This is a genomic window from Methylosinus sp. sav-2 (assembly GCF_004366495.1).
Lineage (GTDB): Bacteria > Pseudomonadota > Alphaproteobacteria > Rhizobiales > Beijerinckiaceae > Methylosinus.
In genome coordinates this window covers 1-55,925 of sequence record NZ_SOEJ01000018.1, presented here as the reverse complement: position 1 = coordinate 55,925, position 55,925 = coordinate 1, and the positions used below count along the sequence as shown (strand labels likewise).

General features: G+C 64.3%; 54 protein-coding genes (1 of these 54 running past the window's edge). 32 read left to right on the top strand and 22 right to left on the bottom strand.

Going from position 1 to position 55,925, the window contains the following annotated elements:
- Window positions 1-355, top strand: partial view of an aquaporin gene (locus EDE12_RS19290; RefSeq protein ID WP_026598420.1) — the 3' portion only. The gene continues 344 nt to the left of window position 1, outside the view; 355 of the gene's 699 nt are visible here — the last part of the coding sequence; its start codon lies off the left edge, out of view; its stop codon occupies window positions 353-355.
- Between the two features lie 82 nt (window positions 356-437).
- Window positions 438-1,244: a cyclase family protein gene (locus EDE12_RS19285; protein WP_026598419.1), complete on the top strand. Its 807-nt coding sequence runs from the start codon at window positions 438-440 to the stop codon at window positions 1,242-1,244.
- Window positions 1,245-1,251: 7 nt separating this feature from the next.
- On the opposite strand, the gene EDE12_RS19280 is transcribed toward EDE12_RS19285, so the two are convergent.
- Together EDE12_RS19280 and EDE12_RS19275 are read right to left on the bottom strand one after the other, a co-directional pair.
- Entirely contained in the window at window positions 1,252-1,842 is a 591-nt protein-coding gene (locus tag EDE12_RS19280; protein ID WP_051592431.1) for a biliverdin-producing heme oxygenase, read from the bottom strand.
- Entirely contained in the window at window positions 1,839-4,448 is a 2,610-nt protein-coding gene (locus EDE12_RS19275) for an HWE histidine kinase domain-containing protein (RefSeq protein ID WP_026598418.1), read from the bottom strand. Before EDE12_RS19275 ends, EDE12_RS19280 begins: the two co-directional genes overlap by 4 nt.
- A gap of 160 nt (window positions 4,449-4,608) precedes the next feature.
- On the opposite strand from EDE12_RS19275, the gene EDE12_RS19270 reads away from it, so the two are divergent.
- On the top strand, window positions 4,609-5,088 hold the full coding sequence (locus EDE12_RS19270; protein WP_026598417.1) for a hypothetical protein: 480 nt from the start codon (window positions 4,609-4,611) through the stop codon (window positions 5,086-5,088).
- Here EDE12_RS19270 and EDE12_RS19265 read toward each other — a convergent pair.
- The 6 genes from EDE12_RS19265 to EDE12_RS19240 form a co-directional block, all read right to left on the bottom strand.
- Window positions 5,039-5,452, bottom strand: coding sequence for a hypothetical protein (locus EDE12_RS19265; protein ID WP_026598416.1), 414 nt, complete (start codon window positions 5,450-5,452; stop codon window positions 5,039-5,041). The two genes, EDE12_RS19270 and EDE12_RS19265, sit on opposite strands and share 50 nt — an antisense overlap.
- Window positions 5,453-5,691: 239 nt before the next feature.
- Window positions 5,692-6,153 carry an SRPBCC domain-containing protein gene (locus tag EDE12_RS19260; protein ID WP_024879604.1) on the bottom strand — a complete coding sequence of 154 codons (462 nt, stop codon included), beginning with the start codon at window positions 6,151-6,153 and terminating at the stop codon, window positions 5,692-5,694.
- A 60-nt stretch (window positions 6,154-6,213) separates the two neighbouring features.
- Window positions 6,214-6,552 carry a Rieske 2Fe-2S domain-containing protein gene (locus EDE12_RS19255; protein ID WP_026598415.1) on the bottom strand — a complete coding sequence of 113 codons (339 nt, stop codon included), beginning with the start codon at window positions 6,550-6,552 and terminating at the stop codon, window positions 6,214-6,216.
- 207 nt (window positions 6,553-6,759) lie between these two features.
- Window positions 6,760-7,608 carry a bifunctional 5,10-methylenetetrahydrofolate dehydrogenase/5,10-methenyltetrahydrofolate cyclohydrolase gene (locus EDE12_RS19250; protein WP_026598414.1) on the bottom strand — a complete coding sequence of 283 codons (849 nt, stop codon included), beginning with the start codon at window positions 7,606-7,608 and terminating at the stop codon, window positions 6,760-6,762.
- 81 nt (window positions 7,609-7,689) lie between these two features.
- Window positions 7,690-8,853 carry a cupin domain-containing protein gene (locus tag EDE12_RS19245; RefSeq protein ID WP_026598413.1) on the bottom strand — a complete coding sequence of 388 codons (1,164 nt, stop codon included), beginning with the start codon at window positions 8,851-8,853 and terminating at the stop codon, window positions 7,690-7,692.
- Window positions 8,854-8,923: 70 nt separating this feature from the next.
- A complete protein-coding gene (locus EDE12_RS19240) occupies window positions 8,924-10,111 on the bottom strand; it encodes a cupin domain-containing protein (RefSeq protein ID WP_024879600.1) in 1,188 nt (395 codons plus the stop codon).
- A 122-nt stretch (window positions 10,112-10,233) separates the two neighbouring features.
- Between EDE12_RS19240 and EDE12_RS19235 the strand changes: the two genes are divergently transcribed.
- Entirely contained in the window at window positions 10,234-11,106 is an 873-nt protein-coding gene (locus EDE12_RS19235) for a LysR family transcriptional regulator (RefSeq protein ID WP_026598412.1), read from the top strand.
- Between the two features lie 285 nt (window positions 11,107-11,391).
- Complete coding sequence (locus EDE12_RS19230) at window positions 11,392-11,712, top strand: hypothetical protein (protein ID WP_026598411.1); 321 nt, start codon at window positions 11,392-11,394, stop codon at window positions 11,710-11,712.
- A gap of 97 nt (window positions 11,713-11,809) precedes the next feature.
- On the opposite strand, the gene EDE12_RS19225 is transcribed toward EDE12_RS19230, so the two are convergent.
- From EDE12_RS19225 to EDE12_RS19215, 3 genes are all read right to left on the bottom strand, one after another.
- The gene (locus tag EDE12_RS19225; RefSeq protein ID WP_026598410.1) at window positions 11,810-13,282 is read right to left on the bottom strand and encodes an MBL fold metallo-hydrolase; all 1,473 of its coding nucleotides are present in this window, start codon (window positions 13,280-13,282) and stop codon (window positions 11,810-11,812) included.
- 119 nt (window positions 13,283-13,401) lie between these two features.
- Window positions 13,402-13,716, bottom strand: a complete 315-nt coding sequence (locus tag EDE12_RS19220) for an acylphosphatase (protein WP_245275745.1) — start codon at window positions 13,714-13,716, stop codon at window positions 13,402-13,404.
- Between the two features lie 26 nt (window positions 13,717-13,742).
- On the bottom strand, window positions 13,743-15,098 hold the full coding sequence (locus tag EDE12_RS19215; protein WP_026598408.1) for an aryl-sulfate sulfotransferase: 1,356 nt from the start codon (window positions 15,096-15,098) through the stop codon (window positions 13,743-13,745).
- A gap of 348 nt (window positions 15,099-15,446) precedes the next feature.
- On the opposite strand from EDE12_RS19215, the gene ribA reads away from it, so the two are divergent.
- The 4 genes from ribA to EDE12_RS19195 all read left to right on the top strand — a co-directional run bounded on the left by ribA (window position 15,447) and on the right by EDE12_RS19195 (window position 24,256).
- Window positions 15,447-16,553, top strand: coding sequence for a GTP cyclohydrolase II RibA (ribA, locus tag EDE12_RS19210; protein WP_024879594.1), 1,107 nt, complete (start codon window positions 15,447-15,449; stop codon window positions 16,551-16,553).
- A gap of 140 nt (window positions 16,554-16,693) precedes the next feature.
- Window positions 16,694-17,947, top strand: a complete 1,254-nt coding sequence (locus EDE12_RS19205; protein ID WP_024879593.1) for an efflux RND transporter periplasmic adaptor subunit — start codon at window positions 16,694-16,696, stop codon at window positions 17,945-17,947.
- A 10-nt stretch (window positions 17,948-17,957) separates the two neighbouring features.
- Window positions 17,958-21,056, top strand: coding sequence for an efflux RND transporter permease subunit (locus tag EDE12_RS19200; RefSeq protein ID WP_024879592.1), 3,099 nt, complete (start codon window positions 17,958-17,960; stop codon window positions 21,054-21,056).
- Window positions 21,053-24,256 (top strand): efflux RND transporter permease subunit, encoded by a 3,204-nt coding sequence (locus EDE12_RS19195; protein WP_024879591.1) that lies wholly within the window; start codon window positions 21,053-21,055, stop codon window positions 24,254-24,256. Before EDE12_RS19200 ends, EDE12_RS19195 begins: the two co-directional genes overlap by 4 nt.
- A 60-nt stretch (window positions 24,257-24,316) precedes the next feature.
- Here EDE12_RS19195 and EDE12_RS19190 read toward each other — a convergent pair whose 3' ends face one another.
- The 6 genes from EDE12_RS19190 to EDE12_RS19165 all read right to left on the bottom strand — a co-directional run bounded on the left by EDE12_RS19190 (window position 24,317) and on the right by EDE12_RS19165 (window position 28,886).
- Window positions 24,317-25,102: a sulfite exporter TauE/SafE family protein gene (locus EDE12_RS19190; RefSeq protein WP_024879590.1), complete on the bottom strand. Its 786-nt coding sequence runs from the start codon at window positions 25,100-25,102 to the stop codon at window positions 24,317-24,319.
- A 10-nt stretch (window positions 25,103-25,112) separates the two neighbouring features.
- The gene (locus EDE12_RS19185; RefSeq protein WP_026598406.1) at window positions 25,113-26,804 is read right to left on the bottom strand and encodes a bifunctional protein tyrosine phosphatase family protein/NAD(P)/FAD-dependent oxidoreductase; all 1,692 of its coding nucleotides are present in this window, start codon (window positions 26,802-26,804) and stop codon (window positions 25,113-25,115) included.
- A 78-nt stretch (window positions 26,805-26,882) separates the two neighbouring features.
- The gene (locus tag EDE12_RS19180; RefSeq protein WP_026598405.1) at window positions 26,883-27,086 is read right to left on the bottom strand and encodes a DUF2892 domain-containing protein; all 204 of its coding nucleotides are present in this window, start codon (window positions 27,084-27,086) and stop codon (window positions 26,883-26,885) included.
- Window positions 27,083-27,541, bottom strand: a complete 459-nt coding sequence (locus tag EDE12_RS19175) for a YeeE/YedE family protein (protein ID WP_036290797.1) — start codon at window positions 27,539-27,541, stop codon at window positions 27,083-27,085. The genes EDE12_RS19180 and EDE12_RS19175 overlap by 4 nt, the downstream gene beginning before the upstream one ends.
- Window positions 27,535-27,966 carry a YeeE/YedE thiosulfate transporter family protein gene (locus EDE12_RS19170; RefSeq protein ID WP_024879587.1) on the bottom strand — a complete coding sequence of 144 codons (432 nt, stop codon included), beginning with the start codon at window positions 27,964-27,966 and terminating at the stop codon, window positions 27,535-27,537. Before EDE12_RS19170 ends, EDE12_RS19175 begins: the two co-directional genes overlap by 7 nt.
- A complete protein-coding gene (locus EDE12_RS19165; RefSeq protein WP_026598404.1) occupies window positions 27,966-28,886 on the bottom strand; it encodes an MBL fold metallo-hydrolase in 921 nt (306 codons plus the stop codon). Before EDE12_RS19165 ends, EDE12_RS19170 begins: the two co-directional genes overlap by 1 nt.
- 90 nt (window positions 28,887-28,976) lie before the next feature.
- On the opposite strand from EDE12_RS19165, the gene EDE12_RS19160 reads away from it, so the two are divergent.
- From EDE12_RS19160 to EDE12_RS19140, 5 genes are all read left to right on the top strand, one after another.
- On the top strand, window positions 28,977-29,636 hold the full coding sequence (locus EDE12_RS19160) for a peroxiredoxin (protein ID WP_026598403.1): 660 nt from the start codon (window positions 28,977-28,979) through the stop codon (window positions 29,634-29,636).
- On the top strand, window positions 29,633-30,031 hold the full coding sequence (locus EDE12_RS19155; protein WP_026598402.1) for a metalloregulator ArsR/SmtB family transcription factor: 399 nt from the start codon (window positions 29,633-29,635) through the stop codon (window positions 30,029-30,031). The genes EDE12_RS19160 and EDE12_RS19155 overlap by 4 nt, the downstream gene beginning before the upstream one ends.
- A 79-nt stretch (window positions 30,032-30,110) precedes the next feature.
- Window positions 30,111-30,392, top strand: a complete 282-nt coding sequence (locus EDE12_RS19150) for a type II toxin-antitoxin system ParD family antitoxin (RefSeq protein ID WP_024879583.1) — start codon at window positions 30,111-30,113, stop codon at window positions 30,390-30,392.
- Entirely contained in the window at window positions 30,392-30,706 is a 315-nt protein-coding gene (locus EDE12_RS19145) for a type II toxin-antitoxin system RelE/ParE family toxin (RefSeq protein ID WP_026598401.1), read from the top strand. The genes EDE12_RS19150 and EDE12_RS19145 overlap by 1 nt, the downstream gene beginning before the upstream one ends.
- Window positions 30,707-30,769: 63 nt before the next feature.
- A complete protein-coding gene (locus EDE12_RS19140; RefSeq protein ID WP_026598400.1) occupies window positions 30,770-32,827 on the top strand; it encodes a YgiQ family radical SAM protein in 2,058 nt (685 codons plus the stop codon).
- 94 nt (window positions 32,828-32,921) lie between these two features.
- Here the strand turns inward: EDE12_RS19140 and ssb are convergent, their stop codons facing one another.
- Window positions 32,922-33,449, bottom strand: a complete 528-nt coding sequence (ssb, locus tag EDE12_RS19135) for a single-stranded DNA-binding protein (protein ID WP_024879581.1) — start codon at window positions 33,447-33,449, stop codon at window positions 32,922-32,924.
- 471 nt (window positions 33,450-33,920) lie between these two features.
- The gene (locus EDE12_RS19130; protein ID WP_026598399.1) at window positions 33,921-34,394 is read right to left on the bottom strand and encodes a helix-turn-helix domain-containing protein; all 474 of its coding nucleotides are present in this window, start codon (window positions 34,392-34,394) and stop codon (window positions 33,921-33,923) included.
- Window positions 34,395-34,498: 104 nt separating this feature from the next.
- Between EDE12_RS19130 and EDE12_RS19125 the strand changes: the two genes are divergently transcribed.
- The 15 genes from EDE12_RS19125 (at window position 34,499) to EDE12_RS19050 (ending at window position 47,190) form a co-directional block, all read left to right on the top strand.
- On the top strand, window positions 34,499-34,729 hold the full coding sequence (locus EDE12_RS19125) for a DNA-binding protein (RefSeq protein WP_348630687.1): 231 nt from the start codon (window positions 34,499-34,501) through the stop codon (window positions 34,727-34,729).
- Window positions 34,730-35,262: 533 nt separating this feature from the next.
- Window positions 35,263-36,714 carry a hypothetical protein gene (locus tag EDE12_RS19115; RefSeq protein ID WP_157198933.1) on the top strand — a complete coding sequence of 484 codons (1,452 nt, stop codon included), beginning with the start codon at window positions 35,263-35,265 and terminating at the stop codon, window positions 36,712-36,714.
- Window positions 36,711-37,472, top strand: a complete 762-nt coding sequence (locus EDE12_RS19110; RefSeq protein WP_026598396.1) for an ATP-binding protein — start codon at window positions 36,711-36,713, stop codon at window positions 37,470-37,472. The genes EDE12_RS19115 and EDE12_RS19110 overlap by 4 nt, the downstream gene beginning before the upstream one ends.
- Window positions 37,473-37,501: 29 nt before the next feature.
- Window positions 37,502-37,726, top strand: a complete 225-nt coding sequence (locus EDE12_RS19105; protein ID WP_026598395.1) for a hypothetical protein — start codon at window positions 37,502-37,504, stop codon at window positions 37,724-37,726.
- A gap of 2 nt (window positions 37,727-37,728) precedes the next feature.
- On the top strand, window positions 37,729-38,022 hold the full coding sequence (locus EDE12_RS19100) for a hypothetical protein (protein ID WP_134188236.1): 294 nt from the start codon (window positions 37,729-37,731) through the stop codon (window positions 38,020-38,022).
- Complete coding sequence (locus tag EDE12_RS19095; protein WP_026598393.1) at window positions 38,009-38,425, top strand: regulatory protein GemA; 417 nt, start codon at window positions 38,009-38,011, stop codon at window positions 38,423-38,425. The genes EDE12_RS19100 and EDE12_RS19095 overlap by 14 nt, the downstream gene beginning before the upstream one ends.
- 52 nt (window positions 38,426-38,477) lie before the next feature.
- On the top strand, window positions 38,478-39,017 hold the full coding sequence (locus EDE12_RS19090) for a winged helix-turn-helix domain-containing protein (RefSeq protein WP_051592429.1): 540 nt from the start codon (window positions 38,478-38,480) through the stop codon (window positions 39,015-39,017).
- Between the two features lie 672 nt (window positions 39,018-39,689).
- Entirely contained in the window at window positions 39,690-39,956 is a 267-nt protein-coding gene (locus EDE12_RS19085) for a hypothetical protein (protein ID WP_026598392.1), read from the top strand.
- Window positions 39,957-40,293: 337 nt separating this feature from the next.
- On the top strand, window positions 40,294-40,506 hold the full coding sequence (locus EDE12_RS19080) for a hypothetical protein (RefSeq protein WP_134188235.1): 213 nt from the start codon (window positions 40,294-40,296) through the stop codon (window positions 40,504-40,506).
- Window positions 40,507-40,561: 55 nt separating this feature from the next.
- A complete protein-coding gene (locus tag EDE12_RS19075) occupies window positions 40,562-41,527 on the top strand; it encodes a hypothetical protein (RefSeq protein ID WP_026598390.1) in 966 nt (321 codons plus the stop codon).
- A 16-nt stretch (window positions 41,528-41,543) separates the two neighbouring features.
- Window positions 41,544-42,011, top strand: coding sequence for a hypothetical protein (locus EDE12_RS19070; RefSeq protein WP_051592428.1), 468 nt, complete (start codon window positions 41,544-41,546; stop codon window positions 42,009-42,011).
- Window positions 42,008-43,708 (top strand): phage protease, encoded by a 1,701-nt coding sequence (locus tag EDE12_RS19065; protein WP_051592427.1) that lies wholly within the window; start codon window positions 42,008-42,010, stop codon window positions 43,706-43,708. Before EDE12_RS19070 ends, EDE12_RS19065 begins: the two co-directional genes overlap by 4 nt.
- A gap of 28 nt (window positions 43,709-43,736) precedes the next feature.
- On the top strand, window positions 43,737-46,184 hold the full coding sequence (locus tag EDE12_RS19060; RefSeq protein WP_026598389.1) for a phage tail tape measure protein: 2,448 nt from the start codon (window positions 43,737-43,739) through the stop codon (window positions 46,182-46,184).
- A gap of 5 nt (window positions 46,185-46,189) precedes the next feature.
- Window positions 46,190-46,681: a phage virion morphogenesis protein gene (locus EDE12_RS19055; RefSeq protein ID WP_036290793.1), complete on the top strand. Its 492-nt coding sequence runs from the start codon at window positions 46,190-46,192 to the stop codon at window positions 46,679-46,681.
- A gap of 113 nt (window positions 46,682-46,794) precedes the next feature.
- Window positions 46,795-47,190, top strand: coding sequence for a hypothetical protein (locus EDE12_RS19050; RefSeq protein ID WP_051592426.1), 396 nt, complete (start codon window positions 46,795-46,797; stop codon window positions 47,188-47,190).
- Between the two features lie 102 nt (window positions 47,191-47,292).
- On the opposite strand, the gene EDE12_RS19045 is transcribed toward EDE12_RS19050, so the two are convergent.
- From EDE12_RS19045 to EDE12_RS19035, 3 genes are all read right to left on the bottom strand, one after another.
- Window positions 47,293-48,633 carry an amino acid permease gene (locus tag EDE12_RS19045; protein ID WP_051592425.1) on the bottom strand — a complete coding sequence of 447 codons (1,341 nt, stop codon included), beginning with the start codon at window positions 48,631-48,633 and terminating at the stop codon, window positions 47,293-47,295.
- Window positions 48,633-49,367, bottom strand: a complete 735-nt coding sequence (locus EDE12_RS19040) for a class I SAM-dependent methyltransferase (RefSeq protein WP_026598387.1) — start codon at window positions 49,365-49,367, stop codon at window positions 48,633-48,635. Before EDE12_RS19040 ends, EDE12_RS19045 begins: the two co-directional genes overlap by 1 nt.
- A gap of 262 nt (window positions 49,368-49,629) precedes the next feature.
- Window positions 49,630-51,831 (bottom strand): outer membrane beta-barrel protein, encoded by a 2,202-nt coding sequence (locus EDE12_RS19035; RefSeq protein WP_051592424.1) that lies wholly within the window; start codon window positions 51,829-51,831, stop codon window positions 49,630-49,632.
- A 1,155-nt stretch (window positions 51,832-52,986) separates the two neighbouring features.
- On the opposite strand from EDE12_RS19035, the gene EDE12_RS19030 reads away from it, so the two are divergent.
- The 3 genes from EDE12_RS19030 (at window position 52,987) to EDE12_RS19015 (ending at window position 55,642) form a co-directional block, all read left to right on the top strand.
- Complete coding sequence (locus EDE12_RS19030; protein ID WP_026598385.1) at window positions 52,987-54,330, top strand: site-specific integrase; 1,344 nt, start codon at window positions 52,987-52,989, stop codon at window positions 54,328-54,330.
- Between the two features lie 46 nt (window positions 54,331-54,376).
- Entirely contained in the window at window positions 54,377-54,868 is a 492-nt protein-coding gene (locus tag EDE12_RS19025) for a hypothetical protein (protein ID WP_026598384.1), read from the top strand.
- Between the two features lie 387 nt (window positions 54,869-55,255).
- On the top strand, window positions 55,256-55,642 hold the full coding sequence (locus EDE12_RS19015) for a hypothetical protein (protein WP_026598382.1): 387 nt from the start codon (window positions 55,256-55,258) through the stop codon (window positions 55,640-55,642).
- The last annotated feature ends 283 nt before the right edge of the window (window positions 55,643-55,925 follow it).

Sequence of the window (55,925 nt, the reverse complement as noted above, 5' to 3'; positions counted from 1 at the left end):
ATATGACGTCGCCGTCGCCGGCCTCGGTCAGAATGGATGGAGCAATATTTCGACGACCTCGGCCTTTCTGGCGGAATTCGTCGGCACATTCCTGTTTCTGGTCGTCATCCTCGGCGCGACCTCGACCAATGGCGGCACCGCCTCGGCGGGCGTGGCCATCGGCCTCGCGCTCGTCGTCATCCATATCGCGCTCATTCGCGTGACCGGCACCTCCGTCAATCCGGCGCGCTCGCTCGGCCCGGCGGTGTTCGTCGGCGGCAAGGCGCTGGAACAGCTGTGGCTGTTCTTCGCGGCTCCGCTGCTCGGCGGACTGACGGCCGGCCTGCTGTTCCGCTGGCGCAGCCTCGAGCCCTGATCGGATCGCTCCGGCCTTCACACGATTGAGCCGGAGCTTTCGCGCATGGCAGGATCGCTCCTCTTTGCGAGGAGATCGATCGATGGCGCATCACCCGATCCGCGGCTTGGTCCTGGCCGCTTCTCTCTCATCCCTGATCGCGGCGCCCGCCTTCGGCCAGAGCCTCGATCTCTCCAAATCGACCATCGTCGATCTGACGCATCCCTTCGACGCCAAAACCATTTATTGGCCGACCTCGCCCTCGGGCTTCGAACTCAAATCGCTGCACAACGGCCTTACCGAGCGCGGCTATTTCTATGCGGCGAACAGCTTCTGCTCGCCCGAGCATGGCGGCACGCATCTCGACGCGCCATTGCATTTCGCTCGAGGCCATTGGACCAGCGCCGAAATTCCGGTCGATCGCTTCGTCGGGCCGGCCTTCGTCATCGATGTGAGCGCCAAGGCCGCCGCCGATCCAGATTACACGCTGACGCCGGAAGATATCGCCGAATGGGAGGGAGCGCATGGGCGCATTCCGCAAGGCGCGATCGTGCTGCTGCGCACCGGCTGGAGCGCGCGCTGGAGTGACCGTAAATCCTATCTCGGCGACGATACACCCGGCGACGCCTCGCATCTGCACTTCCCCGGCTTTGGCGCGCAGGCGGCGGCGCTGCTCGTCGTCGATCGCCGCGCCAAGCTCATCGGCATAGATACGGCGAGCGTCGATAATGGGCCGTCGCAGGATTTTCTGGTGCATCGAATCGTCGCCGGCGCCGACGCCGCCGGGCTCGAGAATCTCGACAATCTCGACAAATTGCCGGCGACCGGCGCGGTGGTCTTCGCTCTGCCGATGAAGATTTCCGGCGGCACCGGCGGGCCGGCGCGCATCGTCGCCGTCGTGGCGCAATGAGCCGCGTCTATTCGTGATCGGCGAGCCAATGCTCGAGCGCGTGAAAGCTCGCCTGCGCGCCGTCGATCATCGCCGGCAGCAGGCCGCGCGCCGCGCCCGCCTCCAGCGCCGCGCAGCAGAGGCGCCAATCCTCCGTCTCGCCGCCGGAGAGGAAGCGTCGGCCGCGCGCGCACCCTGCGCCGAGCAGCGGATCGAGCGCGGCGGCGAGAAAGGCCGCGCCGAGGCTCGATCCTTCGCGCACATAGAGCGCGCCGAGCCACTCGCCCGGCCCGCCGAGCGCCGGCGCTTCGGCCAGGGGCAGATGCGCGATGAATTCGCCGCTCGCGCCGAGATCGAAAAGATCGCGCGTGAGGAGATGCGCGCGGGCGTCGATGCGCAGATCGACGCCATGGCAGAGCGCGGCCTCGATCAGGGCGCGCTCGAACGGCAGATGAAATCCGTAGAGCCGCGCCAGCAAACGCAGATATTGCGACGACGCGATCCGTCCCGCGGCGAGCGCCGCCAGCGTGGGATGCGCATGCAGCCGCAGATGCGCCGCCCGTGTCGCGTTGCGCAGCGCCGCTCGCGCCGGCGAGACGATCTCGCCCGCGGCGCTCACGCGCGCGACGCCTGCCGCCGCGAGGCCGCGCGTGTCGAGGCCTCTTGCGTCATTGCGCGCGAGAGAGCGCCCACCAGCTTCTCCGGCGCATAGGGCTTGGTGACGACGGGACGGCCGGCGAAGCGCGCGGGCGTCACGATGCGGCTCTCGAAGCCCGTGGTGAAGACGAAAGGGACATGCGCCTGGGCCAGCGCATCGGCGACCGGCCATACCGGCTCGCCGTCCAGATCTATGTCGAGCAGAGCGACGTCGAAATCGGGCCGCAGCGCCGCGCGCAGGCCGTCCCAGACAGTGGCGCAGCTATGCGTGATCTCCATACCCCATTCCTCCAGCAGCTCGCGGACGGAGAGCGCGACGAGCGCGGCGTCCTCGACCAGCAGAACGCGGCGATGCGACAGGGCTCGCGGGGGCGGCTCGCAGGCGCTTCCGCCTTGCGACTGCTTCTCCCTCTCGCGCGGCCCCTTGGCGAAGGCGATCTGCGAGACAGGAATGCGCAAGCGGCATTGGACGCCGCTCGCGGCGAAGCTCAGCTCCGCCGCGCCGCCGAGATCGATCGCCAGCGTGCGCTCGATCAGCATGCGCCCGAAGCCGGAGCGCTCCGGCGGCGCGACCTTCGGGCCTTTGCTCTCCTTCCAGCTCAGCTCGACGTTCTCCGCGCCCTTCTCGCGGCGACGGCGCCAATCGATGCGCACCATGCCGCCCGGCGTGGAGAGCGCGCCATATTTGGCGGCGTTGGTGGCGAGCTCGTGGATCGCCATGCTGACGGCGAGCGCCGCCTTGGGCTTCAAGGCGATCGGCTCGCCGCTGATGTGGCAGGCGTTCGCCTCGGCCTGGCGAAAGGGCGCGAGCTCGTCCTCGACGATGGCGCGGATCGACAGGCCTTCCCATCGGCTCTGCGTGAGCAGATTTTGCACGCGCGCCATCATCAGCAGCCGGCTCTGCAATGTCGCGTTGAACTCCTCGAGCGAAGCGGAGGAGCGCGCCGTGAAGCGCACCAGCGACTGAATCACCGAGAGCGTGTTCTTCACGCGATGCTCGAGCTCGGCCATCAGAAAATCCTGACGCGCCTGCGCCGTCTGCCGCTCGCGCAGGGCGAGATCGAGCGCATGGACGAAGACCTCGAGGATCGACGAGCGCAGCGAACGCGCGATCTCGATTTCCGTGTCGCTCCAGGCGCGCGATTGCAGACGCACTGTCTCCTCCCAGGCCTCGAAGGAGGCGCGCGGCGTCAGCGTCTCGCCATCCGCCTCCACCGCCTTGGCCGGATTGCCCGCCCAGCGCACGACCTGCCGCAGCTCGCCGCGAAAAAACAGCACATAATCCTTCGGCGCGCGCGAGACGGCGAGGGCGAGCACGCCGGAGGCGACGTCGCAATAGGCTTCCGCCGGCGCATAGGAGAGCGGCAGGCGGTCGGTCGCGAGCACGCCCTGCTGCGCATGCTCGTGAATCCAGCCGACCAGCGCGCCAATCTGCGCGGCGGAAGGCGCGCGGCCGAGCGTCACGCATTCGCCATCGATGCAAACCGCGCAGCCGTCCGCCTCGATCAGATCGAGCAGATTGGGCTGTCCGCCGAGCAGCGCGCCGGCGAGGTCGCCACGGCCGGACATGGCGCCGACGAGACGGCTCTGCACCTCGCCCGCGCGCATGCGCCGCTTTGACGTCTCACCCTCGAGACGGCTCTGAAACTCGAGCGAGATCATCTGCGCGAACAGCTCGCAGGCGGCGCGGCGGCGCAGATCGAGGAAATGCGGCGTGCGATGGTGACAGGCGACGAGACCGAACAGCTCGCCGCCGACGACGATCGACACGGACATGGAGGCGCGCACGCCCATATTGGCGAGATAGCGCAAATGCACGGGCGAGACGCTGCGCAAAATGCTGCAGCTGAGATCGAGCGGACGGCCGGTCGAAGGCGAGAGCGCCGGCTCTATCGGCGCCGGCGTGTAGCGCGCGTCCGGTATGAGACGCAGCCAATTGGTCACATAGAGCTTGCGCGCCTGCTGCGGAATGTCGGAGGCCGGAAAGCGCAGGCCGAGATAGGAATCGCAGCCCTCCGCCGCTGTCTCGGCGATGACGCTCCCCGAGCCGTCCGGCAGAAAGCGATAGACCATCACATGGTCGAAGCCGGTCGCCTTCGCCGTCTCCCGCGCAATGGCCTCGGCATAGGCCTCTATGGTCTCGGCGCACGCCATCGCGGCGAGCATTTTTTGCACGAGCCCGAGCGGATCGCGCTCGACGTCGGCGCGGCGCGGCTCCAGCTCGATGAGGATGACGCCATCGCCTATATGGACGACGCCCTCGAGCGCGACCGCACCGTCGCTCGCCTCCGTCTCGAAGGCGAAGCAGGAGCGCGGCCCCTCGTCGGCGAGGATGCGCGTCAGCCGCGTCGCCGCCACCGCGCCGAGCCGCGCCTCCACATTCTGGCCGAGCAGAGCGCTATGCGAGGCGCCGAGCAGCGCCTGCGTGTCGCCCGCGATCTGGTCGATGCGCATATCGTCCGGATCGAGGGCCAGAAGCACGCCATGCGGCTGGATCGCACCCGGCGTATGGATCGGCTCCCGATCGCAAATCGATAGTTCGACGCTCTGCGGGACGTCTCCTGTCATCGCGTCGCCGCTCCAGCGTCATGTTTGCGATGGGCGGTCATATAAGGCCGGACGCCTCGGCCTGTAGGGGCGCCGGCGGCGCGTCTCACGGTGAATCAAAATTAACCATTGACCCCTTAAGCTCCGCAACCATTGCCAGACCAAACAGGACTGAATTTCCATGCGCTTTCATGTCGGCCGCAATTATCGCGCGGACGGAGAGAGATTCCGTAAGGCCTCGCCGCAAACCGCCAGCGATCTCGTTCTGGCGGCGCGATCGGCTGCGCGCGCCAGCGAGCCCGCGGCGCCGCGCAAATCGCCCTTCGCGCGCGCCGTCCTCGTCGTCGCGACGCTCGCTGCGCCGCTCTTCGCCGGACGCGCCTATCTCGACGCGACGCGGACCGAGCCGGCCGCGATCGCCGCCGAGGAGACCCGGCCGACGATTCGGCAGGTGGGATTGCAGCCCGCGGCGCCTCTGCAAAAGGCGGAGCGCGAAGACATCGATCTGACGGCCACAGGCTCGACGCCGCCCCGACAGGAGGCTGCGCCCACCGCCTCTGCAGCCGCTGCGCCAGCGCCCGCCAAGACGCGACGAGCGGCGAGCGGCTCCGTCAGCCGTTCGGCCAGAGAAATTTCGAGAAGCCCGGAATCGTATCGGTGATGGTCTGCAGCTTGGGGCGGCCGACCGCCTGCTCGGCGAGCACGAAGACCGCTTTGGCGAGCTTCTGCAGCTGCGCGGCGGAGAGCCCCATGCTGGTCAGCCGCGAGGTCAGCTCCACCACGTCTTTTTGATTTTTCCCGACCAGCGCCCCGAGACCGCCGAGCGCCAGCCCGAGCAGGCCGCGGCGCGGCGCGGCGAGCGCCGCCTCGACCGTCTCGCGGCCGCCGGGAACGCGCGCGATCAGCTCCGCGCCGATGGCGGCGTCGCGCTTCTCCAGAAACGCGAAAATATGACCGATCGCGAGGCGGGCGGTCGGCGCCGAAATGCCGACGTAATTGCCGATGGATGCGGCGATCTCCTCCATTTGCCCTCCGGTTCGTCGATGTGCGCGAGACGAGCGCCCAGCTTTTTAAGCTTTGACGCAGCGCCGCGCCATAGCCGCGCGCAAGTCATCGACAGACGACGGCGCCGCCGGAGCCTTAGCCCCGGCGGCGCCGCATCGTCCAGAGCGCCGCGATCACGCAGTCACATTCAACCGGGCCTGAGGGAATACGGCCGCCAGCCGGCGGACGCCGAGCCGGCGTGTCCGAGGCCGCGAGAAGATCAGGGCTCGTGCTCGAGCAGATCGGGAATTCGCTTGGCGAGGCTGCGCATCACGCTGTCCGCGCCTTTGAGCATGATGTCATAGAGCGCGTCGGAGGTCGGGTCGGTGGAGATCCCCTCCTGGACGAAGTGGAAATGCGTGCCGCCATTCGGCAGAGCGGAGATCGTCCAGGTGACGGTCACATCCATATAGTGACCGAATCCCTTGAGCTCCTCATGACCGCCCTTCCAGCGGAAGCTGAGCTTCTCGCCGGGGACGACCTCGAGCACCTTGCATTGGAACTCGCCATCCCAACGCTCGATCGGGCGGCTCCAAATGGTGAAGGAATGTCCGACCTCGGGCCGGATATCATTGGGGAAAAACCAGACGGCGAGCCATTCCGAATCCGTCATGGCGCGCCAGACTGCGTCGACCGGATGCTCGAAATCTTTCTCGGTCGTGATGTTTCGCGTCTCGGGCACGGCTGTCGCTCCTGTTTCAGAATTTGAAGCAACAACCCTGCCAAAATGCCGGGCGGCGGCTCACGCTGGCGTGCGCGCAACCTTGGCCGCGCCGAGATCCACCTGGATTTCGTCGCCCTCGATCTTCAGCTCATAAGGGTGCAGGGCGTTGCGGACGAGATGCGTCACGCATTTGCCGTTGACGCTGTCGAAGCCCCAATTGTGATAATTGCAGAGCACGGTCTTGCCGTCGAAGCTCGCTTCGTCGAGCGGCATGTCGGCATGTGGACAACGGCCGCGAAAAGCCTTCAGCTCGCCGCCGGCCGGCCAGACCAGCAGGACGCTCTTGCGGCCGGCCTGAAAGAGGCCCATCGCCCCTTCGCTCACGGCGCTGGTGTTGCAGATAAAGGTGAACGCCATCGGGATCCCCCTCGTTTCAAGAAGCTTCCCGCCGCAACAGGCAAGTTGCGGACCAACGCCCTCACGGCGACGCCCCCTGCTCTCCCGGATGCGCACCTTCGAGCCTCGGAATGTTACCGTAAGCTCCCGGGCGGGATCGCAGGGCCGGCGCCATGCACATGAATGTGGCGCCGAATTTCTGTAAATGCATCGGACCGATTGTCGCAATTATTCTCCGGCATGCGCGATCAGCAGCAGAAGATTCTCCAATATGAGAACCGAGGTGAGAGGTCCGACGCCGCCAGGAACCGCCGTGAGGCGAATGTCGAGATCCTCGAGCGCCGCCACTTCCACATCCCCCGCGAGCTTGCCGTCGATGAAGCCGACGCCGGCGTCGACGACGAGCTGGCCTTCCGAGAAATAGTCGCGCCCGAAGAAATGCGGACGGCCCGTCGCGACGAAGACGATATCCGCCGCGCGCGAAAATTTCGGAATGTCCGGCGTCGCTGAATGGCAGATCGTCACTGTGGCGCCGGCGTTGACCAGCATATTGGCGAGCGGCTTGCCCACCGTGCGGCCGCGGCCGATGACGGCGACGGTCTTGCCGGCGAGCTTCCCCTCCGTCTCCGCCATGGCGATACAGGCGCGCGGCGTCGCCGGCGCGATGAAGCGCTGATGCGGCCCGTTCTGCAGCAGCGCGCCGAGATTGCCGACCGAAAGCCCATCCGCGTCCTTATTCGCCGGAATGAGATTGGTCACGTCGATCTCATCGAATTCGGGCTTGGACGACATCACCACGATGACGCCGTGAATATCGGGGCGCGCGCAGAGATCGCGCATATGCGCGGCTATATCCGCATAGGAGCCGGCATGCGAGAGATCGACGCCCTCGAAAGCGGCGCCGACTTCCTCAGCGTGCTTGCGCTTGACGGCGACATAGCTCAGCGCCGCCGGATCGGACGAGCAGACCACGGCGGCGAGCTTGGGCGTGACGCCGCGCGCCTTCAGCGCGACGATCGCCTCCGTGAGCGCCGCCTTGCGGGCGGCGACGATCTCCTTGCTGTAGATTTTCTGCATAGGACACGCCTTTCACAGCGCCCGGCCCGGCTCCGCTATAAGCCGAAAGACGCGCAATCTATGCGCGGCCTTTCGACGCTGTCACGAGCGTGGTCTCCGCATCGCGTCGATCGTCGCGCCGGGCACGCCGGCGAGATTATTGGCGACCAGATGGCGCGGCGCGGCGCGCGCGAATTGATCGAGGTCGATCTCCTCGAAGGCGCCGCTGTTCCAGGTCTGGACGATCTCCAGCGGCTCGTCGCCTATGTTGCGAATGGCGTGGCCGAAGCCCTGCGGAATATAGGCGACGTCGCCGGGCCGAAATTCCGCGACCTTGCCACGTCCGCCGGAGCCGAAGATCGCGACCTGGCCTTTGCCGCGCAAATAATAATGCCATTCGTCGGCGTTGACGTTCCAATGCAGCTTGCGCATCGCGCCGGGCTCCAGCGTCATGATCCCGCCGGACATTGTCGTCGAGGCCGGAAACTCCTTCGCCGTCGCCAGCCGAAAGCTCCCGCCGTCGAAATCGCGCGCGGCTTTCGTCTCGCGGGTCAGACGGAATCTGTGCGTCGACTCTTTCGGCCATGGCGCCTCGAGCGCATCTTCCGGACGCAGGATCGGACCTGCTTGAATGAAGGTCTCGCCTTTCGGGAAAGCGTCGAAAATATCCTTCGGAACGCCGAATTCCTGCGCGAGGAGATCCTTGGGCGTCAGATCGATCCAATCGGTGAGGGAGAAAGCGCTGGCGTCGGGCGTGAAGCGGCCGTCGTCGAAGACCAGCAAAATGTTGCAAGGCTCGTCGCCTATGGTCTGGATCGCATGGCCATGGCCCTTGGCGAAATACCAGAGATCGCCGGGCTCGAAATTATTGATCTCGCTCGCGCCGCTCGGATCGATGACAACGGTCTGGCAACGCCCGCCGAGCACCAGCGCCCATTCCGCCGCGGTGGCGTGCCAATGCAGTTCGCGCGAGCCGCCGGCGTCCAGAAAGGCGTGCACGCCGGCCATGCTATGCGCGATCGGAAACTCGCGCACCGAGACTTCCTTCGCCCAGCCGCCGGAGGCGACGCGCGGACGGCCGGCGTCGAGCGGAAAGCGAAACTCCATCGTCGCGCCGGGGGCGGTCGCCGCATGGGCCGCATGAGCCTCCGCGGCGTGAGCGGATTTGACGGTCAGCCGCTCAGCCGAGACGGCGACGGCGAGAGTCGAGAAATGGACCACTCCCCAGGCGGCGATCTCGAGAAAATTGCGTCTATGGGCGAGCATGGGCCATCCTTTCCATTCGCAAAAATGGCGAAGCGGCGAGCCGCGCACGGCTCGCCGTCTCGTCGAAGGATCAGCCGCGCTTCAATTGCGAGATGGTCGCCTCCGGCACGCCGGTGAAATTATTGCCGAGCAAATAGCGCGGGCTCGACTGCACCCATTTGTCGAGGTCGATCTCCTCGAATTTCGGATTGTCCCAGGTCTGGATGATCTCCAGATCCTCATCGCCTATGTTGCGGATCGCATGGCCGAAGCCCTGCGGAATATAGGCGACGTCGCCGGGTCCGAATTCGGCGACCTTGCCGCGCCCGCCGGAGCCGAAGATCGCGACCTGTCCCCTGCCCTTCAGATAATAGTGCCATTCATTGGCGTTCACGTTCCAATGCAGCTTGCGCAGCCCGTTGCGCGGCAGCGTCATTATTCCGCCGGACATGGTCTTTTGCGCCGGGAACTCGTCGATCGTCGCGAGGCGGAAGCTGCCGCCGTCGAAATCACGCGCGGCTTTCGGATCGCGCAGCAGGCGGAACTTATGCGTCGACTCCTTCGGCCAGGGCGCCTCCAGCGCATCCGAGGCCTTCAATATCGGGCCGGACTGAATATAGGCCTCGCCCTTGGGAAAAGCGTCGAACAGGTCTTTCGGCAGGCCGAATTCGAGGCCGAGCATTTCCTTCGGCGTCACATCGATCCAATCGGTGATGGAGAATGTGCCGTGCTCGGAGAAGGCGCCATTGTCGAAGGACAGGATGAAGTGACAGGGCTTGTCGCCGACCGTCTGGATCGAATGGCCATGGCCCTTGGCGAAATACCAGAGATCGCCGGGCTCGAAATTATTGATCTCGCTGGCGCCGCTCGGCTCGATCACGACGGTCTGGCAGCGCCCCTCTATGACGAAGGCCCATTCCGCCGCGATTGCGTGCCAATGCAATTCGCGCGAGGCGCCGGGCTCGAGATACATGTGAACGCCGGCGATGCCCTTGCTGATCGGGAATTGATGAACCGTCGCCTCCTTGGCCCAGCCGCCGGAAGTGACCTTCGGCTTATTGCCATCGAGCGAGAATTTGAAGTCCGGCATGGCCGCGACTTCTTTGGGATCGTGATAGGCGACGGCGTCGCCCGGCGGCAGTCCCACCGCCTGACGGCCGAAGCCGCCGTCGCCGGCCTTGGCGAGATATTTGTCGGTCGCCTCGGCGACGCTGGAGAATGTCACCAGCCCGCTCGCCAGAGCAGCGGAACCCAGGAAATCACGGCGGCTCTTGAACATTGTTTCCTCCTCCTGCCTCGCCTTCGAGGGCGAAGCGAAAATTTTTCTACAAAACCAAGTATCCGCAGAAGCGTTGCAAATCGGAATGGCCGATGATTAGATAACAGCTATCGAAAATTCCGATGGCTGCGCCAATGCTCGATCCGATCCATCTGCGCACTTTCGTCGCGATCACCGAGGTGAGGAGCTTCTCCGAGGCGGGACGTCAGCTCGGCCTCTCGCAATCGAGCGTCAGCGAGCATGTGAAGCGGCTCGAGCAATTCGCCGGGCAGAAGCTGTTCGAGCGCGACACGCATTCCAACGCGCTGACCGAGCATGGCCGCGCCATGCTGGAATTCGCGCGCTCCATCCTCGAGACCAACGCGCGCGCCAAACGGCATTTCGGGCAATCCTCCAAGCGGCGCGCGCTGCGTTTCGGCGCTTGCGAGGATCTCGCCATCGGCTGGCTCGGCGACATCATCCGGCCCTTCATGGAGGCGCATCCGGACGTCGATCTCGATTTCACCATCGCGCTCAGCAATCATCTGCTGACGGCCTTCGACGAAGGCCGGCTCGATCTCGTGCTGTGCAAGCGATGGCCGGATGGCGATCGGGGACGGCTCGTGTTCAGCGACCGCATCGTCTGGACAGCGGCGACGACGGAGCCGGTGTTTCGTCACGACGAGGCGCAGCTCGTGCTCTATCCGCCGCCGAGCATCACGCGCTTCATGGCGCTGACGGCGCTGGAGAAGGCCGCCGTTCCCTGGCGCATCGCCTGCACCAGCGGCGATCTCAACGGCCTCGCCACCGCGACCGGCATAGGCCTCGGCATGATGGCGCACGCCAGCACGCTGATCCCGCGCGAGCTGGCCGCCTGCGAGGAGGACGCGCGACTGCCGCCATTGGGATCGGTCGATTTCATCCAGATCGAGCGCAAGGCCGGCGACCGCAAATTGCTCGCCGAGCTGTCGCAGGCGATCGATCGAAAAGCCGCCGGCGCCTCGCGCAAATACTGATGCTACACAACTATAGATTGTATTTTATTCGCGCATGTCGCAAAACGGCGCAGTCGATCGGGACGCCTCGCGTCTTTGATTTCGCGTAATTTTCGATATTTCCTCCATTTATGGGATTTGGAGGCATAGCGCTTGCGTTAAGGTTAACGGGATAGAGCGCACGTTTCATTTTGAAATCGACAAACTCTCCATCCCTGTAAAAATATTTAGTATCTTCAACACCTTGAGAGGCTTGCGTTGTGGAGCTCTCGATCACCGCGCCAAAATGACACAGTGAAATAGACGATGAACAAGAAAAACGATCCATCGATCAATTATGATCCAAAGCAGGAGCCCGCCCGACGGCGTCCGCTCCCTTCCCATTCCGAAAACGAGGCCGCGAAGCAGCCGAGCAGCGAGCCGCTGGCGGATAAGCTCCGCCATGTCCGTGCGATCCTGCGCGCCGTCGAAGAATCACGCGAGCAGAATCTGACGACCAAGCGCCTCTTCGAGCCGACGGCGATCGACTGCCTCAAGCAGCTCGTCGAAGCGCTCGACAGAAACGAGGGCGTCGAAGCCGCCCTCATCGATGCGCGAACGATATTGAAGACCGCCGGAATGGGCTGAACAAAAACCGAAAGACGCCGGGCCTATAGGCCCGGCGTCTTCCTGCTCGGAATGACCGCGAGCCCCGACCGCGCCAGCGCGCCGCCGGGGCTTTTTCTCAATTGGCGGCGGCTTTCTTCAGGCCGATCGCCGCGCGCAGCTCATCGATGGTCGCGACGCGCCCATGCAGGCCGGCGATACGCTCGACATCGAGATGGAGCTTCTGAATATTGTCGTAGAGATTGACCGAGAACGGATTGGGCGTCGCCGGCGGCGGCGCGCCGACCGCGGCCGGCGTATAGGCGTCGGCCTCGATCACCAGCTTCTCCTTCGGCAGATAGACGAGCGCGAGATCATCCGAATGGCCGCTGCCGGCGATGTGATGAATCTCGATCGCATGCAGGTCGCCGAGCGCGTGCTTATGCTCATAGGTCTCGAACTTCGCCGCCTTCTTCGAGGCCGCGAGACGATCGGGACGCAGCGTATGCGGCGCGGCCCAGGCCTTCTCGTAATAGGCCTTGCTGATGTCCTGCGTCACAATGGTCGCGCCGGCGTCGACGAAAGTGCGCAGACCGCCCGAGTGGTCGAAATGCACATGGCTGTTGACCACATATTTCACCGGCTTGCCGGGAATGATCTCGCCGATCTTCTGGATCAGCGCGATCGAGCGCTCCTCGCTCAGCGGCGCCTCGATCAGCACGACATGGTCCTTCTCTTCCACGGCGAGGCTGTGATGCGTGCCGCCGGTGAGATAGAAGACGCCATCGGCGAGCTTCTCGGACGCCACGGTGACGACGGGCGCGGGCGCGCTCGCGACATTGGCGGGAACCGCTATATCGACTGCGCCATTGGCCTTGGCCGAGGCGACATTGACATGCAGAATCTCGTGGCCGCCTTCGCTGCGATGAATCTCGGCCGGGAAATGCAGCCCGCCGAAATCCTTATAGCCCGCGAAATGCGTCTCGATCAGCGTGTCGCCCAGCACCGGCGTGTCGATCCAGGTCTTGATCGCCGACACATGATTATCGGCGCCGATCGCGCCGACGAAGCGGCGCGCGCCAATGGCGAAGGAGACCTCGACGCCGGAGCCGGCCGTCTCCGATTTCGCGTTATTGGCGAGCGCGGCTTTCAGAAAGCCCTGCGGCGTCGCCCAGATTTCGGCGACGCGCTCGTCCACGGCGGCCGGAGCCGGCGTCGCCACCGGAGCGGCGCCCGGAGCCGCGCCCTGCGGCGGCGCGACATTCCAGGCCTTGTCGCCGACGATGAACCATTCGAGCTTCTGCTCGACCGGCGCCGGACGGGCGCGGCCGTCGGGCGTCTGCGAGCGGGTGACGAGCACGCGCTCGGCAACCTTATCGAAATCGATCGCCGCGCTATAGGCGGAGACGTCGAACTTCGGCCAATCGCCGCCGGGAACCGGAGCCTGGCCGAATTGACGCCAATGGCCGGCGCCGGCGAATTCCAGCGTCTTGACGCTGGCGGCGGAGGCGAGCGTCGCCGCCTCCTGCAGCGAGGCGGCATGCGCCGCTCCCGCGAAGACCGACGCCGTCAGTCCTAATCCGGCGAGCGTCTTGAAACTGCGTATCGACATGAGAACCTCTCTCTCTTCCTCGGGGGCGCAGATTTTCATCGGCGCGTCGTGACGCGCCGATGCGGGGGAAATGGCCGCGTCTTCTGCTCGCGGACTCTCGTCGGGGCCTGAAGTGGGCGTCAGGCCGCCGGCGCGGCGACGAAACCGCTCTCGCCGCCGCCTTCCGCGAGCGCGTGAGCGTCGGCCTCGTCGACACGATAGGAATCGATGCGCGCTGTCGCCGGCCCTCTCGCCGCGAGAGCGAGAAACTCATCGACCACCGCAGCAGAACCGGCGATCAGCGTCTCCACCGAGCCGTCGGCGCGATTGCGGACCCAGCCGGCGAGATGCAGCCGCCCGGCCTCGCGGGCGACAAAGACGCGATAGCCGACATTCTGCACATGCCCTTCGACGATGATGCGGGCAATGCGTCTCTCGCTTTGCGGCAACGTCACGGGGTTCTCCCAGATGATGCGCGGTCTCATTTGGACGTCACGCGAAAGCCTGCGTTCTCCGGCGGCGCGATGGCCGTCTCGGCATGCGGCGTCCCCTCGGGCGCCCAGTCGTAGGGCACCGGCTGCGCGCGATAGACGCTGTAATTGAGCGTCGGCCTTCCCGTCTGCGCGTCCTTGCCGCGCCGCGGATATGGATTGAGATATTCCCAGACGATCTCGCCCTCTGGCGTCACCTGGAAGAAGCGCCCGATCTGACCTTCGTCGATGAAAGTATTGCCATTGGGTAGGCGCCGCGCATTGCTGATATGCGTGCTGCGGAAGGTCCAGCCGGGGTTGCCGGAGCTCGCGCCCGTATATTGCCAGACGATCTGCTTGGTGACCGGATCGATCTCCAGCACGCGCGAGCCGCCCGTGTAGGTGACGGATGCGCGCGGATAGCCGGCCTCGCCCTGATTGTCGAAGACGAGAAGATTGCCGGCGCCGGGCAGGCCCTTGGGAATGATCTGCGCGTCATGCTGGCCGGAGATTTGATCGACGGGCCGCGGAACCTTGCGCGATGTCGTCGTTCCATCCTCCGACACCAGCGGGAAATGCGGCCCCAGCGTCCAGACGATCTTGCGCGTCTTGCGATCGACGATGGCGATGAAATTGCCGTTGCGCGAGTCGAAGATGAGATTGTCCGGCGCAAAGCGCGCATCGCCCTCGTCATGCCAATGATTGGGGCCGACGGGCTTCAGATCATTGACATGAAGATAGTCCGGATTCTTCGAGCCCTTTATTAGCTTCAGCTCATCGGCCGTGAAGCCGATCTCGTCGAGATGATCCGAAGCCGCCCAGGTCCACACGATATCGCCATCGGGATTCGCCTCGTAAGCGACATCGTCGAGAACTTGCGGCGCGGCGAAGCCGGGAAGCGGATAGGAGATATTGGCGAGCAGCAGCGTGTTGCCATTGGGCAGGCGCGTTATGTCGTGATGCTGGCGCGCGACGCCGCCCGGCGCCGCGGAGCCGAAGCTCCACACGGGCTTGCCGTCCCAATCGACCTCGCCGACCGTTTTGCGCACGCGCGTCTGGGCGCGGCCGGGCGTGAGATCGGTTCCCCTGCCCTCCTCGCTCTCCAGCGTGACGAATATATGCCCCCGCGCGCCCTCAACGAGCGCCGGATCGATGAAGGAGACGGGCTGGCCCGTATATTTCCACTCGCGCACGACCTTGCCGGTGAGATCGACGAGCCTCGTCACATCATCGCCGCCGGCGAAGAGAACATAAGAATTATAGGCGCGCGCAGGATCGTAGATGGTCGCGCCCGTCGGATAGACGCTGGGCTCCGCCGAGGCGCCGGCCGCCGCCGCCGCGAGAGCGCCCACGCAGGCGCTGCGCAAAAACCACGCTCCGAAAAGGGTTTCGATTGAAAAGCGATGCCTGCCGCGGGCCATCGGACGCTCCCGTCTTGCTGTGATGCCGCCATTATATTCACACTTATCAGCTATGATAAATAGCAAAATGCTCGAGTTCTACACATAAGAAGGAATTTGCCTCCCGCATCGCCGAGAGAGACTCGCCGCCTCGCAGAACGACATGCTCTAAAGTGTTTTTCTATATGCGCGTCGCGCTTTCGCGCCGCTCCGGCGAATGGCGCTCCGGCGCCGCTCTACTCGAAAAATTGCACTTGTTGGATGGATAAGAAAAACTATATCTGTCGAGCTTATGTAGAAAGCGCCGGAGGCATTGTGACCATCTCATCCTCTCGACCGGGTTTCCGCAACGCCCCGGGCGAAATCGAAGTCGAGCGCGCCATCGCCGAAATCCGCGCCGGACGGCCGATCATTCTGCATGAGAATGGAGAACGCATCCTCGCTCTCGCCGCCGAAGCGCTCGACTCCTTCTATTGCGAGAGCTTCGAACGTCTCGGCCGCGCCGACGCGCGCCTCGCCCTCTCGGGGCCGCGCTTGCGCCGCCTCGGCGCGCAACGCCGCGAGGCCGGCGCCGTCGCAATGCCCGTGCTCGACGTCCCGCGGGCGCATGCCCTCGCTTTCGATTCCGACGCGCGCCTCGATGCGCCGGCCGCCGCTCTCTCCGCGCTGGAGGAGCGCGCCTTGGATCTGATGCGTCTCGCGCAAGTGCTTCCGGCGGCGATCATCGCCGGCGCGGAGGGCGCCGAGGCCGACTTCGCCCGCCCGCTCGAGGTCGCCCGCGCCAATGTCGCCGCCTACCAGTCCACACGCCTCGCGGCTCTGCGCATCGTATCTCGCGCGCGCGTGCCGCTCGAGGGCGCGCCAGACAGCGAGTTCATCGTCTTTCGCGGCGGCGAAGGATTGCGCGATCAGGTGGCGATCGTCATCGGCGAGCCGAATTTCGCGCTCCCCGTGAATGTGCGCCTGCACTCGGCCTGCCTCACCGGCGATCTCTTCGGCAGCCTGAAATGCGATTGCGGCGATCAATTGCGCTATACGGCGCGCTACATGGCGGAGAATGGCGGCGGCGTGCTGCTCTATCTCGATCAGGAAGGCCGCGGCAACGGGCTCGCCAACAAGATTCGCGCCTATGATCTGCAAGCGCGCGGCTTCGACACCTATGACGCCGACGAGACGCTCGGCTTCGACAAAGACCAGCGCCGTTTCGCCTTCGCCGCGGAAATGCTGAAGCTGCTCGGCGCGCGCCGCGTGCAGGTGCTCACCAATAATCCAGAGAAGATCGACGCGCTCACGCAAGCGGGGCTCGAGGTGGTCGCCGACCAGCGCATAATGGGGCGCCGAAACACCCATAATCTCCGCTATCTGGCCGCCAAGCGCGACAAGGCTGGACATCTCATCGACCTCGACCGCGCCCCCGCCTGACGCAAATGGCGGGGACCGCGCCGCCGAATATATTGATTATTCCTATATTCCATATATGCTTTAAATGGATCATCGGCGCGACGACGATAACATTGGGCGCGCGCCGACGCACAATGCGATTCTCGCGGGGTTTCGACGCAATGAGTTCCGATCTGACTGAAGCCGCCCCTCCTTTCATCGGAGCGGCGAGACGCTTCCTGCCGCGTCGGAACCTCACCCGCTGGATCGTCGTGGGGCTCGTCGGCGCTGTCGCGATAGGCGCATGGCGCTATCGGGCCGCCGAAACGCCAGCCGCTCCCACGCCAGGCCGCGGACCGGCCATCGCCGTCGCCGTCGCGGAGATCACGCGCGGGGACTTTCCGGTCGTCTTCTCGGGTCTCGGCACAGTGACCGCCTCCGCGACATCGGTGGTGAAGGCGCAGGTCTCCGGCCCGCTGGTGGAGGTTCGCTACAAGGAGGGCCAGATCGTCAAAGCCGGCGACATTCTCGCGCGCATAGACCCGCGGCCTTTCGATCTCGCCGTGGCGCAGGCGCAGGCTCAGCTGCAGAAGGACGAGGCGCTGCTGCAGAACGCCGAGCGCGATCTCGCCCGCTATGAGCTGCTGCGCACGAAGGTGAAGGACGCCGTCTCCGGCCAGCAGCTCGATACGCAGCGCGCCCTCATCGGCCAATATCGCGCCGCCGTCGAGATGGATCGCGCGCAGGTCGGGCAGGCGAAATTGAATCTCAGCTACGCCAATATCGCGGCGCCCATCGACGGCCGCATCGGCCTGCGTCTCGTCGACCCCGGCAATATCGTGCAGACCAATGATCAGAACGGCATAGCCGTGGTGACCCGGCTCTCGCCGATCACGGTGATCTTCACTCTGCCGGAGGTGAGGCTGCAGAGCGTGCTGAAGCGTTTTCGCTCCGGCGAGGCGCTCGCCGTCGTCGCCTATGATCACGAGCATTCGCAGGCGCTCGCGCATGGCGTTCTCTATGCGATCGACAATCAGATCGACGCGACCTCCGGCACGGTGAAGCTGCGCGCCGAATTCTCCAATGAGGACGAGAAGCTCTACCCCAATCAATTCGTCAACGCCGAATTGACGGTGGAGACGCTGCTCAATGTCGCGCTCGCCCCGGCGCCGGCGATTCAGCGCGGCGCCAAAGGGCCTTTCGTCTATGTGCTGGAGAGCGACGACAAGGTCTCCGTGAAGCCGGTGCGGATCGGCCCGAGCGACGGCGAGCGCGCGGTGATCGAAGGCGACCTCGCGCCCGGACAGCGCGTGGTGGTGGAAGGCGTGGACAAGCTGCGCGACGGCGCCAAGGTGACGCTCGCCGCCGGACCGGGCGCGGAGAAGAAATCCCCGCCCGCCGAGGGACGTCGTCCAGAAAAAGCCCCCGCGCCGTGAGCGCCCGCCGATGAGCGTCGATATTTCCCGCCCCTTCATCGAGCGCCCCGTCGCCACCACTCTGCTGATGGCGGCGATCTTCCTCGCTGGCGCGATCGGCTTTCGCCTCCTGCCCGTCTCGGCGCTGCCGCAGATCGACTATCCGACGATCGAGGTGCGCACCTTCTATCCCGGCGCCAGCCCGGAGGTGATGGCGGCGACCATCACCGCGCCGCTCGAGCGCCAGCTCGGGCAAATGCCCGGCCTCACGCAGATCGCCTCGACGAGCTCCGGCGGCGCTTCGATCATCACGCTGCAATTCAGCTTGAAGCTCTCGCTGGATTTCGCCGAGCAGCAGGTGCAGGCGGCGATCAACGCCGCGCAGAGCTTTCTGCCGACCGATCTGCCGGCGCCGCCGATCTACGCCAAGATCAATCCCGCCGACGCGCCAGTTCTCACTCTCGCGCTGCGCTCCAAGACGCTGCCGCTGACCGAGGTGCAAGATCTCGCCGACAGCCGCATCGCGCAGAAGATCTCGCAGCTCTCCGGCGTCGGCCTCGTCAGCGTCTCCGGCGGCAATCGCCCCGCGGTGGTGGTGCGCGCCAATCCCTCAAAGCTCGCCGCCCATGCATTGTCGCTCGAGGATTTGCGCTCCGTCATCTCCAACGCCAATGTCAATCTTCCCAAGGGCAATATAGACGGCCGCACGCAGCAATTCGCGATCGACGCCAATGACCAGATCCGCAACGCCAAGGATTATGAAGGCCTCGTCGTCGCCTATCGCAATGGCGGACCGGTGCGGCTGGCCGATGTCGCCGAGGTGACGCCGGGCGCCGAGAATCGCGAGCTCGGCGCCTGGACCGATCTCGAGCCGGCGATCATCGTCAACGTGCAGCGCCAGCCCGGCGCCAATGTCATCGCCGTCGTCGATCAGATCAAGACGCTGCTGCCGGCGCTCTCGGCCTCCCTGCCCGCGGCCATCGATCTCGCCATACTCACCGACCGCACCACGGCGATCCGCGCCTCCATCCACGATGTCGAGATCGAGCTGCTCTTCTCCATCGCGCTCGTCGTCGCGGTCATCTTCCTCTTCCTGCGCAGCCCGCGCGCGACGATCATTCCGAGCATCGCCGTGCCTTTGTCGCTCATCGGCGCGCTGGCGGCGATGTATCTGCTCGGCTACAGCCTCAACAACCTCACGCTGATGGCGCTCACCATCGCGACCGGCTTCGTCGTCGACGATGCAATCGTGATGATCGAGAACATCTCCCGCTACATAGAGAAGGGCGAGACGCCGCTCGCCGCCGCGCTCATCGGCGCGCGCGAGATCGGCTTCACCATCGTCTCGCTGACGATCTCGCTCATCGCCGTGCTCATCCCGCTGCTGTTCATGAGCGATGTCGTCGGCCGGCTGTTCCGCGAATTCGCGGTGACGCTCGCCGTCACCATAATGATCTCGGCGGTGGTGTCGCTGACGCTCGCGCCCATGCTCAGCGCCAAGCTGCTGCGCGCCAATGACCTGCATTCGCATGACGGGCCTTCGGCCGGCGGCTGGTTCGATCGGCTGATCGACGCCTATGGCGCGACCTTGCGTTTCGTGCTCGCCCATTCGCGCGCGACGCTCGTCAGCTTCCTCGCCACGCTCGCGCTCACCGGCGCGCTCTACGCCGCCATCGGCAAGGGCTTCTTTCCCGTGCAGGACACGGGACTGGTGCAAGGCTTTTTCGAAGGCGGCCAATCGCTGAACTATGAGGCGATGACGCGCAAGCAGCTCGATCTCGTCGAGCTTCTGCTCGCCGATCCCGCAGTGGCGCGCGTCTCCTCCTATCTCGGCGTGGACGGCGTCAATCGCACGCTCAACAGCGCCCGCCTGCTCATCGAGCTGAAGCCGAAATCCGAGCGCGGCTCCATTTCCGCCGTCACGCGCCGTCTGCAGGACGCCGCGCGCGCTCATGCGATCGGCTCGCTCTTCCTGCAGCCGGCGCAGGACCTCTCCATAGACGCCGGCGTCTCGCGCGGCGAATATCATTTCGCTCTGCAGGACGCCAATCCGGCCGAGCTCTCCGACTATTCCCGCCGTCTCGTCGACAAGCTCTCCCTGCTGCCGCAATTTCGCGACGTATCCTCCAGCGCGCAGGACGGCGGCCGCGCGCTCTTCGTCGAGATCGACCGCGACGCCGCCGCCCGCTACGGCATCTCCGTCGCGACGATCGACAATATTCTCTATGACGCCTTCGGCCAGCGCATCGTCTCGACTCTGTTCACGCAGACCAATCAATATCGCGTGATATTGGAGACGACGAAGCGCGCGGCCTCCGGCCTCGACACGCTCGCCGGCCTGCGCATTCCCGCCAATGGCGGACAGGAGACGCCGCTCGCCTCCATCGTGAAGATCAAAGAGATAACCGCTCCGCTCTCCATTGATCATCTCGCGCAATTCCCCTCGACGACGATCTCCTTCAATCTCGCGCCCGGCGCCTCGCTCGGCGCGGCGATGGAGGCGCTTTCTCTCGCTCAGACGGAAATTCAAACGCCGGCGAGCGTCATCACCGTGTTCCAGGGCGCGACGCAGGCCTTCAACGCCTCATCGGTGAGCACGCTGCTGCTGATCCTCGCGGCCATCGTCACCGTCTATATCGTGCTCGGCGTGCTCTATGAGAGCTACATTCATCCGGTGACGATCCTCTCGACCCTGCCCTCCGCCGGCATAGGCGCGCTGCTCGCCTTGATGCTCGCGGGCGATGATTTCTCCGTCATCGGCGTCATCGGCGTCATTCTGCTCATCGGCATCGTCAAGAAGAACGCGATCATGATGATCGACTTCGCGCTGCAAGCCGAGCGCGACGACGGGCTCGCGCCGCGCGACGCCATCTACAAAGCCTGCATATTGCGCTTTCGCCCCATATTGATGACGACCATGGCCGCGCTGCTCGGCGCGCTGCCCTTGATGCTCGGCTCCGGCGAAGGCGCGGAGCTGCGCCAGCCGCTCGGCGTCGCCATCGTCGGCGGCCTGATCTTCAGCCAGATTCTCACGCTCTACACGACGCCGGTGATCTATCTCGCCTTCGACGGCTGGGCGAAATCGCTGCGCCCGCATCCAGCGCCCGTCCCGGCTCGGGAGGCCGCATGAATCTCACCGCCGCGGCGATCGCGCGGCCGGTCGCGACGAGCCTGCTGATGCTGGGCGTGGTGCTCGCCGGCGTTTCCGCATTCTTCCTGCTGCCGACGGCGCCGGTTCCCAATATCGATTTTCCGGTCATCTCCGTTTCCGCCTCAATGCCCGGCGCAAGTCCGGAGACGATGGCGGCCTCGGTGGCGACGCCGCTCGAGAAGAAGCTCGGCCAAATCGCCGGCGTCACCGAGATGACCTCCTCGAGCTCGCTCGGCTCGACACGCATCTCGCTGCAATTCGATCTCGACCGCAACATAGACGGGGCGCAGCGCGACATACAGGCGGCGATCGCCGCGGCGCGCGCCGATCTGCCAGCGGCCTTGCGCAATAATCCGACCTTCCGCACCTCCAATCCTTCGGAAGTGCCGGTGGCGATCATCGCGCTCTTCTCGGAGCGGATGAGCTCCGGCCAGCTCTATGAGATCGCCGCCAATGTGCTGCAGCAGAAATTCGCGCAGCTCGACGGCGTCGGACAGGTGACGGTCGGCGGCTCCTCCTTGCCCGCGGTGCGCGTGGAGCTCAATCCGCCGGCGCTGTTCGAGCATGGCGTGTCGCTCGAGGATGTGCGCGCGGCGCTCGCCTCGGCCAATTACAACAGCCCCAAAGGCGCGATAGAGGTCGGCGACGGTCGTCTCACCCTCTACGCCAATGATCAATCGCGGCGCGCCGCCGATTATCAGAGCCTCGTCATCGCCTATCGCAATGGCGCGACGGTGCGGCTGCACGATATCGCCGAGGTCGTGGATTCGGTGGAGGATCTGCGCAATTTCGGCATGAGCAACGGCCGCACCGCCGTGCAGGTGCAGATTTTCCGTCAGCCGGGCGCGAATTTCGTCAATGTGCTCGATCGCATCAAGGGGCTGATGCCGCCGCTCGCCGCGGCGCTCCCCGCCGATGTCGAGATGCGCCTCGTGCAAGATCGCACGCTGACCATCCGCACCTCGCTGCACGAGATCGGCCTGACGCTGATCGTCACCGTATTTCTCGCCATCTTCATCGTCTATCTGTCGCTGAAGAACGCCCGCGCGACCATCGCGCCCAGCGTCTGCGTGCCCGTGTCGCTGATCGGCGCATTCGGCGCCATGTATCTCCTCGACTACAGCATCAACAATCTCTCGCTGATGGCGCTCACCATCGCCACGGGATTCATCGTCGATGACGCCATTGTCGTCGTCGAGAACGTCATGCGCCGCATAGAGGCGGGCCAGCCGGCGCGCGCCGCGGCGCTGGAGGGCGCGCGCGAGGTGGTTCCGACGCTCGTCTCCATGAGCCTGTCGCTGCTGGCTGTGTTTCTGCCGATTCTGTTCATGGGCGGCATCGTCGGCCGGCTGATGCGCGAATTCGCCATGACCTTGTCGGTCGCCATTCTCGTGTCGCTCATCCTATCGGTGACGGCGACGCCCATGCTGTGCTCGCGCGTGCTGCAAGATCACGCCGGCCCGCCGCGCTTCTTCCTGCTGCGCTGGAGCGAAAGCGCCTTTACGGCGCTGCATCGCTCCTATGTGCGCACGCTGGATATCGCGTTGCGCTTTCCGCGCGTGACGCTCGGCGTGCTGCTGGCGACCATGGCGCTCAATTTCTATCTCTTCGATTGCGTGCCGAAGGGTTTTTTCCCCATCCAGGATTCGGGACGCATGCGCGGCGCGATCGTCGCGGACCAGAGCGTGTCCTTCCCTGTGATGAAGGAGAAGCTCGAGCAATTCGTCGCCATTCTCACCTCCGATCCAGGCATATCTTCGGCGACGGCCAGCATAGGCGGCGGCTTCAGCCCCGGCGGCGCGATCAATGTCGCCGAATTGCTCGTCACCTTGAAGCCGCTCGCCGAGCGCAAGGTCTCGGCCGATGCGATCATCGCGCGGCTGCGGCCAAAGCTCGCGCGCATCAGCGGGGCGAGCATGTTCCTGCAATCGGCGCAGGACATACGCATGGGCGGCAGGCCCAGCAACGCAATGTTCCAATATACGCTGCTCGCCGACCGGCTCGAGGATCTGCGCCTCTATGCGCCGCGCATCGTCGAAATTCTGCGCCGCAGCGGCGCGCTGCTCGACGTGAGCTCGGATCAGCAGGACAAAGGCCTGCGCAGCGACGTGCTCATCGACCGCGCCAAGGCGGCGCGCCTCGGCCTCACCGCGAGCGCCATCGACAACACGCTCTACGACGCTTTCGGCCAGAGGCAGGTGTCGACGATCTTCGAGCCGCTCAATCAATATCACGTCGTGATGGAATCGGCGCCGCGATTTCGCGACACGCTGGCGGCGCTCGACAATCTCTATATCGGCGCCAATCCGCGCGCGGCGAGCCGCATATTCTCGGCGCGCGATCTCGGCAGCCCGAGCAGCGCAGTCAATATGGCGACGCAGCCCATGGTTCCCTTCTCATCCTTCTCGAATTTCGCCGAAGGCGTGACGCCGCTGCAGGTCAATCATCAAGGCCATTTCGCCGCGATCACCATCTCCTTCAATCTGGGGCCAGGAAAATCGCTGCGCGACGCCGCCGAGACGATCAAGGAAGCCATGGCGAAAGCCGGCGCGCCGGCGACGCTGCAAGGCGTCTTCGCCGGAACCGCCGCCGGCTATCAGGAAGCGCTCGCCAATCAGCCGATCATGATCGCCGCCGCGCTGGCCGCGGTCTATATCGTTCTCGGCATTCTCTACGAGAGCTTCCTGCATCCGCTGACCATACTCTCCACCCTGCCCTCGGCTGGCGTCGGCGCCTTTCTCGCTCTGCTCGGCTGCGGCGCGGAGCTCAGCATCATCGCCATGATCGGCGTGCTGCTGCTCATCGGCGTCGTGAAGAAAAACGCCATTATTCTCGTCGATTTCGCGCTCGAGGCCACGCGGCGCGGGCTTTCGTCGAGGGAAGCGATCCGCGAGGCCTGCGTCGCGCGCTTCCGCCCCATTCTCATCACCACGCTCGTCGCCTTGTTCGGCGCGCTGCCGCTGGCGCTCGGCACGGGAGAAGGCGCGGAGATGCGTCGCCCGCTCGGCATCGCCATCGTCGGCGGCCTGCTGGTGAGCCAAGTCTTGACGCTCTACACGACGCCAGTGGTGTTTCTCTACATAGATACGCTGCGATCACGCATCGGCGCAGGCGCATTTCGCTGGAGCGGCTTTCGCCGAAGGCCCGCGCGAGAGACCGAGGCCCACGCGCCGCTCTAGCGCTCCTGGTTGGTCGCGCTTTCTTCACGCGAACCGGGTTCTACTTCGCTCGAAAGCGCTCTAGCGCGTCATGATCGGCGAGTTGAACAGCGTGTATGCGGCGACGGCGAAAACGACGATCGCGAAGGCGATGGTGAGCTGTCCGGTGTTCTTGGACAGGCGCCGCGCCAATGCCGCGCCCATCAGCGTTCCCATCGCGCCGCTGCAGATGATGACGATGGCGAGCAGCCAATCGATGAGGCCGGAGAATGCATAGGTCGCCGCCGTCGTCATGCCGAAGACGGTGACGGCGACGAGCGACGTGCCGACGGCGTTGATCATGGGCATTCCCGTCGAGCCGACGAGGCCGGGCACGACGAGAACGCCGCCGCCTATGCCGAAAAAGCCCGAGAACAATCCCGTGACGAGTCCGAAGGAGGCGACGCGCGGCGCGCGCTCCACCGTGCATTCGACAGCGGCGTCGCCCGCGGCGCCGCGGCCGCGCAGCATCATCACGCCGGTCATGATCATCGCCAGAGCGAAAAGAAACAGCAGTCGCTGTCCGTCGAAGCTCTTGCCGATCGTCGAGCCGACGACGGCCCCTAACATTCCGGCCGCGGCGTATATGCCGCCGCAGCGCCATTTCACCGAGCCGGAGCGCGCATGGTTCCACAGGCTGAAGGCCGCATTGACGGCGACGGCGAATGCGCTGGTGCCGATCGCCACATGCGGATCCTTCACGCCGACCACATAGACCAGCAGCGGCACGGCGAGCACCGAGCCGCCGCCGCCGATGAGGCCGAGCGTGAAGCCGATGGCGGCGCCGCAGCCGGCGCCGATCACATATTGAATGAGCTCTAGCTGCACATCGGCCTCGTCATTCTGCGGGTTGCTCGCCCTTTTCGATCATATGCGGCGCGCAGAGCCATTCCTGGCCCTTGAGCATCGCGCGCCAATAGATCGGCGGCAGCAGCCGCTCCTTCAGGAACCACGCCGCGCGCGACGGACGCGCGCCGTCGATCAGCCATTTGGGGAAGCTCGGCAGCAGCTTGCCGCCATAGCCGAACTCGGCGAGCACGATCTTGCCGCGCTCCACCGTGAGCGGGCAGGAGCCATAGCCGTCATAGCCGACATGCGGCGCCTTGCCGTCGAGAACCGAGAGCACATTGATGGCGACGACCGGCGCCTGCTTGCGCGCGGCGGCCGCCGTCTTGGCGTTGGTCGTCGCTATGGCGTCGCCGAGCGCGAAGACATTGCCGTAGCGCGTATGGCGCAGCGACTCTGGATCGACGGCGATGAAGCCGCTCTCCGCGGCCAGCGGACTTTTGGCGACGAAATCAGGCGCGCGCTGCGGCGGCACGGCGTGCATCATGGCGAATTCGCGCTCGACGCGAATGATCGCGCCATTGGCGTCCTTCTCCTCGAAGGTCGCGATCTTGGCGGGGCCGTCGACGGCGACGAGCTTGGATTCGAGGCGCAGATCGATGCCGTAACGCTTCACATATTCCATCAGCGCCGGCACATAGGCCGGCACGCCGAACAGCACGGCGCCGGCATTGTGGAACTCGACCTCGATGTTAGAGAGCGCGCCGGCGCGGCGCCATGCGTCGCAGGAGAGATACATCGCCTTTTGCGGCGCGCCCGCGCATTTGATCGGAATCGGCGGCTGCGTGAACAATGCGCGTCCGCCGCGCAGAGTCTGCGCGAGGAAATGCGTGTAGGGCGCGAGATCGGCGCGATAATTGGAGGTGACGCCATTCTTGCCGAGCGTTTCGACGAGGCCGGGAATGGCGTCCCAATCGAGCTTTATGCCGGGCGAGGCGACGAGCGCGCGATAGCGCAGGCGCGAGCCGTCGTCGAGAACGACCTCATCGGAATCGGGCGCGAATTCGGCGACGGATTTCTTGATCCAGACGGCCTTGTCGGGGATGACCGAGGCCATCGGACGCTTCGTCACTTCCGGCTTGAACACGCCGGCGCCGACGAGGGTGAAGCCGGGCTGATAATAGTGAAACTCGGCCGGCTCGACGATGGCGATGGAGAGCGAAGGCCGACGCTTCAAAAGGCTCGCCGCCGCGGCGACGCCGCCGCTGCCGCCGCCGACGATCACCACATCATAGGAGCCAGGACCACGATCGCCGGCCGGCGCGCCGCCACGCGCGATAATGCGCGTCTTCCACGGCTCGAGATCGACGCCGACCTCTTTCGCCGCGGAAAGCACCGTCTCGGCGCCGAGCGGCATGGCCTGAGACAGCGCCCATAATGCGCTCGCGCGCCTGCCGCTCTTGCAATAGCCGAGCGCAGGACCGCCCGCAGTCGCGAGCGCGCCGGCGAAATCGGCGACGGAAGCGTCGTCTATGTTCGAGGGCGTCACCGGAACATGCTTCGCCGAAAGACCATGCTTTGCCGCCCATTCGGCGACGTCGCGGAAATTGGGCTGGCCCTGCTCCTCATTGTCGGGACGACAATCGACGATGAGACGAAACCCGTCGCGCGCGGCGCGCTCGACATCGGCTTCGGAAATCTGCGGCGAAGCGGAGAAAACAGACGATAATTTCGTGAAGCTCATGACGGCGCGTTCCTCTTTTTTTGTTCGCTTTTTTAGGTGTGTGTCGGGGAGAAGCTTCGGCCGGCGGAGCGCGTCGGTTCAGACGCGCTTGCAGGTCGAGATTCCAAAGAGACGATAGGCGGGGCAGAAGGAGACGAGGCTGGTCGCAAAGGCGATGATCGCGACGACGCCGAGCGCGATGGCGAGGCCGCCAGAGAGCGCGCCGATCCAATAGGCCAATGCAATGGCGGCGACGATGGCGAGACGGAAAATGCGGTCTAATGTTCCGACATTCCTGGTCATGACTCGTGCCTTTCGTTCGAGCGCTTGGGCTTTCGCATTTTTTGCGCGGTGACGCGCTGCAGAACCATTCCGAGCGCCATGGCCGCGACGAAGGGCGCGACAGCGAGCGGCGCGAGGGCGAGATCGGCGAGCGCTGGACCGGGACAAAGGCCGGCGACGCCCCATCCGAGACCGAAGATCGCCGCGCCCGTAACGAGGCGCGCGTCGATCGGCGAGGTCGGCGGCAGATCGAAGCTATCTGCGGCGAGCGGGCGCTCCAGCCGGCGCATGACGCGCCAAGCGATCGCCATTGGTATGAGCGCGCCGATCATCACGAAAGCGAGCGTCGGATCGAAAGCGCCGAAGACATCGAGAAAGCCGCGCACGCGCGCCGGATTCGCCATGCCGGAGACCGCTAGGCCGAGGCCGAAGATGACGCCGCTGAGAAGGCCGAGGAGAGTGGAGCTTTTCACCATGCGAGCCCCGCCGCATTCATCGCCGCCACAGTCGCCGCCGCGACGCTCATGAACACTCCCGTCGCGACGAGCGAGCGCTTCGAGAGTCGCGACAGGCCGCAGACGCCATGGCCGCTGGTGCAGCCGGAGCCGAGCCGCGCGCCATAGCCGACGAGCAGCCCGCCGATTAGCAACATCGCCAGCGGCGGAAAGCGCATCTCGATCGGCCCCGTTAGAAGAACGAGCGCCCCCGCGCCGAGCGGCAGGCCGACAACGAAGCCCGCCGCCAGACCATCCGGCCCGCAGGCCTTGGTGAGGCCGATCGTGCGGGCGAAGAGGCCACTGACGCCGGCGATGCGCCCCGCGGCGAGCAGCATGATCGACGCGCTCGCGCCGATTATCAGCCCGCCGGCGAGGCCCTGCGCCATGGAAGCGGCGAGCGTCATCAGAAGACGTCCAAGGGGAGCTTCAGATAGCGCGCGCCATTGTCCTCGGCCGGCGGAAGGCGACCGCCGCGCACATTCACTTGCACAGACGGCAAGATCAGATGCGGCAGATCGAGCGTCGCATCGCGATGAGTGCGCATCTCGACGAATTCGTCCTCGCCGATTCCGTCATGCACATGGACATTGCCCTTGCGCTCGGCGCCGACCGTCGTCTCCCAGGCGTAAGCGTCGCGGTTCGGCGCTTTGTAGTCGTGGCAGAGGAACAGCCGCGTCTCGTCCGGCAGCGCCATCAGCCGGCGGATGGAGCGATAGAGCGCGCGGGCGTCGCCGCCCGGAAAATCGGCGCGCGCCGTGCCATAGTCGGGCATGAACAAAGTGTCGCCGACAAAGGCCGCATCGCCGATCACATAGGCGACATCGGCCGGCGTATGGCCGGGCACATGCAGCGTGATCGCCGGAATCTCGCCGATCGCGAAAGTCTCGCCATCATCGAACAAATGATCGAACTGCGAGCCGTCGCGGGCGAACTCCGTCCCGAAGTTGAAGACCTTGCCGAAGACGTTCTGAACCGTGGTGATCTCGCGGCCTATCGCGAGCTTGCCGCCGAGCTTGGTCTGGAGATAGGGCGCCGCCGAGAGATGATCGGCATGGGCGTGGGTTTCCAGCAGCCAGTCGATCGTCAGACTTTCACGATTCACGTAAGCGACGATCTCGTCCGCGCCTTTGGTCGAGGTGCGGCCGGACGCCGCATCGAAATTCAGCACGCTGTCGACGATCGCCGCATGGCGCGTCGTCGGATCGTAAACGACATGGGACGCTGTAAAAGTCGGCTCGTCGAAGAAGGTCTCGACCTGAATCGACGGCCGTTTCGCGGCGGCGAGGATCTGCTCCCTGGCCCGCTCGAGCGCTGCATCCGTCATGGCAACCTCCCCTTTAATTTCATGATTACATGATTTATGTAATCGTATAGTCTGCTTGTGTCAAGCGAGGAATGGGGGCATTTGAAAGCCATGGAAAAAGAACCGACTTCGGCTCCGACGACGGCCGCGCAGGCGCTGCGCGTCGGCGATCTCGCGCCGGTTTTTCAGGCGCGCTCCACTGGCGGCGACATTCGTCTCGATCAGTTCCGCGGCCGCTGGCTGATCTTCTTCTCGCATCCGGCGGATTTCACGCCGGTCTGCACCAGCGAATTCGTGGCGCTCGCCCGCGCCGCGCCGCGATTCGAGGAGGTGGGCTGCGCGCTGCTGGGGCTTTCGGTCGACAGCCTCTATTCGCATCTCGCCTGGGTGCGGGCGATTCGTGACCTTTTCGGCGTCACCGTCCCCTTCCCCATTGTCGAGGATCCGACGATGACCATTGGTCGCGCCTATGGAATGTTGGACGAGACCGCCCGAGATTCCTCTGCGATGCGCGCGACCTATTACATCGACCCGGAGGGAATCGTGCGGGCGCTCACCTGGTATCCGCTGACGGTCGGCCGTTCGGTGGAGGAGATGCTGCGCCTCGTCACTGCGCTGAAAAAGGCCGCCTCCGGCGAGGTGATGACGCCGGAGGGCTGGACGCCCGGCGGCGATCTTCTGCTGCCGCCGACCAGCGTCGCGCAAGAGGCGCTCGCGCCCGACGCGACCAACGGCTGGTTCTATCGGACTTGCAAAGATTCAGGCAAATGACCGCACTCTACGAATCGCGCGAGCGCGCCAATGAGGCCGCCGAAAGGCTGAAGATTTTCGCGCAGCCGCAGCGGCTGATGATCCTGTCCTATCTCCTCGCCGGCGAGCACACGGTCGGCGAGATCGAGGCCGCGACCGCGATTCAGCAGCCGGCCTTGAGCCAGCAGCTCGCCGAACTGCGCCGCGCCGAGCTGGTGGAGACGCGCCGCGCCGCCAAGCAGGTCTTCTACCGCCTGGCCGATGCGAAGGTGACGCTCTGCGTCAAATGCGTCGAGGCGATCTTCGAAGGCGCCGCCGATCCGCAAAGCGCGCTCGCCGAGGCGCTGCGCGCGCCGCAGGCCGAGCGCGAGCCGCCGGGCAAGGCCGGAGCGGCGGCGTTCGCGAAGATCGTATAGCCGATGCCGGGGCCGCCTCCACCTCGACGCGCGGCCGCTGATGGTGTTAAATCCTATTGAACATTATCAGGGGAAGCCAATGCGGAGCACCCAGCAATTCAGCGTGACGCTGCCGACCGAAATGGCGCAAATGGTCAAGGCGAAGGTGTCGTCTGGAGAATACGCCAGCGAAAGCGAGGTCATTCGCGACGGCCTTCGCGCCCTGCTGGCGCGCGACCGCGCGGTCGAGAATTGGCTGGCGCAGGAGGTCGCGCCGGCCTATGACAGGATGAAGACCGACCCATCGCGCGGACGATCTCCCGCCGATGTTCGCGCGGCGCTGGCGGCCGAGCATGAGCGGGCGACGAAGACGACCCGGTGATGGGGTCCTATAACGTCATTTTCTCGCCCGAAGCCGAGGCGCAGCTCCTCGCCATCTATCGCTGGATCGCCGAGCGGGCGACGCCGTCGGCGGCCGAGCGTTTCACCGGCGCGATCGTCGATTATTGCGAAAATCTCCGCAGCTTCCCCGAGCGCGGGACATGTCGTGACGATTTACGGCCGGGCCTGCGGACGATCGGCTTTCGTCGGCGCGTGACGATCGCTTTTGCCGTCGAAGCCGAAGTCGTGACAATCGTCGGCGTTTTTTACGGCGGACAGGATTTCGAAGCTTCGCTGTCGATCGCCGACGAATGAAAGGCGAATCCTGCCGCAGCGCATCCTCGCATCCGGCCCGCCTTCCATGATATTCACGAGACCATGACGAAAGCCGCCGAAACCCGAGGCGCGGCCAAGCCGCTGTTCTCCTATCGCAAGCATTGGGCGCATCGCTTCGGCGTCGCGCCATTTCTGCCCATGTCGCGCGCCGAAATGGAGACGCTCGGCTGGGACAGCTGCGACATCATCCTCGTCACCGGCGACGCCTATATCGACCATCCGAGCTTCGGCATGGCCATCATCGGCCGCCTCTTGGAGGCGCAGGGCTTTCGCGTCGGCATTATCGCGCAGCCGGATTGGCGCGACGCCTCCGCCTTCCGCGCGCTCGGCAAGCCCAATCTCTTCTTCGGCGTCACCAGCGGCAATATGGATTCGATGGTGAACCGCTACACCTCCGACCGGCGGCTGCGGCACAATGATTCCTACACGCCCGGCGGCGAAGGCGGCAAAAGGCCGGATCGCGCCGTCATCGTCTACGCCCAGCGTTGCCGCGAGGCTTTCCCCGATGCGCCTATATTGCTCGGCGGCATAGAGGCGTCGCTGCGGCGCATCGCCCATTACGACTATTGGTCCGACAAGGTCCGCCGCTCCATTCTCTTCGACGCCAAGGCCGATCTGCTGCTCTATGGCAATGCCGAGCGCGCGCTGGTCGAGGTCGCGCATCGCATCGCCAAGCGCGGCATGGCGCAGGATTTCTCCGATATCCGCGGCGTCGCCTTCACGCGCGACGCGACGCCCGAGGACTGGATCGAGGCCTCGGCCGAGGACATTGACGAGCCCGACGAAGGCCGCATGCGCAAGGACGCGCAGAGCGAGACTGTCGTCATACGCCTGCCCGCTTTCGAGCAGGTCGCCAATGACCCCGAATCCTACGCCCGCGCCTCGCGCGTGCTGCATCGGGAGAGCAATCCGGGCAATGCGCGGCCGCTGACGCAGCGTCATGGAACGCGCGATATTTGGCTCACCGCGCCGCCCATTCCGCTGACCATGGCGGAGATGGATGGCGTCTATGATCTGCCCTTTGCGCGCGCGCCGCATCCGTCCTACACGCAGCCTATCCCTGCATGGGAGATGATCCGTCATTCGGTGACGATCATGCGCGGCTGCTTCGGCGGCTGCTCCTTCTGCTCCATCACCGAGCATGAGGGGCGCATCATTCAATCGCGCTCGGAAGGCTCGATCCTCAAAGAGATCGAGACGATCCGCGACAAGACCGAAGGTTTCACCGGCATCATCTCCGACATTGGCGGGCCGACGGCGAATATGTATCGCCTCGCCTGCAAGGATCGCGAGACCGAGGCGCTGTGCCGGCGGCCCTCCTGCGTCTATCCGGATATTTGCAAGAATCTCGAGACCAGCCACGACTCGCTGATCCAGCTCTATCGTAAGGCGCGCGCAATTCCCGGCGTCAAGAAAGTGATGGTGGCCTCGGGCGTGCGCTATGATCTCGCGGTGAAGAGCCCGGCCTATGTGCGCGAGCTGGTCGAGCATCATGTCGGCGGCTATCTCAAAATCGCGCCCGAACATACGGAGAGCGGCCCGCTCTCCAAGATGATGAAGCCCGGCATTGGCTCATACGACCGCTTCAAGCGTCTGTTCGACGCGGCGGCGCAGGCGGCCAAGAAGCAATATTTCCTCATCCCCTATTTCATCGCCGCGCATCCGGGCACGAGCGACGAGGATATGTTGAATCTGGCGCTGTGGCTGAAAAAGAACGGCTATCGCGCCGATCAGGTGCAGACCTATCTGCCATCGCCCATGGCGCTGTCGACGGCCATGTATCATTCGGGCTTCAATCCGCTGAAGCCGGTGCGCCGCGGCGCGTCGGAAAAGGTCGACGCCGTGAAGGGCCTGCGCCAGCGCCGCCTGCACAAGGCCTTTCTGCGCTATCACGATCCCGAGAATTGGCCGGTGCTGCGCGAGGCGCTGAAAGCCATGGGCCGCGCCGATCTCATCGGCCCCGGCAAGCATCATCTCGTGCCGGGCTGGCAACCGGTGGGAACCGGCAAGGCCGGCGAAGGCCACCGCACGGGCCAGAAGGGCGCGCGGACGCAGTCGCGGGAGTTCCGGACGAATGGGCTGCGCTCGCGGAGCTCATAGAGATTTCGAGCGCCCCCTCCCCGGCCCTCCCCCGCTTCGCGGGGGAGGGAACAGACCCCGCCCTTCATCGAGGGCTCGCGATCTCCCTCTGGACTCAGAACGGAATATCGTCGTCGAGCTGCTCCGACAAACGTCCGCCGCCGGCCGGCGCCGGGGAGCGCTCGGCGGGCGGGCGTTCCATCGGCGAGGAGCGGCCGAAGCTGGAGCCGCCGCCGCTCGACTGATAGGAGCCGCCGCCGCCTTCATAATCGCCCTCGCCGCGGCCGCCGCCCTTGCTGTCGAGCAGAGTCAGCTCGCCGCGGAAACGCTGCAGCACCACATCGGTCGCGCGGCGCTGAATGCCGTCCTTGTCCTGATATTCGCGCGTCTGCAGCTGGCCCTCGAGATAGATCTTGGAGCCCTTGCGGCAATATTGCTCGGCGATCTTCCCCAAATTCTCGTTGAAGATCGACACATTGTGCCACTCCGTGCGGTCCTTGCGCTCGCCTGTGTTGCGGTCGCGCCAGGATTCCGTCGTCGCCACGGAGAAAGAGACGACGCGGTCGCCCGAGGGCAGCGTGCGCACTTCAGGGTCACGCCCGAGATTGCCGACCAATATGACCTTGTTGACGCTGCCCGCCATGATCCTCTCCGCCTTGATGATGCTCGCGGCACCTTAGTCCGAAACGCGCGAGCGCGAAGACGTTCCGCCGCCTTGTCCACAATTCACGCGATGTTCTTTTTTTGTTCTAGCACCTCCCGCCGTGACGCGCAACGCCCCCCGCCTCCTGTTGGGGGGGACATCGATAAATGTCGGCGGCGGTCAGAGCTATTTGTCGATCTGACCGTAGATTAGCGAGTACCTTCAATATGATGATTTGTCCGCACGTGGGAAACAGGGTGCGGACGCTGCTGCGATGGTCGGACAGAGCTATTTGTCGACGACGGACAGAGCTATTTGTCGGTAATCGCATGGAAGCTGCCGACACATCAATAGGATGGCAAACATTTAGGTGCGGATATGGGTGAGGATATGGTCGTCGGGCTGCGCCCAAGGTGCGGATATAGGTGCGGATAGGTAGGCGTTGCCACTAAGGCAGCACTTCGGACCCGGCTATTCGTCGCCAACTTGGTCGCTCTGGGTCGTGCCCGAAAGATCGAAGAAGATCGCCTCAGCTGCCACAATGGCAGCCTCCTCAGCATCGCGGCGGCTCATTTTGAGGCCCGCCTCAAGCTTCTGTACAATATCTTCTATATCGTTGTAATGACGCGCAATCTTCCGCGCCAGCCATTTCGCATAGTCACTTGGATCACGCTCCTTCGGAACAAAAAGCAACGACTTCGCAAAAAAGTCCTTTAGTAATATCGCGAGCACTCTGTCATTGAGCACGCTGGTCGCAACACGGTGCTTTCCAGCTTGATTGCCTGTAATAAGATAGTCAACAGGCGTCATAAACTGCGCAGAGAACTTCGATATCTCCGCATATGGCACGGAATTACGCTTCTTCCACTTAGCTATATTTGATCTTGACGTGTTTATGGCGGCTGCCAAGCCCGCGTCCGTGGGGCACTCTGCAACTTTCTTCATCCGCTCGATTACGGCGGCTGCGGAGACGGACTCGGCCGGCTGCGAGATAGCTGCCGTTTTGGCTCCAAGTTCTGTTGACATTTTGGCAGCTCCATGTAGCTTTAATGGCACCACGCCACCCATCTATGGGAGTTACAATGACAGACAAAGCCAATCATTTCAAAACCGCCTTGGAAGAGAACGGCATCTCAATTACCGACTGGGCACGGCAGCGCGGCTTCAACGTCCGGACGGTCTATGGCGTCCTGCGTGGGGAATTGAAAGCGAAGCGCGGCGTCAGCCACAAAATCGCAGTCGCCGCAGGTCTCAAGCCGCAGCCCCGGAAAGCCTCCTGAGTATGAGCTGGCTTTCCTCTCAAGAACTGGCCGACTTGAGTGGAGTTGACGAGCGAAACGCGCGGCGCGCTTTGTGCCGCGCTTCCGTAGGAAAGCCTTGGCGCGGTGCCACACTGATCGTTCGCACCGTCAAGGGCCACCGGGGCGGCGGCCGAAGCGGCGTCCGCTACGAGGTCCGCCTCGACAGTCTCCCGCTCGGCCTTCAAGAGGCGCTCAAAGCCTCTCCGAAAGCCCTTCCCGCGCCGCTCGAAGGCCAAGCCCTCATTCGTGAGTGGCGTTTCGACATCGTTCATAGGGCCGGCGAACATCCGAAAGGTTCGACGGCTCGCGCCGATGCGATCCGCGCCATATGCGAGCGACCTATCCTCAACCCCGCGACAGGGCGGCTCGAAACACTGGCGCCGGACACGGTCCGCCGTTGGCTGCGCGAATACGACGAACGCGGCCTCGTCGCCCTCGGCCGAAAGAAGCGCGCCGATCATGGCGCGTCGAAGGCGATCGTTTCCATTCGATGCGACAGGGAGTTCAAAGACATGATCGATTTGACCGAAGTGAAGAAGCGGCTGCTCGACTTCATCCGCGCCCAACACAAGAACCTTGAGGGTATCAACAACATACGTTGGAAAGCCTCGCGCTTCCTCGAAGAGATCATACGTGAAGCCGGCTTCGAGCCCCCTCCCGGCTCTTGCAAAGTTCCTATGTGGGTTGTGAAGGCCGAAGACGACTATCGTCGCGTCGGCGAGCATCACAAAGACCGGAAGAAGTTCGACGACGACAATCCGGGCATTCTCCGAACGATCGAAGGGCTCTGGCCCATGGACATCATCGTCGGCGACGTTCACCCGCTCGACTTCCTGTTGCCCGAGGTCGAAGGCCTACAGCGATACGCGAAAGCGATTTGTTGGTTCGATGTGGCGACGGCCCGTCTCTGGGCGACTGTCGTCGTTCTGCCGAAGGGCGAAGGAATTCGCAACGAGCATGTGATCGCCAGCTTCAAGGAAATGGTGTCCGCGTGGGGCCTTCCGAAGAAGCTCTATCTCGATAACGGCTCGGAATATCGCTTCGCGGAATTCATCGACGACGCGATGAAGCTCACCCACACGGACTATCTGAGCGCTCTGACGCGCGCGAAGCCCTACAACGCCCGCGCCAAGCCTATCGAGAACCGTTTCCGAGTTTGGCAGTCCTATCTCGCCAAGCTTCCCGGCTATGTCGGCGGCAACCGCATGAAGGCCAAGACTGCGAATGTCGGGCGGGCGCCGACGCCCTACCACTCGCTTCAAAGCTTTCCCGTGATGATCGAAGGCTCGCTCGCGCAATATCATGCCATGCCGCAGAGCGGCGCCCTCGCAATGCGTTCTCCGACCGAGGCCTACAATCAAGCCGTCCTCGACGGCTGGCATAAGACGGAAGTCGATCCGGACGCATTCGTCGCCGCTTTCTCGACCGAAGAGACGCGCGAGGTCCGGCAAGGCCATATCAGCGTCGGCGGGCGCTCCTGGACCTGCGACGAGCTGGCGTCCTACCTCGGCAAGCGCGTCATTGTCGTCATTCCGAAATTCGAGAATTGGGATCGGTTGCCGATCAAAGACGAACGCGGACGTCTGCTCGGATTTGCCGAAGTGGACAAGCCCTTCGCCTATGACGACGTCGCCGGCGCGAAGGAGAGTTCCCGGCGGCGCAGGCTACGCGCGCGGGGGCTGCGCGACCTCGACGCGTCGGCGCCGACGATCGACGCGGAAGCCGAACTCTTGGAGGCGGTCGCGACCTATCCGAAGCAGCTTCCCGCGCCAGTCGGCGCGCGCGTGACGGCGTCCGACGAGGCGCGCCGCACGGCCGCGGGCGTGAAGGAAAGCCCACAAGAAAAGCGCGCGAGAGAGGACGCGCAGCGCGATCTGGAAAAAGCCGCGCGCCAGAGAAAATTCGAGGCGCAGAGAGCGCAAAACGCCCGCATTGCGGCGAATTTGAAGGCAAAATCCGCATGAAACGCGCGGTCCAAACGACAATATATAAGGCGATCGAAGATTTCGTATCCTACGCCATGATGACCGGCCAAGCCGTGTCTATCAAGGGGCCTCCCGGCATCGGTAAGACGTTCGCTCTCAAGTATCTCGCCGCGAAAATTCCCGGCGCCAAATACATCGAACTCGCCACGGCGAGCGGATCGATGAACCCAGCGACTCGGCTGATCTGCGATCATTTGGACATACGGGGCGGACAGCAGCATTGCGGCACGATGTGGCGCTCGCTCGAGACATATTTCGAGCAAGAACTTCGCTACAGAGACGACGAATTGGAGTCCAAACGGACAGTGATTTTTCTCGATGAGGCGCAATACCTCAAGCTCAACATTCTCAAGGATATTCTCAGTCTGTCGGAGAATTATAAGGCTACATTCGTCCTATGCGGCAACCGATCGCTCCTTAAGAGAACTCAAGCGGTCGACGCCGATGCGTTCGGACAAATGGGAAGACGGGTCGCGCGCCAGCTCGAGCTGACTCCTCCTGAAGACGAGGATTTCGAAAGCATCGCCGTCGACTTCGACGTCAGCGGCAAAGAGGCCTATCGCGCGTGCGTCGCCTTCGGCCGAGCAACCAATTCGATCGGCGAGCTTGTTCGCATGCTCAACGACGCTCGCCTGCAAGTAGGCGACGGCCCGTTGACGATCGACGAAATCAAAGCCGCCGCCGCCGTTGGCAAGTTCGGGCTAAAGGCCCTGAAAACCGCGTCGCTGGCGCGGTGACGACTGTTCTCCCGCAAGAGGCAACACACATGCAGCAACCCGAAATCCCGCCGGAACAAGACCTCGCCACGCTGTCGAAAGAGCAGCTCATGACGATCATCCTTCTTCAGCGCGAATACATCAATACGGCGGCCGGCGTCTTCAGCCTCCACATGGGCGCTCTGCTCGACGACACGAAGCGCGCCGCCGACGCACTGAACGCCGCCGTCAACCTGACGATTTCCGCCGACGAGCAATCCTTCAACGCACATTGAGAATGGAGCGAGCTATCATGGATGACTACATGCTGATTTGCCCCCAAGAGAAGGGGACGGCGCAAGAGAACATCGAAGCCGCCCTGTCCGTGAACATCGAGGCGCGGTCGATCTTGAACCTCGTGCGCGTTTCGACCTTCCACTTCAATCATCCCGAGCCGGAGGAAACGGAAGACTACGTCAATTCGATCAACGCCGCCGTCAAGACGGTCGCGGCGCTCCTGGACAAGGTTTCCGAACTCGTCTCGGATGCGAGCACCAAGCTTCGCAAGGAGCCCGCCCATGCCGACGGCTAAGCAAGTGGCGATGCTCCACGTCGCCAAGAAACAGCTCGGCCTCGACGACGAGACGTATCGCAGCATTTTAAAGAAGGTCGGCGGCGCCGAGAGCGCGGCCGAACTCGACCGATACGGCTATGAGGAGGCGCTCGCCGAGTTCAAGCGGCTCGGCTTCCGCGCGACCTCGCCAAATCGGAGCTTCGGGCTCCGGCGCGGCATGGCCACGCCGGAGCAAGTCGGCCTCATCCGCAAGCTCTGGACGGAATGGGCCGCCGGAGAGGAACCGGAAAAAGGCTTGGACGCGTGGCTCGAGCGCAGTTTCCACGTCTCGGCGCTGCGCTTCCTGCCCGCCGACAAAGCCGGCAAGGCGATCAATGGGCTTCGCGCCATGCTCAGACGGAAGGCCGGCCCGGCGGCCTGATCCACCGCCGGCCGCGGACAGACGACGGACGACAGACTCGAAAGGAATTGCGATGCGCGACGACGATTTTTTACCGTTTCGACTGACCGCGAAAGAGGCGCGCCTCGTCGCGCATTTGATGAAGGCCAGCCCGCGCGCCGCCTCACGCGCCGAGCTGACCCAGTCCGTCTATGCCGGCGCCGCCGCGCCGCGAACGGACCGCATTCCCTCGCTCGTCTGCGGCCTGCGCAAGAAGCTCGCGGCGCATGGCGTCTCGATAGAGACGAAGCGCGGCAAGGGCTATCGCCTGTCCGCCGCCATGGCGGAGCGCGTCGCGGCGATCGGCGCGGCACCCGCGGCCAGCGCCGGCCGGCGCGCCCGGCAGCTCGGCGCCGCGCCGATCACGCCCGCCGCCACCGCGCCGGCGCCCGCAAAGCTGCCGCCGACCTTCATGCAGGGCGGCGGGCTGCGGCTGCGCGAGAGGGTCACGGACCTCGCCCGGCGCTATTCGCTCGCGCGCGCGCTCGTCGCCATCGCCGGAGTTCGGCCCGTGGAGACCGGCGCCATAGAATTCGCCCGGCGACGCGACGGCGTCTTCGAAATGCGGCGTTGACGGGCGTTCGACGCCTCTTCGATCGGGCTTCGAGGCCGCCGGGAAACCGGCGGCCTTTTTCGTTCCGATGGTCGCCTTGCTATAAGGCGGCCGGCCGGCCATGCTGCGAACGCGCGGCGGCCCGGAAGCGGTAGTGGCGGGCAAGAAGCCTATGGAGGGGTCACGTCCTCCCCGCCGCGCGCCCGCCGGAGATTTTCGACGCCCGAGCGGGACCCACGCCCATCAAATCGATTTTGAAGGGGACTAAAAGCCCTTGAGTGCGTTTTTCTGACGTGGGCGTTGCGGTGGGGCGCACCGGGGTTCGAAGGCGATAGCGGGGCCGTTTCCGAGGCTCGGCGGGAATAGGGCCACGACGTCCATAATTCCCGCCCGAGTCCGTGGAGGCGGAGGGCGGCGCGGCTCGGGTGTGGCGGGGAGGACGCCACCCCTCCCATCGCGGCCTCGAGGCGGCCGGCAGGTCGATTTCGGCAACGCCACGGCGAAACTATCCGCCCTATGGAGCGCCTGGTCAATGACGGTCGCGAGCTTTTGGACTGCCCGCCGTCGTTGACAAATCACCTTTAGGAGCCGACCCTTCGCAGCGTCTTTACGAAGATGCACGCCATGAATGCAGGGATGCTCGCCGACACGGGAAATAGCTCGCTGGCGATCGCCGAGAACTGAGCGAGAACGATGAACGAAGATTTTCTCCGCCAAGTCGAGGCGATGAATGACGAGTTCGAGCGCAATTTGAAGGCGACCGGACGCGAGATCGCGACGACGCTCATGCTGAAGGCGTTATTCGGAATTGTCGAGACATTGGACCCGCGGTTTACGAGCGACGCGCTGCGCCCCGCCTTCGAAGAGAAGCTCGCGGAATTGCTGCCGTCAGACTCTCGGGGAATGAACGCCATTATTCGGAAGAGCGCTTCGGACGCCATCAGCGAAGTTCTATCCTGAGAATTGCTGCCGCTTGATAGCGGCCCTCGTTGCCGATAACCAAGCCTTACCCGGCGAGCCTCACGCACTCGCCCCGCGCCTCGCGCAACCCCTCTCCCCATATCCCGCTCAACTCGCCGCAGGGTGCGACTTCGCACCCTGGTGAAACATTGCACCCTGTTTACGGTGAGATCGCCGGCAAGCTGTTAGGGCGCCTTGTCGGCGGCCTCTGAGGCCCCGGTTCTTGCCATGAGCCGGGGCCTCTTTTTCCCGCCGACGACACGCGCAGTCCGTGGCGCGTTCCTCGCCGAGAGACGAAGCGGCCATCATTCTTCGCCCTCGAGAGGAAATCGCGATCATGAGCGACGGAAAGGAAGCGGCGCTTGCGGGCGTTGCAGAGACGGCCGGCGGCGAGCTGATCGACATCACGCTTTCGACCAACGTGATTATCGACGGAAAGACGCATCCCGCCGGCTCGACCATCCATGTCACCGGGGCTGGATACAACGCGCTTCGCGAGGCGGGCGCGATACCGCATGCCGGCGATCGACAGCGCGGCGCGGCCGAATAGGCGACCGTTCGAAGCCCTCTGAAACCAGCCAAAAAGTTACATCGAGAGGAATACCATGGCCCCGTTGCGCCCCTTCACCGTCAATCCTGTCCTCACCGGCATCGCCATTGCCTATGTCAACCCCGACGTCGCGCTGATCGCCGACGAGGCGCTTCCGCGCGTCGAGGTCGGCGGCGAGGTTTTCAAATGGACGGAATATCCGGTTCACGAAGCCTTCACGGCGCCGGACACGCGCGTCGGCCGCAAGGGCCGTGTGCCGGAGGTCGAATTTTCGGGAACCGAGCGCGATGGCTCGGTCGAGACCTTCGGCCTTCAGGACGGCATCCCCAACAGCGATATAGAGGCGGCCAAGGCGCAGCGCGACAAAGGCCTCTCGAGCTATGATCCGCTCGCCCATGCGACGACATGGCTCTCGCATCTGCTGCGCGTCGACCGAGAGACGCGCGTCGCCGCCGCGGTTCAAAACCCCGACAATTATCTTCCCGCCAATGTGACGAACATCGTCACGGCGGCCGACCGTTTCGACGACGCGAACAGCGACCCGGAAGCTATTCTCGACGCCGCCTTCGCCGCCCCGCTCGTCTTCCGGCCGAACACGGTCACAATGTCCGAAGCCGTCTGGAACGTGCTGCGCAAGCATCCCCAGCTCGTCAAGTCCGTCAAGGGCACGACGACGGGCGCCGGCAAGATCGCGCGTGCGGAGTTCATCGAATATTTCGAGATCAAGAAGCTCTTGATCGGCGCCGGCTATGTGAATGCTGCGCGGGCCGGCCAGCCCACGGACCTGCGTCAGATATGGGGCAAGGATATCAGCCTCACCTATCTCGACTCCTTGGCGCGGCCGGGGACGGGCGGCGTGACCTGGGGATTTTCGCCGAGCTTCGGGGCGCGCATCGCCGGGACGATCGAAGACGCGAGCATCGGCCTTCATGGCGGGCAAGTCGTTCGCGTCGGCGAGATGATCAAGGAGTTCGTCGTCGCCAAGGCGGCCGGCGCGCTCATCCGGAACGCGATTTCCTAAAAGGACAGCGAGCGCGATGAAATGTCCGAAGTGCAAGACGGTCATTCCGCGCGCTCGCCCTGTCCTGCGCCCATCCGAGAGAAAGCTCTCCGGAGTTCTTCAACTCTTCGCGGATGCGATCGGCGTCGAGGCGGCGCTCGCCATAGCTCGGGAGTATGGCGGACAGAAACGCTATTTTCCCTCTCGAAAATACATCGAGGCCGGCCATCCTTCATGGCTTGTCGACGTGATCGGGCGAGAAAAGGCGGCCCAGCTCGGCGATGCGATAGGCGGAGAGGAATTCAACATCCCTCGCGGGCCGGAACGCGGCGCATCGAGGTATCTCAAGGTCAAGGAAGCCCACGAACTCGGATTTTCAACAAGCGAGATTGCGGCCTTGCTCGGAATGCATAGGCGGACAGCGTTCTACTATATCTCCGCCATTCACCAGGAAAAGGCCGCGAAGCAACAGCCCGCCGACCAAGAGAAGGGGCAATCACAATGACCGCTCACGCTGAACGCCTCGCATCCTTTTCCGTCGTCGCGCCGCTCCCCGAGAGCGCGGCGGAACCGCCGGAATGGATCACGATTTTTCCCGCGCTCGGCGACGTCAAGACGCGCGACAACCGTTCCTATTCCGTCGACGGCGCGGCCCTCATTCGCGCTTTCGAGGCGAGCAAGCTGGACATTCCGATCGACATCAATCATGCGACGGACAATGCCGCGGCGCGCGGCGAGCGGTCGGACGCCGTGGGCTGGATTTCGGGCCTGCGCATCGAAGGCGGCGCGTTGCAGGGCAAGGTCGAGTGGCTGGACGAAGGCCGCAATCTTTTGGCGAAGCGCGCCTATCGCTATGTGTCGCCTTCCTTCATGCACACACCGGACGGCCGCGCGACATGGGTGAAGGCCGTGTCGCTGGTGAATGCTCCGGCGCTCGCCAATCAGCCCGCGCTCGCCGCAGCCGGCGAGCCGGTTCAAGACCAGGTCATTTATCGCGTTGTTTCCACGTCGCTGCGGCAGACGTCTCCCGCGCCGGATTGGGTTGTCGTCTTTCCAGCGGTCGGCTTCGTCGAGACGGCCGGCGGCCTGATCTTCTATATCGACGCCGAGGCGATCCTCGAGGATTTCGCGACGGCGACAAAGGAGACGGACGAAGGCTTCCGGCAATTCCCCGTGAATGTCGATCATCGTCCGGACGAGGCCGCCGACAGCGGCAAAGACATCACCTCGCCGCCGGTCGGCGAAATCCGCGAGCTGCGGATCGAAGCCGGGAGATTGGAGGCGCGCGTCGAATGGACAGGCGACGCCGAAAACATCTTGAAGCCCGGAACCTATTCAGCAACGTCGCCAGCCTTCTTTTACGAGGCGTCGGGCAAGGTGAAGCGGCTCAAATCCGTTTCCCTCGTCCGTTCTGTCCGCCCCTTCGCGAAGGCGCGCGCCGTCGGAAACGACGTCTCGCGCGTGGAAGCGGACAGCTTTTCGGCGCGGCCGGCTTCCGTCGAGAATGCGACCTCCTCTTTCGAGGCGAGCGTGCGGCTCGGCAATCTCGTTTCGCAGACGGCGAAGACGCTCATGTCCGAACATGAGGCCGCCGGTCTCTCTCTCACTATCGTCGACGCTTTGACGATGGCGGCGACGAGGCACGCGCCGCCGAGCGCCGGCTCCGCCTCGGCGAGCCATTCGCCGGCCGCCACGCTCGCGCGCCTCGACGCGACATCGCCGGAAGGTCTCGCGCAGACGGGCCGCAAGATCGCGGATTTGGCGAGCTCGCTCGTCGCGCAGGCGAAGCGCGCGGGCGCGACGCTGTCCTTTCTGGACGCCGTGTCGCAGGCCACGGCGCAGCTCGGCCTTTCCAGCGACGCCGAAGGGAAGGAGAGCGCGTCTCCCGCATTGGCCGGCGGCGGCGATGCGACCGCGGCGCTGTCCGTTCGCGATGTGAACGCGCGCATTCGCGCGGCGAACGCACTGGTGGCCGAACACGCCGCCGCAGGCCAGCCCTTGACGATCGTTCAAGCCTTCGAACGATTGGCTGCGGAAGCGAGCGGCTCGGATGCGCGCTCGCAGGCGCAGCGAGCCGGCGAGCCCTCCATTCTCGACGCGCAGAGCATCGTTCGGCGCGCGAACAGACTCGTGGCCGAGCATCGCGCGGCCGGCCTTTCTCTGAGCTTCGTCGAGGCGGTCGAGCGGACCGCGAATTCTTGAACCGGCGCGCCGCGCGGGAGATTTCGACATGACAGACCTCGACGTCCGCGTCCGTCTGCAATTGCAGAACCTTCTCTCGAAAGAGGCGAAGGTCGCCGCCAAGGATGTGGCGTCGATCGGCTCGGCCGCGGGCAAGATCAACGGCAAGGCGACGGGGAAATTCGCCGCCGAGCTCGGCAAGGCCTGGACGGCTTCCGCCAAGCTCGGCGGCTCGCTCGACAAGACCGCGAGCGCCGCCAAAAAGGCCGGAGACGGCGTCGCCAAGATCGGCCAGGGCGCGAAGGGCGTCGACGAGACGCGGCGCAAGATCGACCAGCTCACGAAATCCAATATCGCGCTGGCGACGAGCCAAAAGAAGATCGCGTCGGCGGCGATGATCGGCGGAATGAGCCGCCACGGCGGCGGCGCGCTATTGGCCGGAGCGACCGGCGTCGCGATCGGCCGCAAAATGGCCAAGACGGGCAAGAGCGCGCATCGCGAGGCCTTGCTCGAGGCCGCGTCGCGTGTTTCGCCCAATGGCTATTTGCTCGGCGCAGGCGGCGCCGTCGTCGCCGGAGCCGCTATCGGAGGCACGGCGGCAGGGCTCGCCGCGATCGGCGGCCTCGCGACGAAAGAGGCCATCGATCGCAACAAGGCGAATGCGAGCGTGCTGAAGAAGGTCGACCTCGATCCCGGCGCAACATTCGCCGACCTCGAGAAGAAAATCGGTAAGGTGTCTCGCGGCATTGGAATGTCCTATTCGGAGGCGGCCGAAATCTTCGCGCAGGGCGGACAGGGCAACGTCGCTTACAAAGACCTCGAGGGCTTCGCCATGCTCGGCGCGAAGGTCTCGACCGCGTGGGACGTCGGCGCGCGCGAAGCCGCGCAAATGCTGACCGAGGTCAAGGCGCAAACCGGCTGGACGATCCCCGCGCTCGAAAAATTCGCCGACAAGATCAACGGACTCGGCGACGTTTCCGCAGCGGCGGAACGGGACATCGCCAAAATGTGGCAGCGCGCGTCCGCCGGCGCCGAGACGGCGGGCGTTTCCTACGACGACTCGCTGTCGGCTATGACCGCGCTGCGCTCGGTCGGAATGCAAGACGAGGTCGCGTCGCGCTTTTTCGGTCAAATCGCATCGCGTCTGCGCACGGCGGCGAGCTTGAAGGACGGGGCGCAGGATGCGTTCAAGACGCTCGGCCTCACGGCGAAGCAGCTCGAGCGCGGAATGCAGAAAGACGCCCTCGGGACGATGATCGATTTCCTCGAGCGCCTCGAGAAGAGCAAGGACGCTGTCCGTGTCGCAAAGGGCGTGGGCGGTCAGGAATGGTTCGATGAAATCCTTCTGTTCAAGAAGTCTCTGCCCGAGCTGAAGCGGCTGCGCGATTACCTCGCCAGCGGCGCTTGGGAAAACTCTATGAAGAAGGCGCTCGACACGGACCTCAACACGACGGCGAAGAAGCTCGAGCGGGCTTACCAGTCCATGTTGCATATCGCCGCCGAGGCCGCGAAACCGGTTCTTCCCTATATCGACCATGTCGCCGACAAATGGGTGGCGGCCAGCCAGCGCATGGATAAGGCCGCGCAGGCCTCCGCCATTCTCGCCAAGGGCGTGAACGACAAGCTGTCGGACGAAGAGGCCCAGCGGCTGGCGTCGGACCCGGCCCTCGTCTCGCGCATCGCCGCGCAGCGCGAAGCCGAGCGGCAAGAATTGGCGGCGGCGCGCTACAAGCGCGACAAGGTGTCCGTCCAGCTCTCGAGCGCCCGCGCGGCCGGATCGGGGAGCTTGGCGGACACGCAACCGATGGCCGCCGAGCTGCGGCGCCTCGACGCGCAGATCGCCTATTTGCAGCGGCGCGTCGAAGTCGCCAAGGAGCCGCCGCCCCAGTCTACCGGGCCGCGCAAGGAAGGTCTGCGCGGCGCGTTCGGCCGCGCCAATCCGAAGCTGACCGAAGAGCTGCTCGGGAAGGTCAAGGCGCTCGACGTCGCGATGAAGACGCGCGACCTGTTCCCGAACAGCGAGGAGGCGCGCCAGAAGGCGCAGAAGCTCGTCGAAGAGCTGACGGCGATTTTCCAGCGCGCCGACCTCACGCCGGAGGCGCGCAAGCTCATAGACACCTATGCGGCCGGCATAGCCTCGCAGGGCGGCCGAGTGGACGCCGAGGCGCAGGCCATTCGGGCGCGAATTCAGCAAATCCTCGGCGCGCCGATCGTCGTCAAGATCGAGCCGCGCCTCTCCGGCGCGCGCGGCGTCCGCGGCTCGACCGGCCCGGCCGGCGGCGCCACGGGCGGCGCGATCGGCGGCGGCGGCAGCGGTGGAGGCGGAGCGACGCCGAAGAAGACGTCCGGCCGAAGCGACGTCCACATGCATGTTGCGCAGATGAACTTCCACGGCGTCCAGAATGTGCAGTCCATGCAACGGCAGGTGGTCGCGGCCCTCGACCGGCGCGCCCGCGGCGGCCGAGACGGCGCGCTTCACGATATCGACGTCGGGTGAGAGAAATGGCCTCCGAAACGGGCGTCAAGATCGTCGTCGAGGTGAAAGACCTTCAGAAGGTCAAAGATTTTGTGTCGCGCCTCGCGGAGTTCGACGAGCATGATCTCGTGACGAACATCCTCAGTCTTGGCGAGAACCAGACGCGCAAGCGCATTCTCGCGGGCGGGCCGGCTCCCGACGGGACGCTCTGGCCTCCGAACCGCGAAGGCACTCCTACGCTCCATCCGACCGGAGACAATCTTCTCGGCTCGCTCGCCTGGACGTCTCACGGCTCGGCTGGCGAATGGGGGGCGAGCTTCCCCTTTGCCCACATCCATCAAGAGGGGGCCGTGATCTCTCCGAAAAATGCCAAGCTTCTGGCCTTCCCGGTGAAAGGCAAGATGGCTTTCGCCCACAAGGTCACGATCCCGAAACGCGAGTTTCTCGGCGTCTCGGCCGAAGACGCCAAGGAAATCGACGCCCTGGTGACAGACTTTCTTGGTGAGCTATTGAAGTGAGTGGCCTTCGCGGGCGCTGCGGACGATATCGGCGGGTTTGCCGCGCGGCGCGGCAAACCGCCTTCGGCCACGGTTCGAGGGCCGTTCGACGGGGTATTGAACGGGGATTGAAAATGTCTCGAGAGAGCGATCGGAAAAGCGCCCTTCCCCTCGGCCCGGCGACGGTCGAGGGCGTCGAAGTCGTGACTATCCCGCTGACCGAATACGCCGATTTGCTCTCGGCCCGCCGCCAGCTCGCCAAACTCAGGCCGGCCGGACGGCGGCCTCGTAAACCTCGCCTTCCAGCGCCACCGACGTCTCCGATCGACGCGGACCCGGAAATCTCCGCCTTCCTTGCGGCCCGGCTGGGGAAGATGACGCAAAAGGCTATTCTCGCCACCTGCATCGCGGAGTTCGGCCCGCGCCGCGCCCCGACCAAGTCGTCAATCCACCGCTTCTACCAGCGCCATTTTCTGCCCCAAGCCGCCCGACCCGTGAAGGCTCCGGCGATACCGCAGGATTTAACGTAATTCCCGCTAATCCCGGAAATGGTCGACAAATAGCTCTGTCTACCGACGATTAGCGATAGCTAGTCCACTGTCGTCTTCACCGCAGCGAAGAACACGCCCAGGCTAATTCGCCGTCCTCGGACGGCTCAGCGCATAAGCCAAAAGGCCGACGCCGATCAGCATGGCGGCGGCAATCGCCGAGGCCGGCCGCATGATCAGAGCGGAGACCATGATGCCTGTCGTCGTCGTCAGAAACACGATGGCGGCGCATAGCTCGGGAAGCTTCCCCGGCGCGAGGCCATGGCGCATTGCTTGTCGAAGCCATCCGATGACGACAGCTCCTGCCGAAAGACTCAGCGTGACGCCGGCGAATTCCAGGAGATCGCGAAGTCCTGCGCTCCAAATGACGATGAGGCTGAACGCCGTCTGCGCCAGTATGGCAAAACGCGGATGATCGCCATGCAGTCGGCCGAATGCGGCCGGAAGCGCGCCGTCCCGCGCCATTCTCGCATAGACGCGCGGTCCGCTCAGCAGCATGGACGACGCCGAGGTGACGAGCGCGAGCGCAATGAGCGCGCTCAGAGCCAGCTCCGCGCGCGGACCGCCGATCGCCAACGCCGCGAGCGCGCCGGATTCCGCGACGCCGCGGATTTGTCCCGGAGGCGCGCCATAGAGGATCACCGCGCTCACGCCGAGGTAGAGTCCGATGACGAGAAGCGTCCCCGAATAGAGCGCGCGTTCCACCGTGCGGCCGCCGCCGGCGATATCTCCCGTGACATAGACCGCGGCGTTCCAGCCCGAATAGGCATAGGATATCCACACGAGCGATCCGGCGAAGGCCAGAGGCTGAAAGGCTTCGAGCGAAAGCGGCGGCGCGGCCGCGATCGCCGCGCCCGCCGTGGGGGCGCCGAAAGCGATGAACGCGACGATCGCGCCGACCTTGATCAGGACCGCGAAATTTTGCAATGCGACGCCCTTGGCGGGCGCGCCGGCGTGGAGCAGGCCGAGGCAGATCACGATGAGCGTGGCGACCCATGGCGTCGCCGCGCCGGGACCGCCGGCGCGCGCCAGATAGAGCTGCGCGCCGAGAGCGGCCGCGGCGATCGGCGTGGTGAATCCCGCGACGAGGGAAATCCATCCCGCCACAGAGCCCAGCGCAGGATGCAGAGTATTTCGCAGGAAGACGTATTCGCCGCCCGACTCGGGATATTTGGCGGCGAGATCGGAGTAGACCACGACGCCGGCGAGCGCATAGACGCCGCCCATCAGCCAGGAGAGCATGACGAAAGCCGGCTCTCCGAGATCCGCCAGAGCGAAGCCGGAGGTCGTGAAGACCCCCGTTCCGACAGTGTTGGCGATGACCAGCGCGACCGCGCCGGAAAAGCCCAGCAGCTTGCGCTCCGGCCGTCCCCGCTCGCCGCCGGGCGCGCGGCCCTCGGCGGCGGGCTCGAAAGGCGCGCCCATCAGTCGCGCTTCTGATAGACGAGGAAATATTGCCGCGGCAGGAAATCGTGCTTCTCGACCAGAGAATAGCCGGCGGCTTCCAGTTCCTTCGTCACTTGCTCGGGCGGTATTCGGTGTTCCACGGGCGGGCCGTCCGGCGAGGCTGCCTTGAAGTCGACGATCGCCAGTCGTCCCTTCGGCCGCAGCGACGATTTGAGCGCAGAGAAATATTGCGTGCGATTTCCGATGTGATGATAGGTGTCGACGACGAGAGCGAGATCGACGGGCTCGGGAAGATTGGCCTTGTCCGCACTCGATTGTACGGGCGTGAGATTGGCGAGGCGCTCGCGCTTGGCCCGCTCGCCGAGATAGGTCACCATATCGGGCTCGACATCGGCGGAATAGAGCTTGCCGTTCGGAATGCGCTTGGCGATTCTGACGCTGAAATAGCCGGTGCCGGCTCCGATATCCGCCACGCGCGCGGCGCGGTCGAGATGCAGCGCGTCGACGACCTTCTCCGGCTTCTGCCAGGCGTCGCGCTCTGGATCGTCGAATTTTTTCGCCCATTTGGCCGCATCGTCGAAGCGCTTGTGAAACGCCCCGTCGGACGAGGGGCCGGCGTGGTCGCCGTGATGGCCGCCGCCCTTGCCGTCATGCTCCATGGGCGCGGCGGTCTGCGCGAGCGAGAGATGCCCGACAGAGCCGAAAAGGATCAGCGTGAGAGCGGCGACCGCCGCTCGAATGGGCTTTTTCATTTTTGTTCCCTTTGAGATCATGGGTCGTCTGGTTGCAACAGAACGAGGAGCGATGAGTTGCGCGCGTTAGGCGAGGCCGCGCAGAGCGATCCTCGACCTCGCACCTGCATAGATGTCGCCCGCTCGCGGGACACGCAGCGTCATTTTGTCTCGTGGAAGCGGCGACGCTGCATTTCCGTCAGGCCGGTCGTCGCGCCCTTCGATCCCTCGCCGAACTCATGCTCGCCGCCGCCTGGCGACGTCGAGCTCACGCCGTGTTTCGTCAAAAACCGAAATTCAACGCCGTGTTGAGCTCCCATTGTTGCCCGATCTGTGGGCCGTTCAATCGTTGATAGACGGGAGCGCCCGCCTCGACCGCGATCCGGACCGGCTTCATGCCTTCCGACTTCAGGAGATATTCGAAGCCTCCGAGAAGCTTGACGCGCTCGCCGCCCTGATAGTCGGGAACGGTTCCTTGCTGCGCGCCCCAGATCAGCACATCGTGACCATAGATGCGGTCCCATACCGTGGCGGCGACGCGGCCCGTCGCTGCGAGACCCTGCACGATGTCGTAAGCGCCCCACGCCGAGATCTCGTTCGACAATCCCCTGAGATAGCCGGACTGATTTTCGCCGAGCGCGGCGCGTCCCCGATAGACGAGGCCCCATGACCAAGCGTCGAGCTTTCCCCTGTAGGTGAAGCCGAACAATCCGTCATAGGTTCCCGTTCCGAGCTGCAATCCGTAATAGGCGCGCTTCTGGAAGAACACTCCCGAGGGATGCATATGAATGATCTCCTCGGAAATGCTTCCGGTCGGCAGGCTTAGGCCGAGGTTCACATGTAGATGGTGAATGTCGTCCTGGTAGAGGCGGACGAGTCCCTGGACCATCGTGTCGCCCCAGCCCTGGGTCGCGGAATTGGTCGGGCCGAGTGGAATCGATCCATTCGGTCCCTTGAAAACTGTCATGCTCATGTTTCTGTCGGACAGAGATCCCATGATCATGACATTGAACCAGTCCGTCACTCCGAACATTCCATGGAACATATGCATCTGCATTTTCATATTGTCGGGAGCGTTTCGTAGCGTTCGCGTCGGATTGGCCGCGAAGAAGTTCGGCAAAGCGAAGACGCTATTGGGAACCCAGGGAATCTGCGTCACCTGATAGGGCGCGATCTTCGTGGTTCCGATGTAATCATCCCGCATGACGGAATAGCTCGGCGTATAGGCGAAGCGCGCCTCTCCGGCGCCGACCATATGCGCGCCGTAGACGCCCGCCGGCACGACCGTATGGACATTGCCCTTATGCTCCCCGCCATGTCCCTCCTTCGCGCCGCCAGCTACTTTGTGTCCGCCGGCCGAGGCGCCGGCGACATGACTCGCGCCTTTGCTTTTTCCGCCATGCATGCCGCCCGCGCCATGATGTCCCGAACGAGCGCCGGCGCCCGCATGACTCTCGCCGCCTTTCTGCATTCCTTCGGTATCGCCGTCGCGCGCATCGGAGGCGTCGCGGTCGCCCGTTGCGTCATGCGCTCCGCCCGCGTCGCCGCCTCCATGTCCGGCGGCGGCGACATTCGAAACGAAATGGTAGTTGATGCCGATGCGGGCGATGCTTCCACTCATGCGCGGCGATGAGACGACCGAACTGGTCCAGTCCGCGGGGACCCCATTGGCGCCGCCGAACGCATTCGCGAGGAGTGGATAGGCTTCCGACGCGGTGCGGACTTTTCCGCCACCCAGGGAGAAATAGAGATATTCCGCCTTGAGGCTCCAATCGGGCATGAACATCCATTCGACGCCGGCACCGGCAGTCCAGCCGGTTTGCGGAGTCAGATTGGCGAGATTGCCGATCGCATTCTGTATGGGGAGGCCAGCAGCATTGGCGTAGAGAGACGACAATGCGAGCTTGTTCTCGACTACTCCGAAAGCGAAGCCGCCCGTGGCGTAGACGAATAAGGTCGGATCCGTGAGATAGCCGAGACGCGCGCGAACCGTGCCGAGATATTGCAACGAAGACGATCCGCTCGCGGAATTGACGAGGCTGTCGCCATTGGCGAGCAAGTTGCGCGAGAAGGTCGCGAGGCTGCCGCTGCGGCCTCCGACGGCGAGCCCCTGGAAATCGGCTTCGACGCCGGCGATGATCCGGCCGAGATATTCGCTTCGATAATTGTAGCCGATCTGAAAACCGCCGAGGAAGCCGCCTTCGTCGCCACCGGCCAACGCCCCATTCTGCGTCGCCCAGAATGGCGCGCGCGCCTGCCACATCGCCGGATCGGTGAGGAATTTTCCTGTGACCGCCGGAGCGGTCGTATAGACGATCGGACCGGCGCTCGCCGCGACGCCCCCTATATCGAGGCCTCCATAGAAGCCCTCCCATTTCGGAAGCGGGAGAATTGGCGTGACCTCACGCAATGGAAGATCGGCCGCGAGCGCGGCGCCGACCGCGAACGCCGAAGCGCTCGTCGACAAAAGAAAAAGCAATCTCATTGTTTCATGCCTCGAATAAAAAAAGTCGAATTCTCGAATGAATCGGACAGGCCCGATGAAATCGAGCCGACGGTCGAAATCGTTCGGAGGACAGACACGCGTCGGCGCGTCATCTTCAGCAGGCTGTGAATCGTCTGAAGATCAGATGCGCGGCGGCGCTCGCGACGACCAGGATGTAATCCAACCCGATGGTCGCTCTGAAGTGACGCGAGCCAGGAAAAAGACCATCGACGCGGTGGAATCCGCCGGGATGAATCGAAGCATGGCCCCCGTGTCGGGGATGGCGTCGGCCGTCGCGTCACGCGCTCCGGCGTTGCAGAGAATGCAGCAGACCGAATGATCTCCGCGCTCGTCGGTCGGGGCTTTGTCGGCGCTCTGCGTCCCGCAAGCCGCGACGATCGGCGGCGATGACGCGCCGAGCTGGTCGCCGCCGACGACATGCATGACGAATGCAGGAGAAAGGGCAAGAAACAAGCTTTTGATCACGAACAGGCAGACGATCGAGCCCGCGAATGTTCCGCGAGCGCGCCATCGTCGTCCTGTCCGCAGTAAAGCCATCTGAGAATCCGTAATAATGTCGTCTCAGACATCATCACGACCCGACAGAAGCGCGTCAATCAGCGCGAGCCCGGAGCACCTTGTTGAAAATCAACGCCATCAGAGCCGAAACACTCCGTCCGAGTGACGCGGGACGCCGAATTCCATACCCTCGTCCGATTGCAGGAGAGGCGCTGTCTCACCGAGAGCAGACGCGAAAGGCGAGAGTCACGCTCGCCGAAGGGATGTGACGGCCTCGAGCCGAAGCGATTCGGGGGATGGCAATTTCGCTGCTACGGCGGCCGCCGATCCTCCCCTCGTCTGGGACGCTTCGACGAGGCTAGCCGAGAATAGCGGCGACGCCCCAGCGGGGCGGATCTCTATGTCTTTGCTATTGTGGTGAGCGCGATGGGACTCGAACCCATGACCCTCTGATTAAAAGTCTCATGGACCAGAATTTTCGATTGTTTACCATGATCGCCGGTCATTCCAAAAGCCTTTGAAAATCAGCATTTCGAGATTTACTATGTTGCCTCGTGATTACCGCTGTTCGCTGTTTGGTGGCGACACGGTGGCGACACGGGGCGCGGAAGCGCCGCCCTACACGGCGAGGCCCGAATGCCAGCTTTCAAGATCACCAAGCGCTCGGTCGAGGCCCTTCAGGCGGGCGAGCGTCCGTTCATCGCGTTCGATTCCGACCTCGCCGGCTTCGGCGTGCGCGTCATGCCGAGCGGCGTCATGTCCTATATCGTCGAGTATCGACCCCACGGCGGGGGCCGCAGCGTCGCCAAGCGGCGCATCACCATAGGCAAGGTCGGGACGCTCACGCCGGAACAGGCTCGCAAGGCCGCGGCCGATATGCTGGCGCAAGTTCGGCTCGGCGCGGACCCTGCCGCCGATAAGGCCAGCCAACGGCAAGCGGCAACCGTCGCCGAGCTGGTGGAGGCGTTCAGGGCCGAGCATGTGGAGGGCAAGCTCAAAGCGTCGAGCGGCCGTTCGTATCGTGCTGGTCTCGACGCGCTGAAGGCCGCGCACGGCTCTCTGAAGGCCGAAGCCCTCACGCGCGGCCAAGTCGCCGCTCTTCATCTGAAGATGCGCGAGAGCCCCTATGCCGCGAATCGCGCGCTCGCCACATGGTCGAAGATGTTCGCATGGGGAATGAAGCGCAGCCTCATTCGCAAGGGCGAGAACCCGGCTCGGGAAATCGACCGCTACCGGGAGGACAAGCGAGAGCGCTTCCTCACGACGGAAGAGCTGGCGCGCCTCGGCGACGCCCTACGGGAGGCCGAGACGATCGGGCTCGTCTATCAGGTCGACGAATCGAAGCCGAAGGCCAAGCACGCCCCCAAGGCCGAGAACCGGCGCGTGAAGCTCGACCCCTTCGCTGTGGCCGCGATTCGCCTCTTGATCCTCACGGGAGCCCGCCTACGGGAGGTCCTGGACGCCCAATGGTCGCAGGTCGACCTCGAGCGCGGCATTCTCTTCTTGGAGGACAGCAAGACCGGCCGGAAGCCGGTCTATCTCTCGGCGGCCGCCCAAGAAGTGCTGGCCGCCCTGCCCCGGATCGAAGGCAACCGCTTCATCATCGCCGGCCATGGTCCGCGAAAAAAGCAGGAAGCCGAGAAAGGGGGCAAGGGCTCGCAAGCGGACGCGCCGCAGGGCTCGCCGCGGGCCGACCTCAAGAAGCCATGGGCGGCCGTCTGCCGGGCCGCAGGACTTGACGGCGTGCGGTTGCACGACCTGCGGCATTCCTTCGCCAGTTTCGGCGCTGGCGCGTCTCTCGGCCTGCCGATCATCGGCAAGCTCTTGGGCCACACACAGGCCGCGACGACCGCTCGCTATGCCCACCTGGACGCGGACCCGTTGCGCCGCGCCGTCGACACGATCGGCTCGACGATCGTCGCCGCAATGGACGGCCGCAAGGGCGGCGAAGTCGTGCCGATGAAGAAGGCCGCGAAATAGCGCTGCGCTCACTGCGCCAGTGTGTTCGAATTCGTTTGGAGCGACTATGGACGAACCTATCAAGCTCGGATGGTGTCTTGAAGACAAGCGGCTCGAAGACGGCACATGGATTACCGAGGCCGCGCAAGCTGCATGGGATGGTCTAAGCGCTTCCGAGAAATGGCGCTCTATCTGGTTTACGTTCATTCATGAAAAAGACCCGGATCGTGGAATCGAATTGATAAAGCAGCTTTTGCGCGATGATGACGAGTCAACGCCATTAGAAGGAAAGCGCCTCTTGGCCGAGCTGTTGGATTCGAAACACGATCTCTTGGACAGAATCCTCATTGTTCGAGAACGAGAAACCGGATCACTGCACCAGGGGTCTTTGAAAAAAGCGCACGCGGTCTTGAGCGAAATCGAAAGGACCGGATGCAGCAAGACCGCCGCGGCGAGAAAGCTCTTCGGAGACGGCTATCGGGCGGCTCTTAGAAGCGTCGAATCATTCGAGCGCGCGTTTCGAGGACGCAAACCGTGGGCCCCCTGGGGCGACCCGTGACGAATCTGGAACCAAGATTGGCGTAGACGAAGGACACTTCACGGGGCTTTCCTGAGTTCGCTGATTTTTTCTCCACATCGAAAAGGAGAGCCCGAGTGTCGGACTGTTTTCTTACCCGCAAAGAGGCCGGCGACTATATGTCGGCGACTTACCGCTTCGGAGCCGCGAAGTCTCTCGCCAAGGCAGTCGTAACCGGAAACGGGCCGCCCTATCGAAAAGCTGGCCGCCGCGTTCTCTATCGGCGCGAAGACCTGGACGCGTGGGCGGCGTCGAAGATCGGCGCGCCGCGCACGTCGACCTCGGAACCGCATACGCCAGCGCGCGAGCGTCGCGCCGTCGTCTGATTTAACCCGCGCCCACTGCCGCAATGTGTGAAGGAGTGAAAACATGCAGACGAATTTCCAGACGATCGAAGATCGCTTCGACGTTCTCGACCGCGCATATATGAAGCTGTCGGCCGGCGAACAGAAAGGGCCGATGCGCCCCATATGGGAAAAAGGCCTGTTCTCTGCCGAGGATAGATTCCGCAAGCTCTATCCCGATGCGCCGGACGACTGCTTCGTCGCCGCGTGGGATGAAGTCCGCATTTTGCAGGCCATCGCCGATGAGCACGGCGACGACGTGGTCTCGACGATTTTCGGCGGCGACGGCGAGCGCTCGCTCACAGAGAGCACGGCCGGCGTGTTGCGGGCGATCGTCGCCAAATGGGGCGAACAGCTCGTCTTCGCTCTTTTCGCCGCAATCCGCGAGCGCGCGAGCGCTACGGCGCACTGACGACACGCCGACTCTTTCGATCGCCGCGCGCAATCGTGCGGCGATCAAACATAAATCGAAATAGCGCGTCCCGAGTGGAGCGCAAACACTTCAATCGCCAATGCTGCACGTTTTCGAGTCGCCGATCCTTTCGGCGACGCTGGCGACGTGCGCGCTTCTCACGACACTGGAAAGGACAGTCGGATGAATGTAAGCATCCGGCGTGGGCCGCAGGCGATGGGCTGAAGCGTCAGGCGCCAGCGCGCGACTTCAGGTCTTTGTGGATTTCGATGAGCTCGACGAG

What these genes read in the sequence shown, in the direction of transcription:
- EDE12_RS19285 (WP_026598419.1), top strand. Translation starts at nt 438, where the DNA reads ATGGCGCATCACCCGATCCGCGGCTTGGTCCTGGCCGCTTCTCTCTCA.
- EDE12_RS19275 (WP_026598418.1), bottom strand. Translation starts at nt 4,448, where the DNA reads ATGACAGGAGACGTCCCGCAGAGCGTCGAACTATCGATTTGCGATCGG.
- EDE12_RS19270 (WP_026598417.1), top strand. Translation starts at nt 4,609, where the DNA reads ATGCGCTTTCATGTCGGCCGCAATTATCGCGCGGACGGAGAGAGATTC.
- EDE12_RS19265 (WP_026598416.1), bottom strand. Translation starts at nt 5,452, where the DNA reads ATGGAGGAGATCGCCGCATCCATCGGCAATTACGTCGGCATTTCGGCG.
- EDE12_RS19255 (WP_026598415.1), bottom strand. Translation starts at nt 6,552, where the DNA reads ATGGCGTTCACCTTTATCTGCAACACCAGCGCCGTGAGCGAAGGGGCG.
- EDE12_RS19250 (WP_026598414.1), bottom strand. Translation starts at nt 7,608, where the DNA reads ATGCAGAAAATCTACAGCAAGGAGATCGTCGCCGCCCGCAAGGCGGCG.
- EDE12_RS19245 (WP_026598413.1), bottom strand. Translation starts at nt 8,853, where the DNA reads ATGCTCGCCCATAGACGCAATTTTCTCGAGATCGCCGCCTGGGGAGTG.
- EDE12_RS19240 (WP_024879600.1), bottom strand. Translation starts at nt 10,111, where the DNA reads ATGTTCAAGAGCCGCCGTGATTTCCTGGGTTCCGCTGCTCTGGCGAGC.
- EDE12_RS19235 (WP_026598412.1), top strand. Translation starts at nt 10,234, where the DNA reads ATGGCTGCGCCAATGCTCGATCCGATCCATCTGCGCACTTTCGTCGCG.
- EDE12_RS19230 (WP_026598411.1), top strand. Translation starts at nt 11,392, where the DNA reads ATGAACAAGAAAAACGATCCATCGATCAATTATGATCCAAAGCAGGAG.
- EDE12_RS19225 (WP_026598410.1), bottom strand. Translation starts at nt 13,282, where the DNA reads ATGTCGATACGCAGTTTCAAGACGCTCGCCGGATTAGGACTGACGGCG.
- EDE12_RS19205 (WP_024879593.1), top strand. Translation starts at nt 16,694, where the DNA reads ATGAGTTCCGATCTGACTGAAGCCGCCCCTCCTTTCATCGGAGCGGCG.
- EDE12_RS19200 (WP_024879592.1), top strand. Translation starts at nt 17,958, where the DNA reads ATGAGCGTCGATATTTCCCGCCCCTTCATCGAGCGCCCCGTCGCCACC.
- EDE12_RS19195 (WP_024879591.1), top strand. Translation starts at nt 21,053, where the DNA reads ATGAATCTCACCGCCGCGGCGATCGCGCGGCCGGTCGCGACGAGCCTG.
- EDE12_RS19185 (WP_026598406.1), bottom strand. Translation starts at nt 26,804, where the DNA reads ATGAGCTTCACGAAATTATCGTCTGTTTTCTCCGCTTCGCCGCAGATT.
- EDE12_RS19180 (WP_026598405.1), bottom strand. Translation starts at nt 27,086, where the DNA reads ATGACCAGGAATGTCGGAACATTAGACCGCATTTTCCGTCTCGCCATC.
- EDE12_RS19175 (WP_036290797.1), bottom strand. Translation starts at nt 27,541, where the DNA reads ATGGTGAAAAGCTCCACTCTCCTCGGCCTTCTCAGCGGCGTCATCTTC.
- EDE12_RS19170 (WP_024879587.1), bottom strand. Translation starts at nt 27,966, where the DNA reads ATGACGCTCGCCGCTTCCATGGCGCAGGGCCTCGCCGGCGGGCTGATA.
- EDE12_RS19165 (WP_026598404.1), bottom strand. Translation starts at nt 28,886, where the DNA reads ATGACGGATGCAGCGCTCGAGCGGGCCAGGGAGCAGATCCTCGCCGCC.
- EDE12_RS19160 (WP_026598403.1), top strand. Translation starts at nt 28,977, where the DNA reads ATGGAAAAAGAACCGACTTCGGCTCCGACGACGGCCGCGCAGGCGCTG.
- EDE12_RS19155 (WP_026598402.1), top strand. Translation starts at nt 29,633, where the DNA reads ATGACCGCACTCTACGAATCGCGCGAGCGCGCCAATGAGGCCGCCGAA.
- EDE12_RS19150 (WP_024879583.1), top strand. Translation starts at nt 30,111, where the DNA reads ATGCGGAGCACCCAGCAATTCAGCGTGACGCTGCCGACCGAAATGGCG.
- EDE12_RS19145 (WP_026598401.1), top strand. Translation starts at nt 30,392, where the DNA reads ATGGGGTCCTATAACGTCATTTTCTCGCCCGAAGCCGAGGCGCAGCTC.
- EDE12_RS19140 (WP_026598400.1), top strand. Translation starts at nt 30,770, where the DNA reads ATGACGAAAGCCGCCGAAACCCGAGGCGCGGCCAAGCCGCTGTTCTCC.
- ssb (WP_024879581.1), bottom strand. Translation starts at nt 33,449, where the DNA reads ATGGCGGGCAGCGTCAACAAGGTCATATTGGTCGGCAATCTCGGGCGT.
- EDE12_RS19130 (WP_026598399.1), bottom strand. Translation starts at nt 34,394, where the DNA reads ATGAAGAAAGTTGCAGAGTGCCCCACGGACGCGGGCTTGGCAGCCGCC.
- EDE12_RS19125 (WP_348630687.1), top strand. Translation starts at nt 34,499, where the DNA reads ATGGCACCACGCCACCCATCTATGGGAGTTACAATGACAGACAAAGCC.
- EDE12_RS19115 (WP_157198933.1), top strand. Translation starts at nt 35,263, where the DNA reads ATGATCGATTTGACCGAAGTGAAGAAGCGGCTGCTCGACTTCATCCGC.
- EDE12_RS19110 (WP_026598396.1), top strand. Translation starts at nt 36,711, where the DNA reads ATGAAACGCGCGGTCCAAACGACAATATATAAGGCGATCGAAGATTTC.
- EDE12_RS19105 (WP_026598395.1), top strand. Translation starts at nt 37,502, where the DNA reads ATGCAGCAACCCGAAATCCCGCCGGAACAAGACCTCGCCACGCTGTCG.
- EDE12_RS19100 (WP_134188236.1), top strand. Translation starts at nt 37,729, where the DNA reads ATGGAGCGAGCTATCATGGATGACTACATGCTGATTTGCCCCCAAGAG.
- EDE12_RS19095 (WP_026598393.1), top strand. Translation starts at nt 38,009, where the DNA reads ATGCCGACGGCTAAGCAAGTGGCGATGCTCCACGTCGCCAAGAAACAG.
- EDE12_RS19090 (WP_051592429.1), top strand. Translation starts at nt 38,478, where the DNA reads ATGCGCGACGACGATTTTTTACCGTTTCGACTGACCGCGAAAGAGGCG.
- EDE12_RS19085 (WP_026598392.1), top strand. Translation starts at nt 39,690, where the DNA reads ATGAACGAAGATTTTCTCCGCCAAGTCGAGGCGATGAATGACGAGTTC.
- EDE12_RS19080 (WP_134188235.1), top strand. Translation starts at nt 40,294, where the DNA reads ATGAGCGACGGAAAGGAAGCGGCGCTTGCGGGCGTTGCAGAGACGGCC.
- EDE12_RS19075 (WP_026598390.1), top strand. Translation starts at nt 40,562, where the DNA reads ATGGCCCCGTTGCGCCCCTTCACCGTCAATCCTGTCCTCACCGGCATC.
- EDE12_RS19070 (WP_051592428.1), top strand. Translation starts at nt 41,544, where the DNA reads ATGAAATGTCCGAAGTGCAAGACGGTCATTCCGCGCGCTCGCCCTGTC.
- EDE12_RS19065 (WP_051592427.1), top strand. Translation starts at nt 42,008, where the DNA reads ATGACCGCTCACGCTGAACGCCTCGCATCCTTTTCCGTCGTCGCGCCG.
- EDE12_RS19060 (WP_026598389.1), top strand. Translation starts at nt 43,737, where the DNA reads ATGACAGACCTCGACGTCCGCGTCCGTCTGCAATTGCAGAACCTTCTC.
- EDE12_RS19055 (WP_036290793.1), top strand. Translation starts at nt 46,190, where the DNA reads ATGGCCTCCGAAACGGGCGTCAAGATCGTCGTCGAGGTGAAAGACCTT.
- EDE12_RS19050 (WP_051592426.1), top strand. Translation starts at nt 46,795, where the DNA reads ATGTCTCGAGAGAGCGATCGGAAAAGCGCCCTTCCCCTCGGCCCGGCG.
- EDE12_RS19045 (WP_051592425.1), bottom strand. Translation starts at nt 48,633, where the DNA reads ATGGGCGCGCCTTTCGAGCCCGCCGCCGAGGGCCGCGCGCCCGGCGGC.
- EDE12_RS19040 (WP_026598387.1), bottom strand. Translation starts at nt 49,367, where the DNA reads ATGAAAAAGCCCATTCGAGCGGCGGTCGCCGCTCTCACGCTGATCCTT.
- EDE12_RS19035 (WP_051592424.1), bottom strand. Translation starts at nt 51,831, where the DNA reads ATGAGATTGCTTTTTCTTTTGTCGACGAGCGCTTCGGCGTTCGCGGTC.
- EDE12_RS19030 (WP_026598385.1), top strand. Translation starts at nt 52,987, where the DNA reads ATGCCAGCTTTCAAGATCACCAAGCGCTCGGTCGAGGCCCTTCAGGCG.
- EDE12_RS19025 (WP_026598384.1), top strand. Translation starts at nt 54,377, where the DNA reads ATGGACGAACCTATCAAGCTCGGATGGTGTCTTGAAGACAAGCGGCTC.
- EDE12_RS19015 (WP_026598382.1), top strand. Translation starts at nt 55,256, where the DNA reads ATGCAGACGAATTTCCAGACGATCGAAGATCGCTTCGACGTTCTCGAC.